The 55,617-nt window shown below is 70.4% G+C and carries 55 protein-coding genes and 1 pseudogene (2 of these 56 cut by a window edge); 30 read left to right on the forward strand and 26 right to left on the reverse strand.

Translation table 11 applies throughout. The features are described from left to right. Positions 1–131 carry the beginning of a PucR family transcriptional regulator gene (locus ACFRCG_RS10095; protein WP_380030331.1) on the reverse strand. Its footprint begins 1,474 nt before the window's first position, so only the first 131 of its 1,605 coding nucleotides appear in the window; it begins with the start codon at positions 129–131; the stop codon falls past the left edge of the window. A gap of 84 nt (positions 132–215) precedes the next feature. Between ACFRCG_RS10095 and lysA the strand changes: the two genes are divergently transcribed. The 7 genes from lysA to ACFRCG_RS10130 all read left to right on the forward strand — a co-directional run bounded on the left by lysA (position 216) and on the right by ACFRCG_RS10130 (position 11,564). After that, the gene (gene lysA, locus ACFRCG_RS10100) at positions 216–1,529 is read left to right on the forward strand and encodes a diaminopimelate decarboxylase (protein ID WP_380030332.1); all 1,314 of its coding nucleotides are present in this window, start codon (positions 216–218) and stop codon (positions 1,527–1,529) included. Position 1,530: 1 nt separating this feature from the next. Continuing rightward, the gene (locus ACFRCG_RS10105) at positions 1,531–3,138 is read left to right on the forward strand and encodes an amidohydrolase family protein (RefSeq protein ID WP_380030333.1); all 1,608 of its coding nucleotides are present in this window, start codon (positions 1,531–1,533) and stop codon (positions 3,136–3,138) included. 54 nt (positions 3,139–3,192) lie between these two features. Then, the gene (locus tag ACFRCG_RS10110) at positions 3,193–4,590 is read left to right on the forward strand and encodes a serine hydrolase domain-containing protein (RefSeq protein ID WP_380030334.1); all 1,398 of its coding nucleotides are present in this window, start codon (positions 3,193–3,195) and stop codon (positions 4,588–4,590) included. A 59-nt stretch (positions 4,591–4,649) separates the two neighbouring features. Then, positions 4,650–5,702, forward strand: a complete 1,053-nt coding sequence (locus ACFRCG_RS10115) for a dipeptidase (RefSeq protein WP_380030335.1) — start codon at positions 4,650–4,652, stop codon at positions 5,700–5,702. Then, positions 5,699–8,722 (forward strand): aminotransferase, encoded by a 3,024-nt coding sequence (locus tag ACFRCG_RS10120; RefSeq protein WP_380030336.1) that lies wholly within the window; start codon positions 5,699–5,701, stop codon positions 8,720–8,722. Before ACFRCG_RS10115 ends, ACFRCG_RS10120 begins: the two co-directional genes overlap by 4 nt. Positions 8,723–8,787: 65 nt before the next feature. Next, entirely contained in the window at positions 8,788–9,837 is a 1,050-nt protein-coding gene (locus ACFRCG_RS10125; protein ID WP_380030337.1) for an agmatine/peptidylarginine deiminase, read from the forward strand. After that, positions 9,834–11,564, forward strand: coding sequence for an amidase (locus ACFRCG_RS10130; protein WP_380030338.1), 1,731 nt, complete (start codon positions 9,834–9,836; stop codon positions 11,562–11,564). Before ACFRCG_RS10125 ends, ACFRCG_RS10130 begins: the two co-directional genes overlap by 4 nt. Positions 11,565–11,653: 89 nt before the next feature. Here the strand turns inward: ACFRCG_RS10130 and ACFRCG_RS10135 are convergent, their stop codons facing one another. Then, positions 11,654–12,547, reverse strand: coding sequence for a hypothetical protein (locus tag ACFRCG_RS10135; RefSeq protein WP_380030340.1), 894 nt, complete (start codon positions 12,545–12,547; stop codon positions 11,654–11,656). A gap of 68 nt (positions 12,548–12,615) precedes the next feature. Then, complete coding sequence (locus tag ACFRCG_RS10140) at positions 12,616–12,996, reverse strand: peptidase inhibitor family I36 protein (RefSeq protein WP_380030342.1); 381 nt, start codon at positions 12,994–12,996, stop codon at positions 12,616–12,618. Positions 12,997–13,658: 662 nt separating this feature from the next. Between ACFRCG_RS10140 and ACFRCG_RS10145 the strand changes: the two genes are divergently transcribed. After that, positions 13,659–14,258 (forward strand): lytic polysaccharide monooxygenase, encoded by a 600-nt coding sequence (locus ACFRCG_RS10145; RefSeq protein WP_380030343.1) that lies wholly within the window; start codon positions 13,659–13,661, stop codon positions 14,256–14,258. Here the strand turns inward: ACFRCG_RS10145 and ACFRCG_RS10150 are convergent. Continuing rightward, the gene (locus tag ACFRCG_RS10150) at positions 14,248–14,451 is read right to left on the reverse strand and encodes an RHS repeat domain-containing protein (RefSeq protein WP_380030468.1); all 204 of its coding nucleotides are present in this window, start codon (positions 14,449–14,451) and stop codon (positions 14,248–14,250) included. The two genes, ACFRCG_RS10145 and ACFRCG_RS10150, sit on opposite strands and share 11 nt — an antisense overlap. Next, the gene (locus ACFRCG_RS10155; protein WP_380030476.1) at positions 14,448–14,873 is read right to left on the reverse strand and encodes a hypothetical protein; all 426 of its coding nucleotides are present in this window, start codon (positions 14,871–14,873) and stop codon (positions 14,448–14,450) included. The genes ACFRCG_RS10150 and ACFRCG_RS10155 overlap by 4 nt, the downstream gene beginning before the upstream one ends. Before the next feature lie 1,236 nt (positions 14,874–16,109). Between ACFRCG_RS10155 and ACFRCG_RS10160 the strand changes: the two are divergent. Then, positions 16,110–16,289 (forward strand): annotated as a pseudogene (locus tag ACFRCG_RS10160) (universal stress protein); the annotation flags it as partial. Positions 16,290–16,406: 117 nt separating this feature from the next. Here ACFRCG_RS10160 and ACFRCG_RS10165 read toward each other — a convergent pair. From ACFRCG_RS10165 to ACFRCG_RS10185, 5 genes are read right to left on the reverse strand one after another with little or no spacing between them, the layout of a single operon-like run. Further along, positions 16,407–17,786, reverse strand: coding sequence for a Ni/Fe hydrogenase subunit alpha (locus tag ACFRCG_RS10165; RefSeq protein WP_380030344.1), 1,380 nt, complete (start codon positions 17,784–17,786; stop codon positions 16,407–16,409). Next, complete coding sequence (locus tag ACFRCG_RS10170) at positions 17,783–18,589, reverse strand: oxidoreductase (protein ID WP_380005867.1); 807 nt, start codon at positions 18,587–18,589, stop codon at positions 17,783–17,785. The genes ACFRCG_RS10165 and ACFRCG_RS10170 overlap by 4 nt, the downstream gene beginning before the upstream one ends. A gap of 2 nt (positions 18,590–18,591) precedes the next feature. Continuing rightward, complete coding sequence (locus tag ACFRCG_RS10175) at positions 18,592–19,389, reverse strand: FAD/NAD(P)-binding protein (protein ID WP_380030345.1); 798 nt, start codon at positions 19,387–19,389, stop codon at positions 18,592–18,594. Continuing rightward, positions 19,386–19,850, reverse strand: coding sequence for a cyclic nucleotide-binding domain-containing protein (locus ACFRCG_RS10180; protein ID WP_380030346.1), 465 nt, complete (start codon positions 19,848–19,850; stop codon positions 19,386–19,388). Before ACFRCG_RS10180 ends, ACFRCG_RS10175 begins: the two co-directional genes overlap by 4 nt. Beyond that, the gene (locus ACFRCG_RS10185; protein ID WP_380030347.1) at positions 19,847–20,992 is read right to left on the reverse strand and encodes a 4Fe-4S dicluster domain-containing protein; all 1,146 of its coding nucleotides are present in this window, start codon (positions 20,990–20,992) and stop codon (positions 19,847–19,849) included. The genes ACFRCG_RS10180 and ACFRCG_RS10185 overlap by 4 nt, the downstream gene beginning before the upstream one ends. Positions 20,993–21,153: 161 nt before the next feature. Here ACFRCG_RS10185 and ACFRCG_RS10190 point away from each other — a divergent pair, with 161 nt between their 5' ends. Beyond that, positions 21,154–21,642, forward strand: a complete 489-nt coding sequence (locus tag ACFRCG_RS10190) for a hydrogenase maturation protease (RefSeq protein ID WP_380030348.1) — start codon at positions 21,154–21,156, stop codon at positions 21,640–21,642. A 70-nt stretch (positions 21,643–21,712) separates the two neighbouring features. On the opposite strand, the gene ACFRCG_RS10195 is transcribed toward ACFRCG_RS10190, so the two are convergent. The 5 genes from ACFRCG_RS10195 to ACFRCG_RS10215 form a co-directional block, all read right to left on the reverse strand. Further along, positions 21,713–22,492 (reverse strand): potassium channel family protein, encoded by a 780-nt coding sequence (locus tag ACFRCG_RS10195; protein WP_380030349.1) that lies wholly within the window; start codon positions 22,490–22,492, stop codon positions 21,713–21,715. Positions 22,493–22,607: 115 nt separating this feature from the next. Continuing rightward, positions 22,608–23,027, reverse strand: a complete 420-nt coding sequence (locus ACFRCG_RS10200) for a CBS domain-containing protein (protein WP_380030350.1) — start codon at positions 23,025–23,027, stop codon at positions 22,608–22,610. Between the two features lie 63 nt (positions 23,028–23,090). Further along, positions 23,091–24,164, reverse strand: a complete 1,074-nt coding sequence (locus tag ACFRCG_RS10205; RefSeq protein WP_380030351.1) for a zinc-dependent alcohol dehydrogenase family protein — start codon at positions 24,162–24,164, stop codon at positions 23,091–23,093. 191 nt (positions 24,165–24,355) lie between these two features. Next, positions 24,356–25,030 carry a CBS domain-containing protein gene (locus ACFRCG_RS10210; protein ID WP_380030352.1) on the reverse strand — a complete coding sequence of 225 codons (675 nt, stop codon included), beginning with the start codon at positions 25,028–25,030 and terminating at the stop codon, positions 24,356–24,358. 92 nt (positions 25,031–25,122) lie between these two features. Continuing rightward, the gene (locus ACFRCG_RS10215; RefSeq protein WP_380030353.1) at positions 25,123–25,338 is read right to left on the reverse strand and encodes a DUF1918 domain-containing protein; all 216 of its coding nucleotides are present in this window, start codon (positions 25,336–25,338) and stop codon (positions 25,123–25,125) included. 367 nt (positions 25,339–25,705) lie between these two features. Between ACFRCG_RS10215 and ACFRCG_RS10220 the strand changes: the two genes are divergently transcribed. After that, on the forward strand, positions 25,706–26,719 hold the full coding sequence (locus ACFRCG_RS10220; protein WP_380030469.1) for an Acg family FMN-binding oxidoreductase: 1,014 nt from the start codon (positions 25,706–25,708) through the stop codon (positions 26,717–26,719). A 51-nt stretch (positions 26,720–26,770) separates the two neighbouring features. Here ACFRCG_RS10220 and ACFRCG_RS10225 read toward each other — a convergent pair whose 3' ends face one another. After that, positions 26,771–27,343, reverse strand: a complete 573-nt coding sequence (locus tag ACFRCG_RS10225) for a DUF5994 family protein (protein ID WP_380030354.1) — start codon at positions 27,341–27,343, stop codon at positions 26,771–26,773. A gap of 168 nt (positions 27,344–27,511) precedes the next feature. Beyond that, entirely contained in the window at positions 27,512–27,919 is a 408-nt protein-coding gene (locus ACFRCG_RS10230; protein WP_380030355.1) for an HPP family protein, read from the reverse strand. Positions 27,920–28,196: 277 nt separating this feature from the next. Here ACFRCG_RS10230 and ACFRCG_RS10235 point away from each other — a divergent pair, with 277 nt between their 5' ends. Next, positions 28,197–28,538, forward strand: a complete 342-nt coding sequence (locus ACFRCG_RS10235; RefSeq protein WP_380030356.1) for an SHOCT domain-containing protein — start codon at positions 28,197–28,199, stop codon at positions 28,536–28,538. 15 nt (positions 28,539–28,553) lie between these two features. Here ACFRCG_RS10235 and ACFRCG_RS10240 read toward each other — a convergent pair whose 3' ends face one another. The 3 genes from ACFRCG_RS10240 to ACFRCG_RS10250 all read right to left on the reverse strand — a co-directional run bounded on the left by ACFRCG_RS10240 (position 28,554) and on the right by ACFRCG_RS10250 (position 32,618). After that, positions 28,554–30,980 carry a glycoside hydrolase family 65 protein gene (locus ACFRCG_RS10240; RefSeq protein ID WP_380030357.1) on the reverse strand — a complete coding sequence of 809 codons (2,427 nt, stop codon included), beginning with the start codon at positions 30,978–30,980 and terminating at the stop codon, positions 28,554–28,556. A 142-nt stretch (positions 30,981–31,122) separates the two neighbouring features. After that, positions 31,123–31,683 (reverse strand): hypothetical protein, encoded by a 561-nt coding sequence (locus ACFRCG_RS10245; protein ID WP_380030358.1) that lies wholly within the window; start codon positions 31,681–31,683, stop codon positions 31,123–31,125. A 50-nt stretch (positions 31,684–31,733) separates the two neighbouring features. Then, positions 31,734–32,618 (reverse strand): universal stress protein, encoded by an 885-nt coding sequence (locus ACFRCG_RS10250; RefSeq protein WP_380030359.1) that lies wholly within the window; start codon positions 32,616–32,618, stop codon positions 31,734–31,736. A 249-nt stretch (positions 32,619–32,867) separates the two neighbouring features. On the opposite strand from ACFRCG_RS10250, the gene ACFRCG_RS10255 reads away from it, so the two are divergent. The 3 genes from ACFRCG_RS10255 (at position 32,868) to ACFRCG_RS10265 (ending at position 34,632) form a co-directional block, all read left to right on the forward strand. Beyond that, on the forward strand, positions 32,868–33,380 hold the full coding sequence (locus ACFRCG_RS10255; RefSeq protein ID WP_380030360.1) for an HPP family protein: 513 nt from the start codon (positions 32,868–32,870) through the stop codon (positions 33,378–33,380). Positions 33,381–33,456: 76 nt separating this feature from the next. Then, entirely contained in the window at positions 33,457–33,969 is a 513-nt protein-coding gene (locus ACFRCG_RS10260) for a universal stress protein (RefSeq protein ID WP_380030361.1), read from the forward strand. A 243-nt stretch (positions 33,970–34,212) separates the two neighbouring features. Further along, entirely contained in the window at positions 34,213–34,632 is a 420-nt protein-coding gene (locus ACFRCG_RS10265; protein WP_380030470.1) for an ATP-binding protein, read from the forward strand. An 81-nt stretch (positions 34,633–34,713) separates the two neighbouring features. On the opposite strand, the gene ACFRCG_RS10270 is transcribed toward ACFRCG_RS10265, so the two are convergent. From ACFRCG_RS10270 to ACFRCG_RS10285, 4 genes are all read right to left on the reverse strand, one after another. Then, on the reverse strand, positions 34,714–35,439 hold the full coding sequence (locus tag ACFRCG_RS10270; RefSeq protein ID WP_380030362.1) for an alpha/beta fold hydrolase: 726 nt from the start codon (positions 35,437–35,439) through the stop codon (positions 34,714–34,716). Between the two features lie 287 nt (positions 35,440–35,726). After that, positions 35,727–37,424 carry an FAD-binding oxidoreductase gene (locus ACFRCG_RS10275; RefSeq protein ID WP_380030363.1) on the reverse strand — a complete coding sequence of 566 codons (1,698 nt, stop codon included), beginning with the start codon at positions 37,422–37,424 and terminating at the stop codon, positions 35,727–35,729. Positions 37,425–37,700: 276 nt separating this feature from the next. Then, positions 37,701–38,060, reverse strand: a complete 360-nt coding sequence (locus ACFRCG_RS10280) for a hypothetical protein (protein ID WP_380030364.1) — start codon at positions 38,058–38,060, stop codon at positions 37,701–37,703. A gap of 119 nt (positions 38,061–38,179) precedes the next feature. Beyond that, the gene (locus ACFRCG_RS10285; RefSeq protein ID WP_380030365.1) at positions 38,180–39,109 is read right to left on the reverse strand and encodes an AraC family transcriptional regulator; all 930 of its coding nucleotides are present in this window, start codon (positions 39,107–39,109) and stop codon (positions 38,180–38,182) included. Positions 39,110–39,210: 101 nt separating this feature from the next. Between ACFRCG_RS10285 and ACFRCG_RS10290 the strand changes: the two genes are divergently transcribed. Both ACFRCG_RS10290 and ACFRCG_RS10295 read left to right on the forward strand, forming a co-directional pair. Further along, positions 39,211–40,125 (forward strand): MBL fold metallo-hydrolase, encoded by a 915-nt coding sequence (locus ACFRCG_RS10290; protein ID WP_380030366.1) that lies wholly within the window; start codon positions 39,211–39,213, stop codon positions 40,123–40,125. A gap of 183 nt (positions 40,126–40,308) precedes the next feature. After that, a complete protein-coding gene (locus ACFRCG_RS10295; RefSeq protein ID WP_380030471.1) occupies positions 40,309–40,860 on the forward strand; it encodes a hypothetical protein in 552 nt (183 codons plus the stop codon). Between the two features lie 122 nt (positions 40,861–40,982). On the opposite strand, the gene ACFRCG_RS10300 is transcribed toward ACFRCG_RS10295, so the two are convergent. Further along, positions 40,983–41,546, reverse strand: a complete 564-nt coding sequence (locus tag ACFRCG_RS10300; RefSeq protein ID WP_380030367.1) for a TetR/AcrR family transcriptional regulator — start codon at positions 41,544–41,546, stop codon at positions 40,983–40,985. Positions 41,547–41,650: 104 nt separating this feature from the next. On the opposite strand from ACFRCG_RS10300, the gene ACFRCG_RS10305 reads away from it, so the two are divergent. Beyond that, a complete protein-coding gene (locus ACFRCG_RS10305) occupies positions 41,651–42,574 on the forward strand; it encodes an NmrA family NAD(P)-binding protein (protein WP_380030472.1) in 924 nt (307 codons plus the stop codon). 175 nt (positions 42,575–42,749) lie between these two features. Then, positions 42,750–43,736 (forward strand): L-threonylcarbamoyladenylate synthase, encoded by a 987-nt coding sequence (locus ACFRCG_RS10310; protein WP_380030368.1) that lies wholly within the window; start codon positions 42,750–42,752, stop codon positions 43,734–43,736. A gap of 64 nt (positions 43,737–43,800) precedes the next feature. Here ACFRCG_RS10310 and ACFRCG_RS10315 read toward each other — a convergent pair whose 3' ends face one another. Then, positions 43,801–44,421 (reverse strand): carbonic anhydrase, encoded by a 621-nt coding sequence (locus tag ACFRCG_RS10315; RefSeq protein WP_380030369.1) that lies wholly within the window; start codon positions 44,419–44,421, stop codon positions 43,801–43,803. 275 nt (positions 44,422–44,696) lie between these two features. On the opposite strand from ACFRCG_RS10315, the gene ACFRCG_RS10320 reads away from it, so the two are divergent. The 11 genes from ACFRCG_RS10320 to ACFRCG_RS10370 all read left to right on the forward strand — a co-directional run. Beyond that, entirely contained in the window at positions 44,697–45,968 is a 1,272-nt protein-coding gene (locus tag ACFRCG_RS10320) for an NAD(P)/FAD-dependent oxidoreductase (protein ID WP_380030473.1), read from the forward strand. Continuing rightward, positions 45,965–46,747: a DUF1365 domain-containing protein gene (locus ACFRCG_RS10325; RefSeq protein ID WP_380030371.1), complete on the forward strand. Its 783-nt coding sequence runs from the start codon at positions 45,965–45,967 to the stop codon at positions 46,745–46,747. Before ACFRCG_RS10320 ends, ACFRCG_RS10325 begins: the two co-directional genes overlap by 4 nt. Further along, positions 46,744–48,018, forward strand: coding sequence for a class I SAM-dependent methyltransferase (locus tag ACFRCG_RS10330; RefSeq protein ID WP_380030373.1), 1,275 nt, complete (start codon positions 46,744–46,746; stop codon positions 48,016–48,018). Before ACFRCG_RS10325 ends, ACFRCG_RS10330 begins: the two co-directional genes overlap by 4 nt. A 103-nt stretch (positions 48,019–48,121) precedes the next feature. Continuing rightward, entirely contained in the window at positions 48,122–48,955 is an 834-nt protein-coding gene (locus ACFRCG_RS10335; protein ID WP_380030374.1) for a DUF1295 domain-containing protein, read from the forward strand. Between the two features lie 197 nt (positions 48,956–49,152). Then, positions 49,153–49,986 (forward strand): STAS domain-containing protein, encoded by an 834-nt coding sequence (locus ACFRCG_RS10340; RefSeq protein WP_380030474.1) that lies wholly within the window; start codon positions 49,153–49,155, stop codon positions 49,984–49,986. Next, entirely contained in the window at positions 49,983–50,381 is a 399-nt protein-coding gene (locus ACFRCG_RS10345; protein ID WP_078980827.1) for an STAS domain-containing protein, read from the forward strand. The genes ACFRCG_RS10340 and ACFRCG_RS10345 overlap by 4 nt, the downstream gene beginning before the upstream one ends. Next, positions 50,378–50,812: an anti-sigma regulatory factor gene (locus ACFRCG_RS10350; RefSeq protein WP_380030376.1), complete on the forward strand. Its 435-nt coding sequence runs from the start codon at positions 50,378–50,380 to the stop codon at positions 50,810–50,812. The genes ACFRCG_RS10345 and ACFRCG_RS10350 overlap by 4 nt, the downstream gene beginning before the upstream one ends. Positions 50,813–50,880: 68 nt before the next feature. Further along, positions 50,881–51,879: an ATP-binding protein gene (locus ACFRCG_RS10355; RefSeq protein WP_380030378.1), complete on the forward strand. Its 999-nt coding sequence runs from the start codon at positions 50,881–50,883 to the stop codon at positions 51,877–51,879. Between the two features lie 2 nt (positions 51,880–51,881). Beyond that, positions 51,882–53,657: an ATP-binding protein gene (locus ACFRCG_RS10360; protein ID WP_380030380.1), complete on the forward strand. Its 1,776-nt coding sequence runs from the start codon at positions 51,882–51,884 to the stop codon at positions 53,655–53,657. Beyond that, positions 53,657–55,303: a SpoIIE family protein phosphatase gene (locus tag ACFRCG_RS10365; protein ID WP_380030475.1), complete on the forward strand. Its 1,647-nt coding sequence runs from the start codon at positions 53,657–53,659 to the stop codon at positions 55,301–55,303. The genes ACFRCG_RS10360 and ACFRCG_RS10365 overlap by 1 nt, the downstream gene beginning before the upstream one ends. Positions 55,304–55,442: 139 nt before the next feature. Further along, positions 55,443–55,617, forward strand: partial view of a hypothetical protein gene (locus tag ACFRCG_RS10370; RefSeq protein ID WP_380030381.1) — the beginning only. It continues 383 nt past the right edge of the window; only the first 175 of its 558 coding nucleotides appear in the window; the start codon lies at positions 55,443–55,445; its stop codon lies off the right edge, out of view.

A 55,617-nucleotide genomic window follows, 5' to 3' on the forward strand; every position in this document is an offset into this window, starting at 1 on the left:
ATGAGGGTGCCGCGCACGAAAAGCGCGCTCGCGGCGGTCGACTCGACGAGAACGGTGACCTGCAGCGGGAGAATCCGCTGCAGGAGTTCCTCGAGGGTGCAGCCGGCTTCTGGCCGATCGGACAAGTTCATTCTCGGATCCTAGTCACTTCGGCCAGAGATTCGCCTCGGATCGAGTCCCTAGCCTGATCGTAAATTCAGAAGGCGGGAACTCATATGACGACGTCGACCCTCGACGCATCACACACAAATCCGAACGACGACGCGCGCGCATTGATCGAATTGTTCCCGGAAGGAACATATGTCGATGCCGAGGACGAGCTGGTCGTGGGAGGCGTTCGGCTGACGGACATCGCACAGCGGTTCGGCACCCCTGCCTACGTGCTCGACGAGACCGCGCTGATCCGCCAGGCGACATTGTTCCGCGAGGCGCTGGCCGCCAGATGGCCGAACTCACGCGTTGTCTTCGCATCGAAAGCGTTCCCGGCGACAGCCGTCTATCGCACGCTCGCGGAAGCGGGGCTCGGAGCGGACGTCGCGGGCGGTGGCGAGCTTGTTCTCGCGCTCGGTGCGGGGGTTGCACCCGACAGCATCGTGATGCACGGCAACGCGAAGTCGGTGGAGGAACTCCAGGCCGCGGTCGACGCGGGAGTGGGGCTCATCGTCATCGACAACTTCGATGACATCGCGAAGCTGGAGGAGATCGTCACCGGCCGCCAGGACGTGCTGATCCGGGTGCTCCCCGATGTCGCCGCCGAGACGCATGAGGCGCTGGCGACGGGAAAGCACGGGTCGAAGTTCGGTCTGCGGCGGGCGGACGCCGAAGCGGCGATCACTCGCCTCCGTTCCAGTGAGCGCCTCAACCTTCGCGGCCTGCACATGCACATCGGAAGCCAGATATGCGAAGTCGAGCCCTATGTCGCGGCCGTGCGAGCACTCGCCTCCTACGGCGAGTTCGACATCTACGATCTGGGCGGCGGTCTGGGTGTCCGCTACACATATGACGACGCTCCGCCGAGCGTCGAAGCATGGCTCGACGGCCTCATCGGCGCCGCCAGGCGGTATCTGCCGCCCCACGCGCAGTTGCTGATCGAGCCGGGCCGCAGCGTCGTGGCGCGAAGCGGGCTGACGCTGTACCGGGTCGTCTCGGTGAAGGAGGGACGGCCGACGTTCGTCGCGGTCGACGGGGGTATGGGTGACAACCTCGAAGTATCCCTGTACGGACAGAGGTTCGAGGCGACCGTCGTGAACCGCGTCGGCGGCGGAGAGGCCGTGAACCTCGTCGGCAAACACTGCGAATCCGGTGACCGGATCAGCACGGGCGTGGCGCTGCGCGAACCCCGGGTCGGCGATGTCGTGGCCGTGCCCGTGACGGGGGCGTACTGCCACACCATGTCGAACAACTACAACGGTGCCCGTCGGCCCCCGGTGATCTTCGTCGGCGGGGGGCGGTCGCGTGCGGTGGTCCGCCGCGAGACCTACGAGGATCTGAGGCGCCGCGACCTCCTGGACCCCGAGGAAGGCGTGTGACATGTCCGAGGTGACGAACGACCTCATCATCCGCGGCGGTACCGTCGTCGACGGGACCGGAGCGCCGCGCAAGACCGCCGACATCGCCGTTTCGCGCGGTCGCATCGTTCACGTCGGGGACATCGAGCCGGACGGGCGGTTCGAGCTCGACGCGACCGGGCTCGTGGTCGCTCCGGGATTCATCAACATCCTGAGCCACGCGTACGAGTCGCTGCAGCAGGACGCCCGCGGCTTGTCGGACCTGTATCAGGGCGTCACCACGGAAGTCTTCGGAGAGGGATACTCGCTCGGCCCGGTCATCGACCGTGCCGTCGAAATCGTCGATCCCACGCCCCGGGAAGACGGAGTCCGCACCGCCTTTCCGCGGTTGAACGACTTCCTCGAGAGCCTGGAGGCCAACGGCGTCGGACCGAACGTCGCGAGTTTCGTCGGCGCCCACAATCTCCGTGCGATCCGAGCCGGCGCGGACAAACGGCAACTCACCGACGACGAACTCCGGTCGGTCTGCGCCATCCTCGACGAGGAACTCGCCGCCGGCGCACTCGGCGTCGGCTCGTCACTCCTGTACGCCCCCGGCGTCTACGCCTCCACCGAGGAACTGGCGGCGTACGCGGGAGTGGCGAGCGCGCACGACGCTCTCTACATCTCACACATCAGGGACGAGGCCGCGCACCTGGAGGAGTCCGTCCGCGAGGTGATCGACATCGCCCGGATGTCCGCCGCCCGGGCACACGTGTGGCACCTCAAGGCCTCCGGCCGTGACAACTGGCACCGGATGGCCGAAGCGATCCGCCTGATCGCGGACGCGCGCGAGGAAGGGATCGAGATCAGCGCCGATCTCTATCCCTACGAGGCGGGCGGTACGAGCCTGGCCGCGTCCATTCCACCGTGGTACTTCGACGGCGGAGAGAAAGCCCTGTTGAGACGCGTCACCGACCCGGTCGTCCGGGCGCGGATCATCGCGGACATCCGGGTGTCGAGCGGCACGTGGGAGAACATCCACCTCGACGCGGGCGGCGCCGAGGGTGTCCTGCTCCAAGGCGGACGCGGCTCGAACGCCGAGGCCGCCGGAAAGACGTTGGCGCAGTTCAGTGCCCTCCGCGGCTACGGCGATCCCCTCGAAGCGCTCCTGGATCTGGTGGCCGAGGACCCGCACACGGAGGCCCTCTACTTCTGCATGTCGGAGGAGAACATCCGCCTCGGTCTGGAACAGTCGTGGGTGAGTGTGTGCTCCGACGCCGAAGCGGCCTCGACGGAGCCGCCGTTCTCGGACTCCCCGACACATCCGCGAGCCTACGGCTCCTTCGCGCGCGTCCTGGGTCCATACGTGCGCGACGGCCTGCTGACGCTGGAGGAGGCCGTGCGTCGCATGACGAGCCTGCCCGCGGACACGCTGAGACTCGTCGGACGAGGGAGGGTCGGGGCCGGCGAGTGGGCCGACCTCGCGATCTTCGATCCGGACGCGGTCCGGGATCACGCGACGTACTCCGAACCCCACCGCTACGCCTCAGGAATGCGCCACGTGCTCGTCAACGGCCGCTTCGCCCTGCGTGACGGGAACCCCACGGGCACACTCGCGGGCCGGGCACTGCGGCGCGGCGTGCGCTGACGCGCTCAGGACGCCCCCGCGGCATTGATCATCACTTCACGGAAGAGGAACACCATGGCGATCACCAGGATCACCCTTGCTCCCGACTTCACCAAGGCCGTTCGCGGGGTGCTGGAGGACACCTCCTGGGCGGCCGGCCTCTCCCTGGCGGTCACGGACCGGCACGGGGTTCTCGCACAGACGTCCGTCGGATTCGCCGACCTCGCCGCCGGCAGCCCCGTGCGTGACGACACGCTCTTCGAGATCGGTTCGATCTCCAAGGGTTTCACGGCGGCACTGATCCTTCGGGCACGTGACAGCGGGCTGCTCGACCTGGACGCACCGGTGACCCGCTACCTGCCCTGGTTCACGGTGAAGTCGAGGTTCGCGCCGATCACCGTCCGGCATCTGCTGAACCACACGGCGGGCATCGTGGGCGGCGCGGAGTACACGGGCGAGTCCGCGTTCGAGGTCTGGGCGCTCCGCGACACGGAAGCGACGACCCCACCCGGCACCTGGCACTACTACTCCAACACGGGGTACAAGGCGCTCGGCCTCGTTCTGCAGGCGGTCCACGGCCGGCCCTACGAGCAGGTACTCGCCGAGGACCTGCTCGCTCCGCTCGGCATGACCGGATCGCACGCGGCGATCACGCACGACACACGCCGCCGTCTCGCCGTCGGCTACGGTCCCTTCTACGACGACCGGGCGCCTCGTCGCGCCGACGGACTGGCACCGGCGCACTGGCTCGAGACGGCCACCGCCGACGGCAGCATCGCCTCCACGCCCTCGGAGATGACCGCGTGGATACGCCTCCTGCTGGGCGACGGCAGCGGTCCGGGCGACGCCCGCCTTCTGCGGACCGAAAGCCTGCACGAGATGACCGCCGACTGCGTCGAGGCCGAGGAACCGCCCTACACGTACGGACTCGGCATGTACGTGTACCAGCGTGCGGGCCGCGAGTACGTCGCGCACACCGGAGGAATGGTCGGCTACAACGCCGCTCTCGTCTGCGACCGCGAACGGGGCCTCGGCGCCGTCGTCCTGGCGAATGGCAGCGGAGCGTGGTCGGACGTGGCCCACTTCGCGATCGACTGGGTCGACGCCGCGCTGTCCGGTCGACCGTCGCCCGCGCTCGTCCTGCCCGAGTCCGCGATCGAGGAAGCGCCGCGGGAGCCGAGCGTCATCGAGGAACCGCCCGCGGAATGGCGGCCCGTCGTCGGCCATTACCGCGGCTACAACCCGTGGCTTTCCAACATCCGGGTGCAGTGCAGCAAAGGCCGTCTCTGGGTCTGGCAGGGCGACTTCGCGAGCGACCTCGGGGAGCCGCTGGTTCCGCTGCCCGACGGCGGCTTCCGCATCGGTGAGGACGAGCGTTCCCCGGAGCGGCTGGTTTTCGACGTCGTCCTCGACGGCAAGGCGACCCGGGCGACGCTGTCGGGTTACCCGCTGTACCGGACGTTCACCCCGTGACGTCGGTTCCGCAACGAAGCACCGGGACGACGTCGGAACCAGAGAAAGGCGCACCTCGGATGATTCCGGTCATCGACGGGCACAACGACCTCGCGTGGGCGCGTCGCGAACGCCACGGATACGCCACGGCAGGACTCGACGAGCACGTGCCGGGACTGCACACCGATCTCCCGCGGCTGACGGCAGGCGGCGTCGGCGGACAGTTCTGGTCGGTATGGGTCGATCCGGAACTCGTGGGCGCGGACCAGGTGACGGCGACGCTCGAGCAGATCGACTTCGTCCACCGTCTCGTCGACTCCCACCCCGCTCGGCTACGGTTCGCCCGCACGGCGGCGGATGTACGCGCCGCCTTCGACGAGGGACGAATCGCCTCCCTGATCGGGGTCGAAGGCGGGGCGCAACTGGGTGGCTCGCTCGCCGTGTTGCGTCAGTACGCCCGGCTCGGGGCGCGCTATCTCACCCTCACCTGGTCACGGACCACGCACTGGGCGGACTCGGCGACGGACGAAGCACGGCACGGAGGCCTCACCGACTTCGGCCGGGATGTGGTCAGGGAGATGAACCGGATCGGCGTCCTGGTCGATCTCGCCCACGTCTCCCCGGCGACGATGCGTGACGCGCTGGCCGTGAGCACGCGGCCCATGATCGTGAGCCACTCGGGCGCCCGCCGGATCTGCGACCACCCCCGTAATGTCCCCGACGATGTTCTGGCCGCCGTCGGCGCCGCCGAGGGCGTCGTCATGGTCGCCTTCGTCCCGTCGTTCCTCACCGCCGAATGCCACGCGTGGGAGCGTGCCGGTGAGCAGGGGGAGATGCCCCCGGTGGGTGTCGCCGATGTGGCCGATCACATCGAGCACGTGCGCGAGGTCGCGGGCGTGCACGCGGTGGGCATCGGTGCCGACTACGACGGAACCGACCGGATGCCGGCCGGCCTCGAAGACGTCTCGCGCTACCAGGAGCTCGTGCACGAGCTTCGTCGCCGCGGCTGGAGCGAACCCGACCTCGAGCGCCTCTGCCACGGCAACATCCTGCGCGTGCTGGAGGCGTCCGACGCGGATCACCTCTCCTTCATCCGAGGCACCTCCGACGGCAGCGGGACGTGGACCGCGTGAACGACATACACGGCGCATCGGTGCGGCCGGCCGTCTCCGAGACGGATGCGGAGACCATCGCCCGGGAGTGCTACGGCATCGAGGCGGTGGCGCGCGAGCTGGGCAGCAACCAGGACCGCAATTTCCTCCTGTGGGAACCCGACGGAACGCGCAGCGTGCTGCGGATCGACAACCCGGCCTTCGGGGACGACGCCCGCGATGCCCAGCACGCCGCGCTGGACGCCTATCGCGCCGCGGGCATCCCCGTTCCGTTCGTCCTGGCCGGTTCGAACGGGGAGCCGACACAGCGCAGCGGCGGGTATGCCGTTCGGCGCAGCGAGTTCGCGGCCGGCGAACCGATGCTCGACGCAGGCTACTTCGCCCCCGTGGTGCTGCGGGAGTTCGGCGCTCTCGCGGCCTCGTCCGTGAACGCGCTCGCAACCCTCGCGCATCCGGGACTCGACCGCGAGCACATGTGGGTCATGGCGGTCGCGCATCGGGAAATCGAAAGGTGTGCGCCCTCGATCCGCGATCACGCGCTCCGCCATCGCGTGACCGCCGCCGCCGACGAGGCCCGATCCGTCCTCGACGAAGTCGCGGGCGACCTGCCGGTTCAGGCGATCCACGGTGATCTCACCGACGACAACGTCATGGGGATACGCGGAGAGGACGGCCGTCTGCACCCCCGCGTCGTGCTCGATCTCGGTGACCTCGCCCATGGCTGGCGCGTCGCGGAACTCGCGATCACGGCGTCGTCGCTGCTGCATCACGAACCGGAGCGTCCGCTGCGCGTGTTCGACGCGGTCGAGGCGTTCCATTCCCGTGCGCCGCTGTCGCACGCCGAGGCGCGAGCCCTGTGGCCGCTCATCGTCCTGCGCGGCGCCATCCTCGTCGCGGGCGGATGGCGGCAACTGGAGATCGACGGCGACAACGCGTACGCACGCGACCGAGTCCGCGTCGAGCAGGCGATCTTCGACGCGGCGACGTCCCTGCCGCTTGCCGAGGCCGTCGAGCACATGACCGTGCGTCTTCGCTCCGCCGATCCCGTCGCGGTGCCGGGTGGCCTCGGCGCGGATGCCCCGGAGCCGCGCGCGAAACGCACCCGGCCCTTGCCCGTCCGTTCTCTGCTGCCCGAGATCACCGGCGACGTTGTCGTGGTGGACGCCGGTGTGGAGAGCCCGTGGCTGAATGCCGGACGGTGGCTCGACGCCGACGCGGAGGACGGCCTCGTGGCGCGAGCCTTCGCGGCCGGCGCCGCGGTCGCGGTGCTTCCCTTCGGCGTCTACCGCCTCACGCGCACGACGATCGACTCCCCCGACGCCGCGGCGACTTGGCCCATCGGCACGGAACTGCACGTTGCCCCGGGGCCCCGGCTCGCAGTGACGACTCCCGTCGAAGCCACCGTGTTCACCGCGGGCGAGCACGGCGTCAGGCTCCGCCTCGGCGACGGATGGTATCTCGACATCGACGGTTTTTCCGTCGATGTCGAAGCGAACGGTGTCCTCGCACCGGGAACGCGCCTGGGCGTGCTCCCCTCCGCGTCGAAATCCCGCTGCCTCTGCGTCACCCTCGTTCGCGCCGACGCGGTCGAAGGCGCGTCGCCGCCCGTCGACGCGGTCAAGCAACCGGACACCGGGCGTTCGGGACTGGTCACGCCGGAGCGGGTCCCGGCATGGTCGGCTCTCGCCCGCGACCCGGCCGGTCTGCTCGGCCTGCCTTCGCGGGCCGAGCGGGACGAGTCGGCCGACGAACAGCGACGCCGCGAGCACGTTCTCGCCGGCGCCCAGGAGCGCTATTACGAGCGTCCGATGCAGATCGAACGCGGTTGGCGTCACCACCTCGTCGACACCACGGGCCGCGCCTACGTCGATCTCGTCAACAACGTGGCCGGCCTCGGGCACGGGCACCCGGGTGTCGCCGACGCCGTCGACCGGCAGATTCGCGTCCTCAACACGAACTCGCGTTTTCTCTACCGCGAGTTGGCCGAATACAGCGAGCGACTTCTCGCGCTGCTTCCTCCGGATTCGCCGCTCGACACCGTCGTGCTCGTGAACTCCGGATCCGAGGCCGTCGATCTCGCCATGCGGCTGGTGCAAGCGGCGACCGGCCGCAAGACCGTCGTCGCGCTTCGGGAGGCGTATCACGGATGGACGATGGCCGCTGACGCGGTCACCACCAGCGCGTACGACAACCCGTACGCTCTCGATACACGTCCCGAGTGGATTCACGTCGCGGACGTTCCCAACCGCTTCCGCGGTACATACCGGGGCGCGGCGGAGGACCGGTCGGTCGGCGCTCGCTACGCCGCGGACCTCGGAGCCGATCTCGACCGGCTCGCCCGCCGTGGCCGCCCGGCGGCCGGATTCATCTGCGAGTCGCTGCTCGGCAACGCCGGCGGAGTCCTGCTGCCGGAGGGATACCTCGCCGATGTGTACGCGCGGGTCCGCGAGGCGGGCGGCTTGTGCATCGCCGATGAGGTCCAGGTCGGCTTCGGGCGCACGGGGTCGGGCTTCTGGGGCTTCGAGCGGTCGGCGGTCGTGCCGGATCTCATCGCCATCGCGAAGCCGATGGGCAACGGTTTCCCCATCGGAGGAGTCATCACCTCGCGGGCCGTGGCCGACGCCCTCGCCTCCCAGGGGCAGTTCTTCTCCTCGACAGGCGGGAATCCGCTCTCCTGCCGCGTCGGGCTCGCGGTGCTCGACGCCATGGAGGCCGAGGGAACTCAACGCAACGCGCGGGAGATCGGCGATCGCCTCGCGGCCGGTTTCCGGGCGCTCGCGGAACGGCACGGGATCATCGGGCCGATCCACGGCGAAGGCCTCTATCTCGGCGTGGAACTGGTCCGCGACCGGGACACCCTCGAACCGGCGGCACAGGAAGCCGCGGCGATCTGCGAACGCCTGAGGGAACTCGGCGTGATCGTCCTCACCACGTCGGAACGATCGAACGTGCTGAAGGTCAAACCACCCCTGTGCATCACGGCCGAGAGCGCCGACTACGCGGTCGCCGCTCTCGATCGTGTCCTCACCGAGGGATGGTGACCACCCGTGCGAGTCGCGACATCCTCACGCGGATCGCTCGTCACGCGACCACTTCGGAGAACACGATGACATGGCGCATGCCGCCCGAGACCGCGCCCCATGCGCGCACATGGATGGCCTTCCCCCGTGAGGGCCGCAACCTGGGGGAAGGCGACACGTTCAAGCAGACGGGGTACGACTCCTGGACCGCCGTCGCGCACACGATCGCCGACTTCGAACCGGTGACCATGGTCGTCGATCCGAGCGAGCGGGCCCGCGCGAGGCGCATGCTGGGCGGACACATCGAACTCGTCGAGGCTCCTCTCGACGAGTTCTGGATGCGGGACTTCGGCCCGACGTTCGTCGTCGACGACGAACGGCCGGGCGTCCTCGGCGCTGTCCAGTGGACCTTCAACGGCTGGGGCGACCCGGAGTGGTCCGAGTGGCGCCTGTCCGCCGACATCGCCCGCCGGGTGAGCGATCTGGTCGGCGCCGAAGCCGTGCGGTCCCTGCTGGTGAACGAGGGCGGCGGCATCCACGTCGACGGCGAGGGCACGGTGCTGGCGACGAAGACGGTCCAGCTCGATCCCCGACGCAACCCGTTCGCGCGCCAAGACCACGTCGAGGCGGAGCTCACGCGCACGCTCGGCGCGACCAAGGTCGTATGGCTGCCCCGGGGACTGACGCGCGACTACGAGCTGTTCGGGACGAAGGGCCACGTCGACATGGTCGCGACGATCCCCTCCCCCGGGGTGCTGCTGCTGCACACGCAGACCGCTCCCGATCACCCCGACTTCGCCGTGACCCGCGACCTGCGCGCTCGGCTCTCGGATGAGACGGACGCCGCCGGACGCCGATTCCGGATCGTCGAACTCCCGGCGCCCGCGGCCATCCGCGACAAGGACGGCTTCGTGGACTACTCCTACGTCAACCACCTCGTGGTCAACGGGGGAATCATCTCGTGCGGATTCGGAGACGACCGAGCCGACCGCGCCGCTCGTGACATCCTCGAATCGGCCTATCCCGGACGGCGTGCCGTCACCGTCGACGCTCGGGCGATCTTCGCCCGCGGCGGGGGTATCCACTGCATCACCCAGCAGCAGCCCGCTCTCACCCCGAAGGAGGTCGCCCGATGACATTCGAGGTCTACGAGGCATCCATCGCACAGCTGCGCCACGCCCTCGAATCCGGTGCCGCGCGGTCCGTGGACCTCGTGAACGCGTACCTCGCGCGCATCGCGGCGTACGACCGGCCGGAGAGCGCGACGGCTCTCAACGCCGTGGTCGTCGTCAATCCCGAAGCCCTCGACGAGGCCCGTGCGTCCGACGAGCGCCGGGCGCGACGTGAGGTCCGGGGGCCACTGGACGGAATTCCCTACACGGCGAAGGACAGCTTCCTCGTCCGCGGCCTGACCGCGGCGTGCGGCAGCCCGGCCTTCGCCGACCTCGTCGCGCAACGTGACGCGTACACGATCGAACGGCTGCGAGCCGGCGGAGCAATCTGTCTCGGCCTGACGAATATGCCGCCGATGGCCAACGGCGGCATGCAGCGAGGTGTCTACGGCCGCGCGGAAAGCCCCTACAGCGCCGACTGGTTGACGAGCGCGTTCGGCTCGGGGTCGTCCAACGGGTCGGGAACCGCCACGGCCGCCTCGTTCGCGGCATTCGGCCTGGCCGAGGAGACGTGGTCGTCGGGCCGGGCTCCCGCTTCGAACAACGCGTTGTGCGCGTACACGCCGTCCCGCGGTGTGATCTCGGTACGCGGCAACTGGCCGCTCGTACCCACGATGGACGTCGTGGTCCCGCACACGCGCACCATGGCCGACATGCTCGAAGTGCTGGACGTGGTGGTCGGCGACGACGAGGACCGTCGCGGCGACTTCTGGCGGGCCCAGCCCTGGATATCGCTTCCCGCCGCCTCCGATGTGCGCCCGAAGGCCTATCCGTCTCTCGCGCCCACGGACGCGGTGGCCGCGAACCGCACGCTTTCCGGGATCCGCCTCGGCATCCCGGCGATGTACGTCAATGCCGACCCCGTGGCCGGCACGAACCCCGAGGGAGGAATCGGAGGTCCCACGGGGCAGCGCGTCCATACCCGCGCGTCGGTCATCGAGCTGTGGAATGCGGCTCGCCGCGATCTCGAAGCGGCCGGAGCGGAGGTGGTCGAGGTCGATTTCCCGGTCGTCTCGAACTACGAAGGCGACCGGCCCGGCGCTCCCACGGTCAAGACCCGCGGACTCGTCGATCCCGCGTTCCTCGTCCGGGAGATCGTCGATCTCTCGGCGTGGGCATGGGAAGACTTCCTCCGAGCCAATGGCGATCCCGCGCTGTCGACCCTCGCGGGCGTCGACGGCGCGACGATCTTTCCCCACCCGGTCGGCGCCCTGCCGGACCGCTACACCGGCTTCGATGACGACATCGCCGAATATCCCCGGCGGGTGCGCGAGAACGCGTACGCCGCGTTGACGGACATTCCCGAACTGGAGGCGGGCCTGCGGGGGTTGGAGGAAACCAGGCGCGTCGACCTCGAGGAGTGGATGGACGAGCACGAACTCGACGGGGTCGTGTTTCCGGCTGTCGCGGATGTCGGCCCCGCGGACATGGACGTCAACCCGGCATCGGCCGATCAGGGCTGGCGGAACGGGGTATGGGTGGCCAACGGCAACCTCGTCCCGCGCCACCTCGGCATCCCCACGATCACCGTACCCATGGGGACGATGCGTGACATCGGAATGCCGGTCGGGCTCACCTTCGCCGGACGAGCCTACGACGACACCATGCTCCTCACGATCGCCGCCGCGTTCGAGGCGACGGGGGAAAGGCGCACATCGCCGCCGCGCACGCCCCCGCTCGACCGAGGCTGAGCCGGCAGGTCGCCCAGACGCCGAGCGGCCCGACTCGGGGCGACGAAGGCGGTGGCCTCGGACACGTGCCGGCGAGTCCCCGAGCGGGGTCACCCGCGTTTGGTCGCCGCCTTCGCCTCGACCAGGGCAACCTGCAACAATCCGTAGGCTTTCGACACGGCGGCCGCGTTGCCGGCCAGCCAGCGTCGTGCGAGGCGATCGACGGCGGCGGCGCGCCGTTCGCGCAGTCGCGTCGTGGCCTGGCACTGCGCGTCCGCGAGCGCGAGTTTCTTCTCTTCGGCCCCGGCGCCCTGGCGCCGACCGTCGGGATAGTACGTCCTGGCCAGGTCGACGGCGGCGGCCGGCGTCGCCGTGTGGTATCCCTCGGTGGCCATGCACTGTGCGAAGGCCGCGTAGGCGACGCGCACGTCGGGGTCTTCGTCGGCCGCGACGGCCCGACGCTGCACCAGTTCGGGAAGGTAGTACACGGTCAGGTAGTTCTCCACCGACCCGTAGAGTCGCCGCCGGGCGCCGCCCACACAACCCGAAGAAGGGGCGGCCACTTCGAAATTCCCCGGCAGTACGACCCGAACGTTGTCGCCGCCTTCGCCGCGGAGCAGGTGATGGAATCGCTCCTTGGCATCGGCGGGCAAGGAATCGGCGTGGGTCTCGACCGGACCCTTCTCCGGAATCCGGGCGTCGGTCATCCACCTGTCGGGATAGCCGTGTTCCCGTACGGTTTCGGCGCGCAGCGGCGCCGCGCCCCGGAGCAGCCCGATCATGGGCCGGTCGTCACGCGGGAGGGGCACCTGCGGGTAGGTCATCCCCGCCTGGTTCACACACCGCGCGATCAACCGGTTCTCGGCGTCGTCGAGCACCGCGGGGCGGTCCACGAGTTGCCGGAGGCGGTCCGGGACGTCCGCCTCCGGCTCCCGTCCGCAGGCGACGGATCCGATGGCCAGCACCAGCCACACGGCCAAGCCCGGCACGGTGAATCTCGACATCGCCCGTCTTCCCGCTTCCCGCCGAGAACAGGGGTGCCCGGAATACGACTTCTCCTTCGCTGCGACGACTACCTCACGCTGAAGTAGTCGATCTTCGTGGAATTGTTGTTCATTTCCGTATAGGGGGCCCACTTGTTGACGTCGTCGTCGGGAACGCCGCAGCAGTGGTAGTTCACCCCCACCCATTCATTGGCGGTGTTGTTGGAGCCCGACCTCGTCTTCCCATCGGCCACGTCCACCTCCGATCCGCGACCGGCCCGGGACTTCAGGATCTGAACCCTGTAGTTGGGTTCGCTGTAGGCGCAGAAGTAGCCCGCCGGACATGTCAGAGCCGAGGGAGCCTTGCGCTCCTCGGTCCGAACCGTCGAAGCCTGCGCGCCGGTTCCGACACCGGTCAATGCGATGGTCATGGTCAGGCAGGCCCCGGTGGCCGCGAAGCGGATGCCCATATCGGTCTCCTGTCGAGGACGGCCGAGTGCTGTCCGCATCCGGCGCTGAATCCGAAACCCCCGCGGCATCGATTCCCTTGCGGTGACACCTCCCCGAGGCCGCCGACCCGAAAATCGCATCGCCGCCGCGTCGTCGTCCGGTCGTGCGGCTTCGTCGACGTCGAGCGGATCACAGGGAGGGCGTCCGATGTCGCGGTGGTGCGCCGAAACGGCGACCACCGGCCACTATGAAGGCAACCGGACACGGCACGGCAGAGCGCGTGGACGCACTCGGGGGGCAGGCGGCGCCGACCGGGTGAACGCTCGGCCGAACGAGCCCGGGACATCCGGGGCCACTTCGGGCGTCCGCCACTCGCGGAGGCTTCCGCGACCGGGTGCACGTTCCGTATACGACACTCCATACGGGACGCGATACCAATAGGGCAAAGCAGCCATTGTCCTGCAAACATCGCCTTTCGAACGCCACGCGAACCGGTTCACCGCGACTCTCCCAAACGAGAATGGTCCAGACCATTGCCCAGGGGGATCCGGTCCTTCTACCTTGAGGGCGTACGTCCCCGGCACATCACGCTCGGACACCGTGCGACGTCCCCGTCACCGCTCCCGTCGGTGCCCGAGCGGTTCGATCGTCTCCGCATGTCTTCATCCACGAGGAGAGTTCCATGCGCAAGAGGACCATCGTGTCGACCGTGTCGACGCTGGCGGCGTCCGCCGTCGCCGCCCCGCTGATGCTGGCGAGTCCCGCCGCGTCCCACGGCTTCGTCACCGGCCCGGCCAGCCGCTCCGCGCTGTGCGGAAACGGCACGGTCAGGAACTGCGGCCAGATCCAGTGGGAGCCCATGAGCGTCGAGGGCCCCAAGGGTTACCCGTCGCGTGGCCCGGCCGACGGCAAGCTGTGCGCCGGCGCCGACGCCCGCTGGTCTCCGCTGGACGACCCGCGCGGTGGCAACTGGCCCACCACGGCGGTGACTTCGGGCGCGTCGACGACCTTCAACTGGAAGATCACGGCCCGCCACTCGACCAGCACGTTCCGGTACTACGTCACCAAACCGAGTTGGGACCCCACCACGCCGATCACCCGCGCCCAGCTGGAGAGCACGCCGTTCCTGACCGTGCCCTACCAGGGTGCGCAGCCGGCCGCGCTCACCTCGCACACCGGCACGCTGCCGGCCGGGCGCACCGGCCGCGCGGTGGTCTTCGCCGTCTGGGACGTGGCCGACACCAACAACGCGTTCTACTCGTGCTCGGACGTCACGTTCTGACGTCGGCATGAGCACGGGTCCGGCGGCGCGCCCCAGGGACCCGCCGCCGGACCCGTGCGGGTGCCGATGGGCCGCGGGCGTCGGTGGTGTCGATGACGCGGCCGAGGAAGTCGTAGGTGTACGTCCGGGTGTTGCCGCCCGCGTCGGTGACCGACTTCAGCTCCTCGCGCGGGTTGCAACGGCGTTGGTCTATTGGATCCGCAGGCTTTTGGTGATCATGGCGATCTCGTCCCGTCGTGCGGGCGAGCTCGCGCTGTCCGTGAAGAGAACGGCGTCGCCGCCGGTGTCGATGAAGGTGACGCGGGTGCGCAGTGGCGGCCGATCGGTGCCCGGGAGGACGCACTCGCCCTCGGAGTACCAGGCGTCGTGGCCGTCGACCCGGGTGGCCTCGGTGTCCGCGAGGAATCTGCCCTGGTACTCGTCCGGGCAGACGATGATGTTGGTGAGGGTCTTGGCCGTGTTCCGGGTGCCGCCGAACGCCGGGAATAGTTCCCTGCCGATCGTGCCCACATGGACGTACGCCGCGTCGGCGGGCCTGCCCGTGCCGTCCGATGGTTGCCACTGCCTGCCCACTCTCGCGCCGGAGGTCAGCACGCCCGCGGGGTTCTCGGTCATGACCGTCCATCCGGGGGGCAGTACGTAACTCAACCGCGCCTTCGTGTCGTTCACCCTCACGCCCGGTGTATCGCCGCCGGTCGACGCGTCGCCGGGCGGCCGCGCCCCCTCGCCCGTACCGGTCGGCGCCGGCGACACCTCGCCCGCGCCGCCCGGCGCCGCGGCATCCCGCGCTCCCGCGTCCGCGCGCCCACATCCGGTGACGAGCGTCAGCGCCGCCGTGGTCACGACGACCGCGGCGCATATGTTCCGACGTCCGGTTCCCGCCCGCAGCATGTCTCTCCCGAGGTCGCGTCGACGTCGTGCTCTCGTCGACTTCGCGTCGAATCTAGGAGCGCCGCACGGCGCGCGGCAGAGTACGCGTACTCAAGTGCACCCGAGTAGGCCCCGCATCCGCGCCCTCGGCCCACGACGCGTACAGACCCCTCGAAGGTCCCTGCCATCCCTGTCCGTTGCGACGAGGACGTCATCGGCGAGGATGACGCGACGGCCGGCGCCCCGGCGGGCGTGACGGTCGGTCGTGTCGTGTTCGTACGACCGTCACGCCCTTCGTCGGCCCGTCGGTCTCGAACGGTGAGGATCTCGTCCGCGAGGCGCCGGGGCCCGCGTTCGCGGACGAGGACACGGTCGCCCCGGAGGCGGGGATGGGATGTCCGCCGGTCTTCCCGTCCCCGCCCACGCACTCGTGCCCGCGTTGACGGGGTGGACGCGGTCAATAGCGCAGGAGCCGCCCCGATGGAGTCCGCAGATCAATCGGCGGCACGGTGCGCGGGCGTGTGGGCTTCTTGACGACCCTGATGCGTGGCACGATACCCACCTCCTGGGGGTTTGCGACCCGCCGATGCGAGTCGCGAAGGAACACTCCATGTCGTTCCCCGAGTCGTCGACACTTACCAGACCAACATGGGACCGGTCCCAGGCAACAGGGCCGGATGACCCGGTGACCGCGGACCCCGTCCCGTCCCGAGCACGTCCCGAGTCGCCTCGTGCGTCGTTCGTGTGCAAACGGCCCGCGGCCGAGTCGTTCGCGATCGACACAGCACGGACGACCGAGGAGGCCCTGCATATCGCCGGGCTGCGCATCCTGGACGAAGCCGAAGCCCTGGCATCCGCGCGGCGCCCTCGTGTCCCGGTCGATCGTGTCCTCGCGGACGGATCACCGATCGCGGCGCTGCGTGACAGTCGGCCGCGACCGTCGTCGTGGGCGTGGATGGCTCGCAGGCCTCGGTATCGGCGGTGGCGTTCGCCTACGAGGAGGCCACACTGCGTGGCGCCTCGCTGTCGGCCGTGCACGTACGGCGCTTCGATCGACTGCCGGTCACCGCCACCGACGTCCGGGCCGAGCAGATCAGAGCAGGGCGGATCCGCCTGGCGGGGACGCTCGCGGGATGGGGTGAACGGTTTCCGGACGTGCCGACGAAGCACGAGGTGGTCTTCGGCAACCCGGTCGACGCCCTCACCGAGGCCTCCACCGAGGCACTCGCCATGCCGCGACGTGGTCCCGGACTCCCCCGTTCGCCGCGGTGCGTGCCGTCACAGGGGGGTGCCGGTCCTGTCGACGGTCAGGTCGAGGAAATGGGCGGAGCAGGAGATGCACGGGTCGTGGTTGCGGATCAACCGTTCGCACAGGGTGGTCAGCGCGGCGTCGGTCGTGTCGCCGCCGGCCAGTCGGTCCTGGACCTGGCGGCGCAGGTCCTCTTCGATCGCCCCCTGGTTCTGCGCGGTGGGTGGGACCAAAGAGGCATCGGTGATGGTCCCTTGTGCGTCGAGGGTGTAGCGGTGGTAGAGCAGGCCGCGTGGCGCTTCGGTGGCGCCGTGGCCCGTGCCGGCGCGCGGTGGTACGTCGACGGCGGCACGCGGAGGGGGTTCGTAGGATTCGATCAGGCGCAGTGCCTCGTCGACGGCGTAGAGCACCTCGACGGCGCGAACGATGATGCTGCGGTAGGGATTTCGGCAGACCGTGCCCTGTCGGGGGTCGCCGAGTCCCGCCTCCAGGGCGGCTTGGAGCGCGAGCGGGGACAGCCAACGCCCGCTGATGGCGTAGCGGGCGAGTGAACCGGTCAGGTGGCGGCGGCCGTCGAGCCGCGAGTGCAGCGCGGTGGAGTGCGGCACCGGGTGTTCGACGACGTGGTCGTCGAACGCGGAGACGGCGAACGTGCGCGTGGGCAGTGCCCGGTCGCTGTCCGGGCGCAGGCCGGCGGTGTGCGGGGCCGGCATGACCGTCGGCGTGCCGGCCTCGATGGCGTAGCTGCCGGGTCGCGCCAGGGCGAGGAGGTCGTGGTCGCAGCCGGCGTCGGGGAACTCGAAGCCGGCCACCCAGCGCACCGTCTGCGCGGCGTCGTCCCGGGCTCGGCGCAACGTCTGTGCCAGGGGTCGTAGTTCGGCCGGGAACGGGACGCGGTGGAAGCCGCCGAGGCGGACGTTGACGGGGTGGATCGCCCGGCCGCCGAGCAGTTCGAGGATCGCGTTTCCGGCCTGTTTGAGCCGCAGGCCGCGTTCGACGTCGGCGCGGTAGGTGCGGGCCAGGTCGATGGCGCTGTCGCGGCCGAGGAAGTCGGGGGCGTGGAGCAGGTGGATGTGCAGTGTCTGGCTCTCGATCCACTCACCGCAGTAGAGCAGGCGTCGCAGGGCCGCGAGTTGTCCGTCCACCACGACACCGCAGGCGTCCTCGACCGCGCGGCAGGCGCTCGACTGATAGGCGACGGGGCAGATCCCGCAGACTCGGGAGGTGATGTCGGGTGGTTCGGTGTAGGAGCGTCCGCGCAAGAACGCCTCGAAGAAGCGTGGGGGTTCGTAGATGGCCAACCGGGCTTCGACGACCCGGTCGCCGTGCAGGTCCAGGTGCAGCGCGCTCTCGCCCTCCACTCGGGTGAGCGAACCGACGTGCAGCACACGCGAGCCGCGATGGGTCACCGGGACTCTTCCTCCTCGCGGGAGGCCGCGTCGAATTCCTCGGCGGCGGTGTTGAAGGTGCGCAGCACACGCACTACGTCGAGGGTGTCCATGCCGTCGCGTCGAAGCAGCGGAATGAAGGCGGGGAAATTGGTGGAGTCGGAGGGGCCGAAGCAGCCGTAGCAGCCGCGCCCGAACGTGGGGCACAGCGCGCCGCACCCGGCGTGGGTGACCGGACCGAGACAGGGGGTGCCGTGAGCCACGGTCACACAGGTCGTGCCGCGCTGTTTGCACTCGAAGCAGACGCTGTGTCGCGGTACACCGGGCGTGCGGCCGGCCAGGTGGGCGGTGATGACCTCCAGCAACTGGCCGCGGTCGATGGGGCAACCACGCAACTCGAAGTCGACGGGGACGTGGGCGGCGATGGGGGTGGAGGTGGCCAGGGTGGCGACGTAGTCGGGTCGGGCGTAGACGACGGCCTGGAATTCGGCGACGTCGGCGTAGTTGCGCAGGGCCTGGACGCCGCCGGCGGTCGCGCAGGCGCCGATGGTCACCAGGCGGCGTGAGACGGCTCGCACGTGCCGGATCCGCTCGATGTCCTGCTCGGTGGTCACCGATCCCTCGACCAGGGACAGGTCGTAGGGTCCGGGCGCGACGGCACTGGACGCTTCGAGGAAGTGTGAGATGTCGACGTGCGCGGCGATGCCGAGGAGTTCGTCCTCGCAGTCCAGCAGGGTGAGTTGGCAGCCGTCGCAGGAGGCGAATTTCCATACGGCGAGTTTTGGGCGCGGATGGCCGCCACCCGGCGTGTCGTTGTCGGGCATCGTCACAACTCCCGGACCGCGAGCAGGGGTTCGGCGTGGATCCAGTCGACGACGGGGCCGTCGCGGCAGAGCAGCAGGGGTCCGAGTTGGCAGTGCCCGCAGTGTCCGGTGCCGCAGTGCATCGTGCGCTCCAGCGAGACCCGGATCCGGTCCGGGGCGACGCCGCGGTGCACGAGGTCGGCGGCGGTGGCCCGGATCATCGGTTCGGGCCCGCAGACGAACGCCGCCGTCCGCGGCGGATCGAATTCGGCCCGGTCGATCAGCGTCGTGACCAGGCCGACGTCTTTCGTCCACTCGGGGCCGGCGCGGTCGACGGTGACGCGGACCCGGGCCGCCGCCTGCCAGGGCTCGTCGGGATAGAGCAGTTCGCCGGGTGTCCGCCCCCCGACGAGTACGTTCAGGTGTCCGTGGCGTTCGGGTGCGGCGAGTGCGGCAAGTACGAGGGGGCGCAGCGGCGCCAGGCCGATACCCCCGGCCACCACGAGGAGGTCGTGTCCTTCGGCTTCGCACAGGTCCCACCCGGTGCCGAAGGGACCGCGCACCCCGACGGTTTGGCCGACGCGCATGCCGTGCAGCGTGCCGGAGACGGCTCCGACGGCGCGGACGGTGTGTGTCAGGCGTGGGCCGTCGATGCCGCAGGCCGACAGGGGGATGTCGCCGACGCCGAAGGCGTACACCATGGCGAACTGGCCGGGGGCGAAGGGCGGAAGGGCCGCTCCGACGGGTTCCAGGGCGATCGTCGCGGTGTCCGGCGTATCGACCCGGCGCGCCACCACGCGGTACGGGACGGGCGTGGTCATGGTGTCGCGCCGCCGCTGCCGGGGGGTCCGTACAGGTCCAGCAGGCGGGTGCGAGTCGCCTTCAGTCGGCGTGCGATGACCTCGGCGACGCCGTGCGTGAGCGCGAGTCCGAAGTCGGTGTCCTCCTCGCAGGCGGCACGGATCGGCTCGGCGTCGAACTCGTACGCGGTGACGCCGGCGTGGCACCGCGCGCCGAGGTGCCATCGGTAGGGCTCGAACAACCAGGACCAGCCCAGCAGTTCGCCTTGCCCCAGGGTCTCCACGACGGTTGCGCGGCGGCCCGGGACATGGATGTCCAGCGCGACCAGTCCCGAGCGGACGAGCCAGAATCGGTCGGCGAGGCCCGCTTCCTCGAAGACGCGGGTCTCGGCGGGGAAGCGCACCTCCCGCGCGAAGGCGAGCAACCGCTCGCGGTGCGGGGGCGCGAGGGCGCCGAGGAAGCCGTACCGGGCCACGCTCATCCCACTTCCCGTCCCCGGCCCTGCTCGCGTTCCCGATGCAGTGCGTGGGCCTCTTCCGTGATGTCGATGCCGGTGGGGCACCACACGATGCAGCGACCGCATCCGACGCAACCCGAGCTGCCGAACTGGTCGTGCCAGGTGCCGAGTTTGTGGGTGGCCCACTGCCGGTATCGGCTGCGTGCGGAGTCGCGGACCGGGCCGGTCGAAAGATGGGTGAAGTCCCGGTCGAAGCAGGACTCCCAGTGTCGCCACCGTTCGGCGTGGTCGCCGGTGAGGTCGGTGACGTCCTCGACGCTGGTGCAGAAGCAGGTCGGGCACACCATCGTGCAGTTGCCGCAGGTCAGGCAACGGGCCGTCACGTCGTCCCAGCGCTCGGCGTCCAGGGTATCGCGCATCAGTGTGCGCAGGTCGACGAGCGGCATCGTTCGACCCATGCGGTCGGCCGCCTCGGCGACCCGCTCCCGGGCGGCGGAGCGGGTGGCGGAGTCGGCGGCGCGGCCGGGCAGTTCGGCGAGGACCGCCGCTCCTTCCCCGCTGGCGGCCCGGACCAGGAAGCGGTGGCCGTCGCCGTCGAGCACTTCGGTGAGCGCGAGGTCGTAGCCCTGTTCCACGGCGGGGCCGGACCCCATCGACACGCAGAAGCAGGTGGCCCCCGGCTCGGTGCACTCCACCGCCACCAGGAACACGCGGTCCCGGCGTCGGCGGTAGGCCGAGTCGCTGTATCGGCCGCCGGTCAGAACCCGGTCCTGAACGGCGATGGCTCGCAGGTCGCAGGGGCGCACGCCGAGGAACGCGTACGCCGGCACCGGGGTGTCGTCGGGCGTCACCACCATGCCGCCGTCGGCGGTGCGGTCGGCGCTCCACTCCCGTACCCGCGGCGGATGCAGGAACGTCTTCCACGACTGTGGGCCCGCGCTGTGCGCGAACACGGCGCCGTCCTCGCGCGCGACGAGTCGATAGCGTCCGGCTTCCAGTTCCACCCCCCAGCCGTAGGGCAGGTCCGTGCCGCCGGAGATTTCGGCGAGGGTGATCGCGCCGTCGCGGACGGTCGGCCCGATGACGGTGCGCCCCCGGCGGGCGAGGATGGTGATCAGGGCGTCCAGACCGTCCTTGTCGATCACCGCGTCGTCGCACCGCATCATTCGCCGACCTCCGCATCGCGATCCGATCCCGCATCAGTATCGTCACGATGTGTGCCACTTTCGTGACCTGTCGCAATCATTCCTGATCCAGGTGGGCCAATCGTTCCCTCGTTCGGGTCCGAAGCGACCGTCGGGAGGGCGCGACGGGGAGGGGAGGTGTCATGGACGTGAGCGTACGAATCGTCGTCATCGGTGTCGGCAACGAGTATCGGCGCGATGACGGCGTGGGATGGGCGGTCGTGGCCCGTTTGGCCGAGCAGGCCGCCACGTCCCCGCTGCCGGCCGGTGTCACCTTGCGCACGTGCGACGGCGATCCCGCTCGGCTGATCGCGTTGTGGGACGGCGCCGATCTCGCCGTCGTGGTCGACGCCGCCCACGCCCACCCCGGACGGCCGGGGCGCGTGCACCGCCTGGTACTCGACGCGGAGCGGTTGCCCCCGTCCGGCGATACGACGAGTTCCCATGGCCTCGGTCTCGGAGAAGCCGTCGAACTAGCCCGCGTATTGGACCGCCTGCCCGGGCGTTTGGTCGTCTATGCGGTCGAGAGCGCCGACACCGGCCCGGGCAACGGCATGACCGGGGCCGTGGCCGCGGCGGTGGAACCCCTCGCACGGCGAATCTCGCGAGAAATCGGCTCGCGTGCCGAGTGAGGGATTCGTCAAGCAAGGCCCGAGCCCTCCGCACGCGCGGGGCGACCCACAGGCGGTTCGATCCTTGCCTTCACTGCGCGGAAGGGCGGTCGGGCTGTCGGGCGGGGACGTCGACGACGGAATCGGGGCGAGGATGGGCGCCCAAATGATCGTTCAGGCGCCGCAGTTGCTCCTCCATGGCCTGCAGGCGTTTGTCCAGGCGCGCGTATTCGAGGCGTTCCTCGGCCTGTTGCTCGGGGAGGATCAACCGTGTGGCGATGGTCGCGGTGACCACGCCCATCATGCCGATGCCCACCACCATCAGCACCGCACCGACCATGCGACCCTCGGTGGTGACCGGGTGCAGATCGCCGTACCCGACGGTGGTGATCGTACTGATCGCCCACCACAGAGCGTCCGGGTAACCCGTGATGTTCGCGTCCGAAGCACGGCGTTCCGGCTCCAGGACGGCGGCGGCGCCGGCGACCAGGATCGTGAGGACCAACACGACCGTGCTCGCCAACAGGCGGCCGGTGCGCCCGCTGCGGGCGACGGCCCCGACCCGGCCGATCACCGCGATCAGGCGCAACACCCGCGTCGCGGGCATCGCGACCGCGGCAAGATCCAGCGGGTGGGCGCGCACGAACCTCCAGCGGTCCCGGCTGAGTCCGAGCCTGACGAGGTAGTCGGTCAGGAAGGCCGCCCACACCCCGTACTCGATCCACAGCACCGGGCGCTCGCGGGCCTGTAACGCCTCGCTCAGGACGAACGTGGTCAACGAAACGGCCGCCAGGAGGGTCAGCCACGGGGTTATCGCGCTCTCCCACCGCTGATATGCCGTGGGCTCCTGGTCTCCGTTCGGGCCCCGCATCACGAACTCCGTCACGGTAGGGACATCGCCGGACCGACCGGGGGTCGCTCCCCGCGCATGCTAAACGACGGCGCGGGCCTCTCGCGAGGTCGGCAGGTCCGTCGCACCCCGAAGGTCAATCGGGAAGCATATTCGGATGACGAGGGCCACGCTCCCCGTGATCGTCGCGCTTCCCGTACAGGTCCACCAGTACGTCGAGCAGGTCGTGGTCGGTCAGTACGCCCACGGGGCGAGTCGTCTCGTCCACCACCAGGAGGGCGTCGAGGCCGGCTCCCAGAAGTCGCTCGCTCGCGCTGATCACGTCGATGTCGGGGGCGACGAGACAGGGTTCGGATCCGAGCACGTCCCTTGCCGTGCGGTGCTTGAGTCCCAGGGGATCGAGAGCCCACACCGACGCGAGGTCGCGGTCACTGAGCAAACCCACGGCGTGACCCTCGTCGACGACGGCCACGTGGCGCAGATGGGCCGTGAGCATACGATCCATGGCCTGCCACAGGGTGTCCTGGCCGGCGACGGCGACAACGGGGCCGTGCATCACCTCGCGAACCGCCGGAACAGGCGTCGCTCGCCCTGGATGAACGTGTGTCGTGGACATGATTCACCTGCTCGGATTCGAGGTTGTTCGAGATTCTCCGGGTCGATCGGCGATCAGGACCGCCGCGCCGTGCACTCGATCCGCGGCGAGATCGGCGAGCGCGTGGTCCGCGCGGCCCATGGGGTAGGGGGTGGTCGTCACGTGTAGGTCGATCTCCCTCGCCAGGCGTAGGAACTCGACGCCGTCGTCGCGGGTGTTCGCGGTGACGCTGCGCAGATTACGTTCCCGAAACAGATGCCGCTGGTAGTTCAGCGGCGGAATGTCCGTCAGGTGTATGCCCGCCACCGCCACGGTTCCGGAAGCGTCGAGTGCCGCCAAGGCGGCCGGCACGATGTCGCCGACGGGGGCGAAGACGATGGCCGAGTCCAGCGGTTCGGGTGGGGACTCGTAAGTGTCGCCGGCGGTGGCGGCGCCGAGTTCCAGGGCCAGTCGGCGGGCCTGTGCGGAGCGGGTCATGACATGGACGGACGCGCCCCGCGCCAGGGCGATCTGTGCGGCGAGGTGGGCCGACGCGCCGAAACCGTAGATGCCGAGCCTGCCACCGGGTGGAAGGTCGGCGCGCCGCAGGGCCCGGTAGCCGATGATGCCCGCGCACAGCAGCGGCGCCAGGTGTTCGGCGTCGCGATCGGCGGGCAGCGCGTACGCGTAGTCCTCCGGCACCGAGGCGACGTCGGCGAACCCGCCGTCCGCGTCCCAACCGGTGTACGTCGAATCGGGGCACAGGTTCTCGGCGCCGCTTCGGCAGTGGCGGCATTTCCCACAGGTGTGGCGAAGCCAGGCGATGCCGACGCGGTCACCGGGGACGAAGCGCGTCGCGTGCGTGCCGACTGACTCCACGACGCCCACCACTTCGTGCCCGGGGACGGTGTTCGCCCGGTGCGGCGCCAGGTCGCCCTCCGCGAGGTGCAGGTCCGTACGGCACACGCCGCACGCCTCCACCCGCACCAGGATCTCCCCCGGGCCCGGCTCCGCCGGCTCGTATTCCACGAGTTCGAGGGGATGGGTGTCGATCGGCCCGGGGCGCGTCACCACCCATGATCGCCCGGCGCGCCCACGCGCGGAGGTATCGGTGCCCATGAGTCTCGCCCCCATGCGGGATGGTCGAGCGCTGTGCCTTCGTCTTCCAGAGTCGTAAGCGCGGGCCATGGAGCACAGGGCCGATGGTGCCGTACGCCCGGGCCGAACGTCCTGTCGGCGCCCCCGTGCCGTGCCGTCGTTCATCGCGGTCCCGCTCAAGCGGAGCGGTGGGAGCGCCGGATTCGAAGGTGTCACATGGCGCCGGACCAATCGTGGGTGTCGTCGGTGCGGTAGGCGATGTGCTCGTGTACCGAGACCACGCCGTCGACGCTGTGGCACAGTCGTTCGATGACGGGGATTCGACTTTTGAACTCGACGGATCCCCCCAGGGTGACCTGCCCCTCGTGTACCTCGACCGTCACCTCGGAGGGGGCAAGGCGCAACATTCGCCGCAGGATGTCCTGATCGATCTCGTCGCGAATGGCGTCGTCGCCCCGTAGGAAGACGCGCAGCAGGTCACCGCGGCTGACGATGCCCTGTAGCCGGTCCTCCTCGTCCACCACCGGGAGTCGCTTGATGTCGTGCACCGCCATGAGGCGGGCCGCGCCGGCCACGGTCCAGTCCGGACGTACGCACACCGCGGGCGCCGACATCAATTCCTCGGCCCGCACGCCCTCGGCGTCGGCCCGTTCCCACGCCTGTGAATCAGAAGGCCGGCTCGGGTCGGGCGGGTCGGCCCGGGTGGTGGACCTGCGGAGCAGGTCGGCCTCGGACACCACGCCCATCGGACGGTCCGACACGTCCACGACGGGCACCGCTGTGACGTGGTTGCCCGCCAGGAGTTCGACGATCTCCTTGAACCGCGTGTCGGGCCGTACCCGGACGACCTCCCTGGTCATGCACTCGGCAACCGTTCGGTGATGCATGGCGCCTCTCCTTCAGGGGCGTCGCCGTCGGTGCTCTTCACCCGCTCGAGGCGACCGCCTTCCGACCGCGACCGCGGCCCGGCAACTTCGTGTCAGCCGCGCTGTTTCGATCCGAACATCGCTTCAGGCTTCTCGATGTGCGTTTCCGGACCGGGAAAGAACAACGATTCGTGGTCGTCCTCGGTCCAGCGCACCGTGTAGGGCGGAGTGCCGTCCGCGTGCTCGACCCGGATCACCAGGCCGACGCGTCGAGGCTCGCCCACGTGTGGGGACTCGACCACCACCCAGTCGCCTACCCGCGCCTCCATGTCGCCGCTCCCCTTTCCGACTTTCCGAGTTCACGGCGGCGGCAGGGCTTTCGCCGGCCGCCAACCCCAGAATGCGCCGACGACTCGTACTCGCACAGGGCCGAACGGCCCGGGCCGACCGAGCGGCGGCTCGACGCCGCACATCGGGTCGGCCGCTTCTCGCCGCGCCGGGTCGCGTATGGGACTCATGGCCCGGGTCCTTCGGGGACGTCCGGCCCTGTGGCCCCCGGGCCGAATCCCCGAAACTGGTCATATCCGGCGCCGGCCCCGCGGAGGCGGCCCCGACGCGCCGTTCCCGGCATACGGCCGCACCGATGGGCCGTGGGGAGAGATCGATATGGCGAACGCATCCCTGAGTCCCGCGGATATGCGGCACCTGGCTGCCGCGGGCGGCGCGGCACCTTCACTCCAAAACAGTCAACCGTGGTACTTCCGAGCCACGAAAGACGATCGCGGGATCACGGTGTACGCGGACAGGACGCGTGCCGTTCCGCTCACCGATCCCGATGGTCGGGCCCTGTACATCTCGGTCGGCGCGGCCGTTTTCAACATGCGTGTCGCCGCCGGACGACTGGGCCGGGATCCGCACGTGACGCTGCTGCCCGAGGGGGTCGAACCGCCTGCGGCGGCCGTACTCGATCTGAGTCGATTCACCCACGACTCGCGGCCGTACGGTCCGGATCTCTACCCGGCGATCGGTGACCGGCACTCCAGCCGACTGCCGTTCGCCAACCGTGACGTGCCGGAGCGCGTCGTCGGTGAACTCATCACCGCCGCCGCGGCGGAAGGCGTGGTCCTGGACGTGCTGGAGGAGGCCGACGCCCGCCGCGTGCTGAACCTGACGGCCGAGGCCGAACGACGCACGGCCGCGGACCTCGCCCGGCAGGCGGAAACCCGCACATGGCTGCGACTCGAGGAACTCACCACCGACGGCATCCCGCGTGCGGCCCTGGGCCCACAGGACCACGACGCCCGGGTGCCGGTGCGCGCCTTCACCGGGCACCCGCCCGCCTTTCCCACCTCCACGCGGCGCTTCGAGGCACTGCCCCAGGTGGCCACCCTGACCACACGCTTCGACCGTCCGGAAGACTGGCTGCGCGCGGGGCAGGCCATGGAGCGGGTATGGCTGCTGGCGACCGTCCACGGCTTGCGTATGTCGGTCCTGCATCAGGCCGTCGAATGGCCGGATACCCGTGCGACCCTGCGCGACCCGCGGACCGGCCCCGGTCACGTCCAGATGGTGCTGCGGATGGGGTACGGGCCTCCCGGAGCCCCAACCCCTCGCCGACCCGTGACGGAGACTCTACGGCCGGCCGCGGACGACGCCGGCACGAAGACCCCGAACGCGACGGTCACGGGAACGGACACGGGCCGGACCTGATCGGCGTGGAACCTCTGGTGGGCGTGCCGACCACGTCACGCGCAACGCCGACTACGGCACGGCCCCGGCCTCGGTGTCGTAGGCGACCCCGGCGGCCGTGCGGGTGGCGGTCCGTGCTCGTGGGCGCCCGTCGCCGTGGCCCGTTCCGAGGAGGGTCGGGGTGCGCGCGACGGCGGATTCGTTCATCCGCTCCGCGGCCTCGTGCAGCATCTCGGTGGGCGAACGGAAGGCGTCACGCACCCGGTTCGGGTCCATGAGATAGGCCGCGACCCGGGGCGCTGTTTCCGGGGGCACCACAAGCAGTTCCCGGAAAGGGTCGATCAGTGAGAACAGTTCGACCCTGTGCGGATCCTGCCCGGCCACGAACCCGCCCCAACGCACCACCCGGCCGAGTCCGGTGATCCGGAACGGCCGGGGCGGGCCGGGCCACAGGGTGCGGTCGAGCGTCGCTCGCGAGTAGGAACCCACGGGTTCCATCGCCGTGAACAGCGCCGCCAGTTCTTCGACCGTCGCCCGGGAGTGCGGCCACCACACCCCGTCCAACTCATCGCTCCTGCCCCCACCGCACGCGAACATCGTCAAACGCGCGGGCCCATCCGCCTCCGTCACCGTCACGCTCAGCATGGGGATTCGCCTACCCGACCGGACCCGCGCTTTCGAACTCGGTCGGCGCGAGTGCCGGCGTCCTCACGACGTCACTCTCGTTCTCTCCACGGTAGCCCCGGGGCGGGCGGAACAGGAACCGCGCGCCGGGTACGCATGTGGATCCGCGATCAACCCCGCCCCCGGCGGTCATCCCGCCGCCCCGTCGTCGTGGATCCGAGTCAGGACACGTACCAGGTCGTGGTTGGTGACGATACCGAGCGGCAGTCGGGATCGACCGGAGACGATCAGCGCGTCGACGCCCGCGTCGAGCATACGTTCGACGGCCGTGAGCGCGTCGATCTCCGGTCGCACGATCGGCACGCACCGCCGTAGGAGCTCGGTGACGCTGCGGGGACCCCATCCCAGATGCCGGCAGCGGTGCATCGCCCGCGGTTCGGCGAGGTCCCGGTCACGGAGCACCCCCACGGCCTCGCCGTTGCCCGGATCGATCACAACGAGATGGCGCACTCCGAGCGCGAGCATCAACTCGCGGGCTCTGCGCGGGGTGTCCGTGAGGGACACGTACGCGACCGGCGCGCTCATGACGTCGCTCACCCTGGGAATCGAATCGTGTGGCGTCAAGACCCGCTTCGGTTCCGTCGTCTGCGTCCTCGCGGAGTTCACATCGCTCTCCGTCGATCCGTCCGCCCGGGGCGTCCCCTCGGCGTGGGGTGGATCCGCCTCGTCCACGCCCCCACCGTCCGACGCGGCGATACCTCCTCGTAAGGGTCGATCGGCCCTGTCGGGTGGGCCGGTCGGCTCCGGTGCTCGTCGAACATTCGACGCACCATGAAGGCGGAAGCCGGTTCGGCATCCGAGGAAGGTGAGGGCGATGGAAGCGCTTTCGACCCTGGCGGTGGCGCCCGCACGCCACGTGGGACACATGTACGAGGACGACGGCTGGAACTGGGTGTGGGGGTCGGTGATGATGCTGCTCCTGATCGCGGCGATCGTCGCGGTGGTGTGGTTCCTGGCACGCGGCGCCGCACACGGTCGCGGACCCTCGGAGCCGGCCGGTCCGTCGGCGACCGAGGTATTGGCTCAGCGCTACGCCCGAGGCGAGATCGACACCGAGGAGTACCGCGAGCGCATGGCGGTCCTGACCACCGGCTCGCACACGCCGGGTGGAAGCAAGGGTCGTGGCCGGGGCGACTCGGACACATGGGGCGGCTGACGCCGCGTGCGTGTTTCAGAGAGTGAACGTACGGCTGCCACCGGGCGGGATCTCGACCACCGCGCCGCGGAATCCGATCGGGACCGGACCACCCTGTCCCGGGCGCAGGCTCACGGTCACTTCCCGCCGGTCGACCTCGACCACCACGCCCCAGTGCCCCCGGTAGCGCAGTTCGACCTCCAGTCGACGCAAGCGGGCGGGGAGGCGAGGATCGAGCCACAGTACGTCACCACGCGTGTCCAGCCCGGTGTAGCAGCGTTGCATCAGGTCGACCGTCCCGGCCATGGCGCCGAGGTGGATGCCTTCGGCTGTGGTTCCCCCTTGGACGTCGTGGACGTCACCGCCCAGGGCGTCGCGAAAGAATCGCCACGATCGCCGGCGGTCGGTGCGGGCCAGCACCCACGCGTGCACCACCGAACTGAGCGTCGATCCGTGCACGGTTCGGGCCCGGTAGTACTCGACGGTGCGCTGCGTCATCTCGTGGGCCGCCGAATAGCCCAGGCTTCGCAACAGTCCGCGAATCTCCCGGGCGGGGAACAGGTAGTAGAGCATCAGCACGTCGGCTTGTTTGGACGCCTTGTAGCGGTTCACGCTGTCGCCCTCGGCCTCCAGGATGCGGTCCAGGCGTCGATTGTTCGGGTATCGCCGGCGGTAGCGCGGCCAGTCCAGTTCGGCGAGGCGCTCGTATCCGGCGAATTGACTGGGCACGCCGTCGTGGAAGGGGACGAAGAGTCGACGGGCGACCGTCCGCCATCGGTCGAATTCGTCGTGGGTCAGGTCGAGGCGTTCGGTCAATTCGTCGCGTCGGTAGCCGGGCAGCGCGTCGAGCGCGTCGAGCGCGCGGGACAGCACCCATGCCGCGAGCACGTTCGTGTAGGTGTTGTCGTCGATGCCGGGGTCGTCGGCCCACGGATAGGCGTCGTGATACTCGTCGGGACCCATCACGCCGCGGATCCGGTAGCGCTCCAAGGCGGGGTCGTACCGGGCGGTGTTTGCCCAGAAGCGGGCGATCTCCAGCAACATTTCCGCACCGGACGTGTCGAGGAAGTCGATGTCGCCGGTGGCCTGGTAGTACTGCCACGTGTTGTAGGCGACAGCCAGACCGACGTGGCGTTGCAGGTGTGTGCGATCGGGGAGCCACCGTCCGGACATCGGGTTGAGGTGTGTGCTCGGGGCCTGCTCGGTGCCGTCGGCGGCGCTCTGCCACGGGTACATGGCCCCGCGCACGCCGATGTCCGCGGCGGCCTGTCTGGCGGCGTCCAGGCGCCGGTACCGGTATCGCAGCACGGCGCGACTGATCTGCGGCGTACGCAGGTTGAGCGTTCGCAGCACGAACAGTTCGTCCCAGAAAACGTGTCCGCGATATCCCTCGCCGTGCCAGCCGCGGGCCGGCATTCCGGCATCGAGGTCGACGGTGTGTTCGGAGTAGGTCTGCGCGGTGTGAAACAGGTGCAGGTGAAGGGTGTTGTCCTCGCCGGCGCGGTCGGTGAACTCCGCTTCGGTGCGGAATCGGCGCCACAGTTGGTCCCAGCGGGTGACGTGGTCGCGCAACAGGGTGTCGAAGGAGCCCGTGCGCGAGAGCGCGCGCAGGGCTGTGGTCCGTGGATCGCCCACGGCCGGGTCCTTGGAGGTGTATACGGCCACCGTCTTGTCCATGATCAGTGACTGCCGTGCGACGGCTTCGACGGTGAAGATCCGCCCTGGTCGGCCGGGGAGTGACTCGGGTTCGGACGCGACGTCGACGGTCGCGCCGTCGAGGCGGAGGCCGACGCGCGCCGCCAGCGCGATGTGCAGTGGGGATCCGAGGGCGTGCACACACAACCACAGGGCCTCCTTCTCGCACCCCTGCCCGGTCGGAGTCAGGTGGCGGCCGACCAGGTCCCGGTAGCGGGCGACTCCGGTGTTGGCGACGGTGCCGTCCAGCGCCGCGCGCACGTGCAGCGGGCCCGACCAGTTCTCCGGGGTCAGCACCGTCTCCAGGGCCGCGATGTGCGGTTCGGCGAGACTGACGAATCGCCGTTGCCGCAGGCGCGTGCGCCGGCCGGCCGCGTCGACGATCAGCGCGTCCCGTGTCAGTACTCCCCGGCGCAGGTCGAGTTCCAGGCGCTGGGACACGATCCGCGTCGAGGGGTCCTCACCGAACCATCCGGTCGCGCCGCCGGCTCGGAACGTGACCGGCAGCCAGTTCGGGCAATTGATCAGATCCTCGTTCTCCACCCGACGCCCGTCGATCGTCGAGAGCACACGATCGTAGCGACCGGCGAGATAGGTGCCGGGGTAGTGGATCCCGTCGGCACGCGACTCCGGCGCGGCCCCTCGGGTCACCAGATAGCCGTTGCCGACCGCGCACAGCGCCTCTCTCCGGCCCTCGTCCTGGGCTTCGTAGCCTTGGAATGCCAGAGTCCAGGGATCCTGCGGGGGTGGGCGTCTGGGTCTGCTCATCGGATCGATATCCGCTCTCCCGGGCGAGGCACGACGGCCGTCCAGCCCGGTTCCGCATCGAGTCGGTCCCGCAGTGCCTGGGCGCCTGCCGAACATCTTCAGGGTACGCGCGCCCTCCACCGGGTCGCGCGCCCTTGTGCACTCAGTGCTCGATGCGGCCGGTCCACGTCGGCTCCACGACCGCCCACTCCCGCTCCCAGTCCCGGGCGCGCCGGCGGGAGGTCAACAGTTGCTCCGCGCCGAACGCCCCGGCCGTGACCATGATTGACGCGGCGAACGCGAGCATCCCGGCGGTGATCGCGTCGACGACGATCGCGTCGTGGGTCGGTGGGGGTGTGGTGGGTCGGCCCTCGGCGTCGAGCCAGATGCCGGTCGTGTCGCCCGCCGCTCCCCCGAGCGGCACCTGCGCCACGCCGGTGTGGGTGGTGCCATCGGCCGCGACCCAGCTCACATCCGCCGCCACCGTCTCGGCGCCGGGTCGGGCCACGATGGGCGGCTTGATCATCAGCACGGCGGAAACCCGGTGCTTGTGCGCGAGTTCGCGGCTCCGAGCGGTCTCGCCGGAGTGGATCCGGACATGGACGGCCGCCAGGACGACCAGCGGCACCAGGATCAGGGCCAGGATCGTCAGCGCGAGCGTGGACCGCAGGTGCGTGACGTCGCAGCGCCGATACAGCGGCTCGCGGCCGAGGAGGGCGCGCATGCGGCGTCGCCCTCGTGCGAGCGTTCCGGGCCCGTGCGGCCTCGCGGCGTTCATGGCGCGGTGGCGGGTATCGGCACGACGGCCACCGGGCAGGACGCGTGGTGCAGTACCGCGTGCGTGGTGGGGCCCAGGCGCATCGGGAAGGGGCCGTGGGCGCGGTGGGCGGCGACCACCAGCAGGTCCGCGTGCGCGGCGACGCCGATCAACGCGTAGGCGGGCGCCCCGGTGGTGACCATGGCCTCGATCGTGACATCCGGCGCCTTGGCCCTGATCGGCTCCAGGATCTCGGTCAGGAGGTGGTCGTGGGTGGTCGCCATGTCCAGCGGGTCGCCCAGCAGCGGCGCCACCACGCCCGGGAAGTAGCCCGCCATCGTCAGCGTCCACACGTGGACGGGGATCACCCTGCCGCCGATGAGGCGCGCCCGCTCCACGGCGAACTCGACCGCCGGCGTGTCGCTGTGATCGGCGACGCCCACGACGACACTCGGGGTGTCCACCTCGTCGGCCTCCGCGGGCACGACCACCACGGGGCAGGACGTGTGCGCGCACACCCGCAGGGACACCGATCCGAGCAGCAGGCCCGCGAAGCCGCCGTGGCCCCGCGTGCCCACCACGATCGTCTCCGCCCGTCGGCTCGCCTCCAGGATCGCGTCCGCCGCCGGTCCCTCGGGCAGGGAGGTTTCGACGGTCAGGTGGGGGTACGCCGCGTGGCTCCGGGCCGCCGCCTCTTCCAGGAGGGCCCGGGCGCCCCTGCGGACCTCGTCCGCGCGGGCATGGCCACCGAAGGCGGCCGGCGGGACGGCCATCGTCAGGTGGAGCGGCGTCTTCGCGGCGGCGGCGGCGCGGGTACCCCACGCGAGTGCGCGCTCGCCCCCCGGTGAGCCGTCGTAGCCGACCAGGACCCCGAGGTCGGGGAGATGGGTTCCGGTGCTCATGACTTGTCCAATCGTCGCCGAACGACGCCTCGGGCGGCGGAGTCGGGTTTTGCGACATCCGGTCGGCCCCTCACCCTCAGGGTGCGCCCACGCGACGGGCGGACACAGGGCTGCCCGGTACCGCGGGACCGGGACCTTCGGCCCGGTCGACCATCCCCACCGGCCCTGTGCCGGAGGTCGCGAGGGCTCGATGGTGGAGACAGGGCGAACCGCGCGATCGCGGCCCCGGAGCCACAGGAGGCGAACGCGATGAGGACGAGCAGCGGACCCGCCCTCCCCACGGAGGAGGCCGTGCGGGAGCGGAGCGTGGCCGACGTGATGAGCACGGCTTTGCTCACCGTTGTCGGCGACGAGTCCCTTTTGATGGCCTGGGAGTTGATCCAGCGCACCGGATTCCACCACCTGCCCGTCGTGGACGAGGACGGCCGCTTCGTGGGGTTGTTGGAGCGCGGCGAACTCGCGGTGGCGTGTGCGCTTCCGGCGATCTCGCTCTCCGAACGGTACGTGAGCGAGCTCCTGCCCGGCAGCGTGCAACCGCAGGTGTCGATCTCCGCCGGGCTCGCCGAGGCGGCCGAGGTGATGACCGAGCACACGGTGGACGCGGTCGCCGTCACCGACGACAACGACACCCTGGTGGGTCTGGTGACCGCCCGCGACCTCGTCGCGGCCCTCGCCGGACGTACGTCACCGCACGGCCCCCGGGATCACGGCCCCGTGCTGTTCCGGTTGGAACCGGTGCTTCCCCCGTCGCGCCGCTCCTGATCGGCCCGCCCGGAGCACGACGTTCGCCGTTGTCCCGCAACCGAGACCACCAGGATCACCCGAAGGAGAATTCGACATGGAATCGCTCGACACCCGCTTCGACCGGGACACGACGGGCATGGCCTCCCGAGAGGGCGAAGCGCCCGCCGAGAAGGGCACGGAGAACCACCCGAAGCGTCGGATCGTGGTCGGTCTGGACGGCTCGTACGGGTCCGCGGTCGCCCTGCGGTGGGCCGCGCGGGAGGCGGCCGAGCTCGGCGTCGTCCTGGACGTGGTCGCGGCATGGACGGACGCGGACCCGGAGCTCCCGACCCTGGAGCGGCCGGACGCGCCGCTGTCCGTGGCCCGCGAGCGCTTGGAGCACGCGCTGGCCAACCTGGTGCGGGTGCCGATCCCGCCGGAGCGCATCGTGGCCACCCCGCTGCACGGCAGCGCCGGGGAGGTCCTGGTCGCCCGCGCACGCGACGCCCGGTTGCTCGTACTGGGCACCAGCGGCATCGAATGCCCCACGATTCCCGGGCCCACCGGGCTGTACTGCCTGCGCCACAGCGCCACCCCGGTGGTGTTCGTCCCCGCCCCGGACGCCTGATCCCACACGTCACCCGACTGCCCGAGCCTGCTCCAGGCTCGGGCAGTCGCCCGTTCACGCCATCCCCGAGGTCCGATGACCAGGACACTCCATTCACTCCGCCGTGGGCCGGGCAGGCATGGAGAGAAGATTCGAGGGCACGCATGATTTCTTCGGATGCACGCGACGGGGGATGCGGGGTGGGCCGTCATGGTTCGGGTCGTCGACGACGGGGACCGGCGGGTGCCGGTCGGGGTGGCCGTCATGGTCACCGCGATGTTCGAGGGCGGCGAGGAGATTGCCACCGCCCGCGCTCTGACCCGTGATTTCCTGACCGACTTGCAGGCCGTGCACGGCCTTCCCGTCTCGAACCGCGTCATGGGCGTGGTGCAACTCGTCGTCAGCGAACTGGTGACCAACGCCCGCAGACACGCCCCCGGCCCGTGCACGCTGACCCTGGAGGCATCGGACGGCACGATCGACGTCACGGTGTGGGACGGCGATCCCACGCTGCCGATCGCCCGCGCCGCCGACCCGGGCAGGGTCGGCCAACACGGACTCGAGATCGTCCTGGCCGTCGCCCGGGGCTTCACCGCCCGCCGCGAACCCGTCGGCAAACGCATCACCGCCACCATCGCCTTGGCCGACGACCCCGCGGGAGACCCCGCCGGCCGCCAACCGTGACGAACCACCGCCGGGACCACACCCGCCCCGGAACCGTCCGCGTCGCGCCTCGATCCTTCGGGTGCCCGTAGGCGACCCGGATCACAGCGACTCCAAGAAGTCGCGGACGACGTCGATGAACGCGACCGGGTCGGTCGCATGAACGGTGTGGCCGGTCGGGAGCTCAGCCAAGCGTGTTCCGGGGCGGCGTTGCGCCATCGCCTTGGCCTCTACGGATCCGAGGATGTCGCTTTGGGTGCCGTGGATGAGCAGGGCCGCACAATCGGTGGCCAGCCATTGGCTCCAATAGTCGCCGACCTGTTGGCGCCCGGAGCGGACCATGTCCTCCCGGTCGAACGCCAGGCCCCACCCGTCAGGGAACTCACGCACGGCACCCATGAGGTAGCGAGCCGAGTCACCGAGCCCTTCGATCAGACCGGATCGAGTCGGCGCCCGACGCGGCCAGGCAAGAGCGAACGAGAGGTCGTGATCCAGTTCGACCCCGATGTCCTCGATGATCAAGGCCTCAACGCGGTGCGGCTCGCGAGCGGCGAGTTGATAGGCATTGACCCCGCCCAGTGAATGGCCGAGCACGACGGTCCGGTCGACGCCGAGGTGGTCCAGCAACCTCACCGCATCGTCGACGTACCCTGCGCGGGAGTAGTCCGCCGTACGGTCCGAGAAACCGTGCCCTCGCTGATCCAGTGCGATCACCCGCCAGTCGGGCGTCAACTCCTCGGCCAGGCGGGTAAACGTGCGGCCTTCGTCGAAGTGGCCGTGCAGGGCGAGGAGGACACGCCCCGACCCGCCGAAGTCGAGGAACGACAAGCTCCTCCCGTCTACGTCCAGACAGGATCTCGACGGTTCGGCGGGGACCTCGCCCGATATCGGTGGTGTCATGGGGAACAGCATGCCTGGGGTCACCGACAGCGAAGCTCACGCCGGGAGGGATCCTGCGCGCCGAACCGCAACGCGTCGGAGCCACCGCCGAGACCTCCGCCCGCCTCTTCGACCTGCCCCGCCAGGACCCGGACTTCGTCTCCCTCGCCCACGGCATGGGCGTGCCCGCCACTCGCGCGGGGAACGCCCTCAAGCCCGTCCCGGAATCCGACCGGTCAGCTCGGCGGGCGGATCGACAGGGTGTGACGAAAGACGTCCCGGGGATCCCACTTGGCCTTGACGCGTTGCAGGCGTGGGTAGTTGGCCCCGTAATAGAGGGTGTACCAGGGGACGCCGGAGGTGTTCCGGGCCGGATCTGCCAGGTCCTTGTCGGGGTAGTTGATGTAGGTGCCGTCGCTGACCTCGCCGGGCACCGGGGCGCCGCCGGTGTCGGCGTAGACGTCGCGGTAGAAGGCGCGGACCCAGGCCAGATTGTCGGCGTCGTCGTCCTCACTCAGCCAGAGCGTCTGGTAGACCGCCTTCATGATCGCGCCGCGTTGGGCGATGGCGGTGGCGTCCGGGGCGACCGCGCCGACTCGGCCGCCGTAGCCGATGAGCAGCATGCCGCCGTGCTCGGTGCCGGTGTCGTCGGTCAGGTAGCGGTGGATGGTGTCGAGTTGGGTATCGGTGAGGGAACGGCGCAGATAGCCGGCTTTGAGCTTGTACCGACGGGTGAACACGTCGCCGGGTTCGCCCAGGCCGGGCCAGGTGGTGAGGTGCATCCAGGGCATGGTCAGTCCCCGGTTCACGATCGGTTCCACGTCGGTGTCGCCGCGGATCGCCGTCACGAAGTCGGCCACCATCGCGGCCGCGTTCGGGATGTCCGCGTCGATCTGCACGATCATCTCGAAGGACGCGGCCTTGCGGTGTCTGGGCAGCATGATCGCGTACAGGCCGGCGTACGGCGAGTCCGGTGCGCTCCAACGCTCGTGCCAGCGGCCGAAGTTGCGCAGAAGGGACGTGAACACGTGCGCGGTCATCCGGTCGTCCCATGCCCACACGACCAGGTATTCCAACATGTCGCGCGGCGCGGGCGGCAGCACGTGGGACGGATCGTGGCCCACGGCGTCCGGCGAGCGCAGCCAATACCGGGTGACCACACCGAAGTTGCCGCCGCCCGCCCCGGTGTGTGCCCACCACAGGTCGCGATGTGGGTCACCCTCCTCGCGGGTCGCGACCACCGCCCGCGCGGTGCCGTCCCGGCCGACCACAACCACTTCCACGCCGTACAGATGGTCCACCACCGAGCCGTAGCGGCGCGACAGCGGCCCGTATCCGCCGCCGACGAAGTGGCCACCGGCGCCCACCTCGGGGCATCCGCCGGCCGGGATGGTCACACCCCAACCCTTGGCCAGGGTCCGGTACACGTGTCCGAGCGTGGCCCCGGGCTGCACCGCGAACGCGCCGCGTCCGGCGTCGTATCCGACCGCGTCCATCGGTGACAGGTCGAGCAGCATCCGTACGGCCGGGTCCGCGGTGAAGTCCTCGAAGCAGTGGCCGCCGCTGCGAACCGCGATGCGCCGACCGGTGCGTACCGCGTCGGAGACGGCGCGCACCACCTGCTCGGTCGAGCCGAGCACCCGGATCTCGCCCGGACGACCCACGAACCGGAAGTTGTTGCCACGCACCAGCGCGCCGTAGCGAGCGTCGTTCGGCCGCACCGTCACGGGCCCGAACGCGGTGGCCTCCGGCGATGCGGCTGCCTGTGGCGGCGCCGGTGTCTCGGGCGGTGTCGGATCGGCGGGCGCGGCGGTGGCTTCGGGGCCGAGCGCGCCGGCCGGTCCGCCCGCGGCCAACACACCGGCGGCTCCGGCGGCGCCGGCGAGCAAGCCTCGACGATCGATCGAGTAGGGCTTCGGATCGGGTGGATTCATCACGATCTCCCTCTGTCCGGACCTGCGGCGCCGACCGAACTCCCGCCCGCCGGCGCCCCATACGGCGATCCTCCCGCACCCCGAGGGCCGGGGACACGCCGGATGACCGAGCCGACCGCTACAGCCTTCGTATCCGGCGTGGAACCGCCGGAAGTCCCCCGTGGTCCATCCGCCGACGGCCGTCATGCCCCGTGGGTCTCGCACCAGGCCGTCCGGCGGGCGTGGTCCGTATCGCGCAGGCGCGCGGCGAGGGCGACGAACTCCTTCCGGGCCTTGTCAGGGTCGCGGCCCTCGAGGAGGAAGCCGGCGTAGGAGTCGAGGTTCCAGCTCGAAGATCACCGGGTTGGTGATGCCCCACGGTCTGCCGACCGGTGGATCGCCGGCCAGGCGAGGCATCCGTGCCGGCGCGCCGGAGGCATGGAGCCGCTGTGTCAGGGCCGGCGGGTCTGCGATCACCTCGTCGTCGGCAGTGCGGTGCAGTTGCGCAACGGTCGGTGCGTCGTCGCGGAAGATCCGGAACAGCGCGTGCTCGACGCTGTCGTTGCGGTAGGCGTACTGGAACGACCCGAGGAGCCGGCACAACCGGGTCAGGCCCTTCTCCGGTCCGGGCCCGCCGAACCGGCCGATGATCGACACACGGTGATCGTACGTTCGCCGCCCGGCGTTCGGGACCCTCCGCTCGACCCGGTCGACGGTCGCTGCGGCCATACCGGCGCGGCGGCGCCCTCCCGGCGGCGCCGGTGGTCGGCTCGTGGTCACTCCGGTCGGGACGGCGCCGCGCGGTAGCGTCCCGGGGTGGTGTGGAACTCGCGGTTGAAGGCGTGGGAGAGCGCGTAGGGGGTGCCGTAGCCGACCTGGCGGGCGATGGTGGCCAGGGAGTCGGGGGTGTCGCGCAGGAGGGTTGCGGCGAGGGTGAGGCGCCACCAGGTGAGGTAGTTCATCGGGGGGCGGCCGACCAGGACGGCGAATCGCCTTGCCAGAGTGGGGCGCGACACGCCGACCTCGGCGGCGAGGCGGTCGTTGGTCCAGGGCGCCGCGGGATCGGAGTGCAGAGCCCTGAGTGCGGCGGCGGTCACCGGATCGCCCAGTACGGTCGGCCAGGTTCCCGTCGTGTCCTCACTCATCCACGCGCGGATCATGTAGACGAGGAGTAGGTCGAGCAGGCTGGGGACCGCGACGCAGGCCCCGGGCTGCCGTTCGCCCAGTTCCCGGCCCAGCAGGTCGATGGCGGACCGGAGCGCGGGATGGCCGCCCACCTGGTGCGGAAGGTGTACGACCTGGGGCAGTTCGGCCATGAGCGGATGCATCCGGGCGCGGTCGAGCCGGTACTTGCCGCACAACATGCGCACTTCGTCGGTCTCCGATGCCGGATGGTCGGGGGGACGTGTCGCCTGCCACTGCTCGAACGGGACGGCCCGTTCCCGCGCGGCGGCGTCCGGTTCGGCGTGGCGGTCGGCGATCGTGTGCCCCGCGCCGTGCGGCAGGAGTACCGCGTCGCCGGTGCCGAGCAGGAGCGAGGGGCCGGGGCCGTCGGGCGACAGGCGGCATCCGCCCTTGAGTACGACGTGGAAACCCGCGCCGTCGTACGGGGCGAGCCGGGTGCACCAGCTTCCGCTGATGCCGACGCGGGTGCAGGAGGGGCGCCCGATCCGTACGGCGCCTATCGCGTCGCTCACGACATCCATGGGGTCAGGGTATCCATGAGTCGAAGGAGTGAGACGTACGCGTATCCGAATGAGCTTTCGAGACATTGAGAGCTCCATCCATGCTTTCTAGGGTCGACGGCATGGACATCGAGAACGCACCGAGCATCGTGCTGGGAGACGTCGAGATCATCCGCCTCGTGGAGTGGCAGGGGCCGTACGTACCGGCCCGCACGCTGGTCCCCGACTCGCCGGAGGGATTGTGGAAGGAGAACCGCGACCGGCTCGCCCCGGACCACTGGGACCCGGACGACGACCAGGCGGTGGTCGCGTTGCAGACGTGGATCCTGCGCAGCGGCGGCCGAACCATCGTGGTGGACCCGGGGGTGGGTGACGATCGTGAGCGTCCGGGGTCGGTGTTCCACCACTGGCGCAGCGACTTCCCCGACCGGCTGACCCGGCTCACCGGAATCCGCCCCGAGGACGTGGACATCGTGGTCGACACCCACCTCCACGCCGACCACGTCGGCTGGAACACCACGGGCCCCGCGGGCGAGTGGGTACCGACGTTCCCCAACGCGCAATACCTGTTGCCCGCCGCCGACGACTTCCACTTCGGCCCGGCCAACGCGTACGGGGGCGGACTGCGCGTGGACGACCGGCTGATCTACGAGGACAGCATCGCTCCCCTCCACCGGGCCGGACAGGTCGTGTCGTGGGACGGCGCGCACCGCATCGACGCGGTTCTCACGCTGGAGTCGGCCCCGGGCCACACACCCGGCTCGTCCGTGCTGCGGGTCGACTCCGGGGGTGAACGGGCGGTCCTGGTCGGCGACTTGGTGCACAGCCCGGTACAGATCCTCGCCCCCGCGTGCAGCAGTTGCCTGTGCCTGGGCCCGGTACGGGCTGCGGCCAGTCGACGGCGCGTACTCGAACGGGCGGCCGACGAGCGGGAGTTGGTGATCCCCGCGCACTTCGGCGGAGCGGGAGCCGTGGAGGTCCGACGCACGGGGAGCGGCCTCACTCTCGGACCGTGGGCCGCCTACCGCACGCTGTGAGTGTGCGGGCGCTCCCTCGGTCCCGGCACTCTCCGGGATTCGCTCGGCGCGCACGAGTCGACGTCCTGCCGAAGTTTGGTGCTCCAGCCGTAGATCGCGCGATGTCGCCGGTCGGCGCTGTGATCATGCGGATGGATGGATATCGGATCGCCTGAGAGGGTGGCCAACTGGCAGGCTGCTTCCATGGATCACGCGGAAGTACTGCTCATGGGTGGGCGGGCCGGTGTCGGCAAGACAACGGTGGGGTGGGAGGTTTCGGCGATATTGCGCGCCGTGGCGGTCTCCCATGCGGTCATCGATGGTGACTTCATGGGACAGGTGCATCCGGCACCGGAGGGGGACCCGAACCGTTCGGAGATCACGGGGAGGAATCTGACGGCCGTATGGGAGAACTTCGCCCGGCTCGGCTACTGCCGTCTGATCTACACGAACACCGCGAGTGTGCTGCCTGAGACGACCGGCATGTTCGAGCGTGCCATGGGGGCGGGGGTGCGTATCACGCGAGTCTTGCTCACCGCTTCCGACGTCACCGCCGGCGAGCGGCTGGTCGGCCGGGAACTCGGCTCGGAGCTGGAGCAGGAGTTGGAAGGCGGTGTCCGTATGGCACGGCTTCTGGACCAGCGGGCCTGCGCGGGGACCGTGCGGGTGGTGACGGACGGACGGCCTGTCGTGGACATCGCGCGCGAGGTCGCGACCGCCACCGGCTGGACCGGGAAGCACACCACTCGTTGTTGATGATCACGCTTGTGGGGTCATCCGGGAGCGGATGAGGCCACCGTCGATCCAGCCCGGGCGACCGCACCGATGCCTGGGCGGAGGGCGCACGCCGGCAGCTCGCCATCCTGTCCACCGCGACCTCAGGTGCCGTCGGCGCCGAAGCCCGCGACGGCCAGCCGGAAGGCGCGGTCGGCCCGCATCGCCGGGTCGGCGTGACTCTCGGTGGCCAGGGCGATTCCGACGATCAGTACGAGCAGATCGTCGATGGTGATGTCCGCCCGGACGGTCCGGTCGTCGATGGCCTTGCGCAGCAGCACGGCTCCGGCCGCACCGATGGCCGGCCCGCAGGAGTCCGGGGTGGCCTCCTTCCCGAGGGGCTCGTAGGAGAGGACGTCTGCCAGACCGCGTGCGGCGAGCGAGTAGGCAAGCAGCTCGCGCAGCCATTCCACCAGCGCGGAGCGGCTGTCGTGCTCGCCGCTGAGCGTATGGGCGCGATCACACAGGTCGTGGACGCGCTGTTCGAAGACGGCTTCGAGCAGGGCCTTGCGGGTGGGGAAGTGGCGCCGCACGGTGGCTGATCCGACTCCCGCGATCCGGGCGATCCGCTCCAGGGACGCCTGGGCCCCCTGGGCCGCCACCTCGGCCTCGGCCACGGCGAGGATGTGCGTGCGGTTACGGCGGGCGTCCGAACGCTGGCCGGTCATGGTCTCCCCAACATTGATAAACGGCGGACCCCACCGTATCGTAGAACACGAAACGGCGGGCCCCGCCGTTTATGCCGCGTGGCCGCCGAGGAGAAGACGTGCACATGACCAATGCCGCGATACCCGTTCTCGTCACCGGCGCCACCGGCCGTCAAGGCGGTGCCGTCGCCCGCGTCCTGCTCGCGCGGGGAACACCGGTGCGCGCCCTGGTGCGCGATCCGAATACGCCGCGAGCACGAGCCGTCGAAGAACTCGGCGCCCACCTGTTCGTGGGCGATCTCACCGAACCGGCGACCCTTGAGGCGGCCGTGGACGGTGTGCGGGCCGTCTTCTCCGTGCAGATGCCCGCGTACACCGAGCAGGGGTTCGACTTCGCCGGCGAGGTCCGCCAGGCGGACAACCTCATGACGACTGCGCGGGCCGCCGGTGTGGAACAGTTCGTCCAGTCCTCCACCAGCGGCGTGGGACAGCACGTCGAGGCCCCGGGCTGGGCCGAAGGACGGTGGGCGGCGCTGGAAGCCCCGCTCGGTACGAAGGCCGCGATCCAGGACCGGCTGCGCGAACTCGACTTCACGTATTGGACGTTGCTCAAACCGTCGTTCTTCATGGAGAACTTCGAGCCGTCCATGCGGTTCTACTTCCCCCGCGGCCTCGAGGGAGGACTGGTCACCGTCGTCAAACCGAGCACGCACCTGGCACTCGTGGCAGCCAAGGACGTGGGCCGAGCGGCGGCGGCTGCCATGTCCGCCCCCGCCGAGTTTCATCGAGTGGAACTGGAGCTCGCCGGCGACTACCTGACCATGGCCGAAATCGCCGAGATCCTCTCCCGCGCCGTCGGAGTCCCGCTGAGTGCCCCGGACATGACCGAGGAACAGGCCCGTGCGGCGGGCATGGGAGACATGGGTGCCACGCACGAGTTCATCCAGGTGGTCGGCCAGCCGGCCCGGCCGCAGTTCGCTCGTGCGCTGGGCATCGAGCCGACCGGCTTCGAAGAGTGGGCGCACGAGCATCTGCGAACCGCCGCCTGAGCGGGAGCACGATCCATCGCAGTGTGATCACCGGAGTGCGGCCGGGCCGGGGACGGCGTCGGTGTGGCACTCGCCGGCCGAGCCGCCGAGTCGGTACCAGGGCGACCACCGTCGGGGGCACACGACTTGATCCGGCAGCGGCCCCGTTTCTTTCCGATCGCGAAGCCGTGATTGGATGACGAGGGTGACGGCAAGCATCGATGACATCGAGAAGGCGGCGGCCGTGCTGCGCGCCGGCGGCCTGGTGGCCCTGCCCACCGAAACCGTCTACGGACTGGGCGCCGACGCCGAGGACCCCGCCGCCGTCGCGCGCATCTTCCAGGTCAAGGGACGTCCGCCCTCGCATCCGCTCATCGTCCACATCGGCGGGGCGGAGCACCTGGACGACTGGGTGCGGGACGTGCCCGCGACGGCGCGCCTGCTGGCCGAACACTTCTGGCCGGGGCCGCTCACGCTGGTTCTGCGGCGCGGCGGCCGGGTGCCCCTCGAAGCAACCGGTGGCCTGGAGACGGTCGCCGTGCGCGTGCCCGACCATCCCGTGGCGCTCGCGCTGCTGGCGACGTTCGGCGGGGGTGTGACGGCGCCGTCCGCCAACCGGTTCGGCCGGGTCAGTCCCACCACGGCGGACGACGTGCGTGCCGAGTTCGGGGAGGCCGTCGACTTCGTCCTGGACGGCGGTCCCTGCGAGGTCGGTGTCGAGTCCACCATCGTCGACGTCACGGGGGACGTCCCGAGCATCCTGCGGCCCGGCGGGGTGACGCGCGAGGACCTCGAAGCGGTGCTGGGGTTCCCGCTCGCGGTCCCGTCGACCAGCCCCATTCCAGTACCGGGCCGGCATCCGTCCCACTACGCGCCGCAGGCGCGCGTCGTCCTCGTCGAGCCCGAGAAGATCGTCACCGAAGCGGAACTCGCTCGGGATCTGGGACACCGGGTGGGCGTCTTCCTGCCGGCATCCCTCACCGGCACGCAGGTGAAGGCCCACGCCGTGGTGGCGGTGCCTGCTTCGACGGCCGCCTACGCGCGCGGGCTGTACGGGTTCCTGCGCCAACTCGACCGACAGGGATGCGACCTCATCATCGCGTCCCTGCCGGAGGAGGAGGGACTGGGACTGGCGATCGCCAACCGGCTCCGCCGTGCCGCAGGACCCCGACCCACCCCGTAACCGCTGATCGCGATGGGTCTGGGTGCGCTGCGGCATCCGCGTCACGCGGCGATGGCCGGAGTGTTCACGCCTCGTCGAGTCCGCGGGAGGCGACGAGGCGGGCGCTGCCGTCGGCCAGCCGGTAGGACAGGCCCACCACGGCGACGCGCCCTGCGGCCACTCGCTCGGCCAGGACGTGGGAGCGTTCCAGCAGGAGGTCGACGGTGTGCTCGATGTGCTCGGCCAGGATCTCGTCGGCGCTCTCGCGTCCGGCGGCGCGGGCCGCGAGCACGCTCGGGGTCACCCGTTCGACGACGTCGCGCAGGAAGCCACCCGGCGTCCGCCCGTCCTCCAAGGCGGAGTTGGCCGCGGCGATGGCTCCACACGAGTCGTGGCCCAGGACGACGACCAGCGGCGCGTCGAGGACGCTCACGCCGAACTCGACGGAGCCGAGCACCTCCGCGCCGACGACATGCCCGGCGGTGCGCACCACGAACAAATCGCCCAGCCCTCGATCGAAGATGATCTCGGCGGCCAGTCGGGAGTCGGAACACCCGAACAGCACGGCGAAGGGCTGCTGGGAGGGAGCGGTCTCGGCGCGGCGGGCGGCGTCCTGGTTCGGATGCTCGGGAGAGCCCGAGACGAAGCGTTGATTTCCGGCCAACAGCAGGTCGAAGGCTTCGCGGGGGGTCTGTAGGTCGGTCATGGCCGCAGCCTATGTGTATGGACCAGTGAGGTTGATGAGGCGGTCGGTGGGTGGGCGACCTTCGAGGTCCGCGGACACCGACGCCCGGTGTCAACGTGCGCGTCGGTCGACATTCGTCACGACGACGGACCAATCCGCGCGTCGATCCGCTCCGAAGATCCCGCGAAGGAGACCGAGGCGACCGCGCCGCGGTCCCGACGCGAGGGGCGATCGCATCGATGTTCGACACCGTCTCCACCTCCGTGGGCCATCCACCCGCACGCTCCGGCGCGCGCATGGGCCGGGTGGCGGTGGTGGGTTCAGGGGTGGCCGGCCTCACCGCCGCGTACGAGTTGTCCCGGGCGGGCATCGACGTCGAACTGTTCGAGGCCGACGGGCGCCTGGGCGGCCACGCGCACACCCGCACCGTCGTGGAGCCCGACGGCCGGGTATCGGCGCTCGACACCGGCTTCCTGGTGCACAACGAGCGGACCTACCCGCACCTGGTGCGACTGTTCGCGGAACTGGGAGTGCGCACCCGGGACAGCGACATGAGCATGTCCGTGCGCTGCGACGGGTGCGGCCTCGAATACGCGGGCGCCCGCGGCCTGCTCGGGCTGCTCGGCCGGCCCGATGTCGTGCTGCGTGGCAGATATCTGCGGCTTCTCGCCGAAGTACCACGCTTCCACCGGGCCGCCCGCCGCCTGCTCGCCGACCCTGCGGCGGGTGATCCCACCCTCCGCGAGTTCCTCGCGTCCGAGCGGTTCTCGACCTACTTCGTGCACCACTTCATCACCCCGGTGGTCGCGGCCGTGTGGTCCTGCGCCCCCGATGTGGCCGGCGACTACCCCGCGCGCTACCTCTTCGTCTTTCTCGCCAACCACGGCATGCTCGGCGTGAGCGGTTCACCGACCTGGCGCACGGTCGTCGGAGGCTCCCGAACCTACGTCGACAAGATCGCCGAGCGCCTCACCACCGTGCACCGCTCTGCCCCGGTCCGGGCGGTACGCCGCCACAGTGACGGCGTCACCGTGATCACCGACGACGGACGCGGCACCCCGGCCGACGCCGTCGTCGTCGCCACCCACGCCGACCAGGCTCTACGGCTCCTCGCGGACCCCACCGCGGGCGAGCGCGAGATCCTCGGCGCCTTCACCTACTCGCGCAACCCCACGGTGCTGCACCGCGATTCCACCGTCCTGCCCCGCGCGCGATCGGCCCGCGGCTCCTGGAACTACCGCATGCCGCACTGCTCCGCCCCCTCCGATCGGGTGCGGGTCAGCTACCACCTCAACCGGCTGTCGAGCCTGGAAGGCGTCGGAGACTACCTGGTCACCCTCAACGAGGACCCGCGGCACCCGATCCCCGAACACCTGGTGCTCTCTCGCACCGTGTACGAGCATCCCGTCTACACCGCACGCACCGTCGCCGCCCAGCGCCGCCTGCCCGAACTGGCCGGCGGGCGTACCGCGTTCGCCGGCGCGTACCACGGCTGGGGATTCCACGAGGACGGCTGCCGCTCCGGCATCGAGGCGGCCGGATCCCTGCTGGGAGTGAGCGCACCGTGAACATCCCGCCCGGCCCCTGGGGCGCCGTCCTCTACGACACCCGCATCACCCACGTGCGCACCACACCTCACCGAAACGCCTTCCACCACCGCGGATACCTGTGGCTGATCGACCCGGACCGACCTCCGGTCGTGCCCCGACCGCTGCGGCCCCTGGCGCGATTTCGGCCGAGCGACCACATCCAGGACGCCACCCGCCCGGAACTGACGATCCGTCAGGACCTGGCGCGCTACCTGGCCGAGCGAGGCGTGCGGCTCGGCACCGGCCGGGTGCTGATGCTCACCCAGGCGCGTTCCCTCGGATACGTCTTCAACCCGCTGACCGTGTACTGGTGCCGCGACGACCAGGGCCGTCCGCTGTGCACCGTCGCCGAGGTGCACAACACCCACGGTGGCCGGCACCGCTACCTCCTGCGCCCGGATCCCGCGGGTCGGGCCCGAACCGCCAAGGAGTTTCCCGTCTCGCCGTTCTTCCCCGTCGACGGGCACTACCGGTTGGTCCTGCCCGAGCCGGGCGCACACCTGGACCTGGCCGTCCACTTCGAGCACGCGGGCGTTCGGGCCTTCACCGCCACCGTCCACGGCACCGGTCGACCCGCGAGCCCCATCGCCCTGCTGCGTGCCGCGCTCACCCACCCTTTCGCCACCTGGGCCGTGAGCCTGCACATCCGCTACCGGGGCGTGCGTCTGTGGCTGCGCGGCCTTCCCGTCCATCCCCGACCCGGCTCCGATCCATCGGCCGTGAACCCCACGCCCCCCGAAGAGGTGCCCGACCCGTGACCACCCAGGCCTCGCCGACGCCTGTCGTCCACCCCGACCGTTGGCCCGACGTCGCCCGCGTACCGCACGCTCCGCTGCGCGCGGCCGTCGTCGAACGCCTCCTGGACCGCGTCGCCGCCCGCCGCGCCCTGCGCGTCGAAGGCCCCGACGGCCGCGTCCTGCGCCCGGCCCCGCCCGGTGCACCGGTTCTGCGTCTGCACCGTCCGCGCGCGTTCGCGCACCGCGTCGGCGAGAGCGGCCTGATCGGCTTCGGCGAGGCCTACCAGGCCGGCGACTGGGCCAGTCCCGACCTCGTCGCCCTCCTCACCGCGCTCGCCACCGACCCGCAGACCCTCGTACCGGGATTCGCGCAGCGGCTGAGGCGACTGCACGTTCGACGGCCGCCGCGCGAGGACCTGCCCACCGCCGCGAACGCCAGACGCAACATCCACCGCCACTACGACCTCTCCAACGAGCTGTTCGCCCTGTTCCTCGACCCGACGCTGACCTACTCCTCGGCGCTCTTCCCGACCGGGCCCGACGGCAGGCCGATGGCCGGCTTCGCGGGATTGCCGGCCGCGCAACACCGCAAGATCGACCGGTTGCTCGACCTCGCGCGCGTCGGCCGCGACACCCGGGTGCTGGAGATCGGCACCGGCTGGGGCGAACTCGCGATGCGCGCCGCGGCCCGCGGCGCCCGGGTGGTCAGCCTGACCCTCTCCGAAGAACAACTCGCCCTGGCCCGGCGACGGATCGCCGACGCCGGACAACAACACCGGGCCGAGGTCCGGCTCTGCGACTACCGCGAGGCCGAAGGCACCTACGACGCCGTGGTCAGCGTCGAGATGATCGAGGCCGTCGGCCGGCCGTTCTGGCCCGACTACTTCACCGCCCTCGACCGTCGACTGGCACCCGGCGGCCGGGTGGCCCTCCAGGCGATCACCATGCCGCATCAGCGCATGCTCGCCGCCGCGGATACCCAGACGTGGATCCTCAAGTACATCTTCCCGGGGGGCCTCATCCCGTCCGTGCGGGCGATCGTCGAGAGCGCCGCCCAGCACACCCGGCTGCGCGTGGTGAGCGTTCAGGCGTACGGCCCGCACTACGCCGAGACCCTGCGGTTGTGGCGCGAGCGCTTCGCCGCACACGCGCGCGACGTCGCCGCCCTCGGCTTCGACGAGGTCTTCCGCCGCACGTGGGAGCTGTACCTCGCCTACTCGGAGGCCGGATTCCGCAGCGGCTACCTGGACGTCCACCAACTCGTACTGACCCGCGAGGAATCGACGCCATGAACCCGGCGACGGTGCTCGGCGATGTGCCGACGCCTCGACCGGGCGAATCGTCCACGCCGTCCGGGCATCGAGTTCTCGCCACCCGTCGATATGAGGAGCCACCGTGAACGAGGCCGCCTTCTCCGCCAACCTCGTCATCACCGCCGCGGTCACCCTGGGCGTATTCCTCGCCGCGTTCGTCGTCGGTGCGCGCACCGGGCGACACCGCGGCGTGGATGTCGCCTGGGGGTTGGCGTTCGTCGCAGTGGCGGCCACCGGGTACGTCCTGTCCGCCGGGCACGGGGACCCGACGCGTCGAGGACTGGCCACCGTGTTGGTCGTGCTGTGGGGAAGTCGATTGTCCGCGCACATCGGGTGGCGGGCCAGGGGCGCACCGGAGGACCGCCGCTACGCCCGCATGCTCTCGCGGGCACCCGAGGGCCCGGCCCGTACCCGGTACGCGCTGCGGATGGTCTACCTGCTCCAGGCGAGCATCGTGTGGTTCGTTTCGCTGCCCGTCCAGGCGACGCAGTACGTTTCGTCCGCGCCCGGCGCGCTCGCCTGGGCGGGTGCGGCCCTGTGGGCGGTCGGCCTGTTCTTCGAGGGGGTGGGAGACCGGCAGCTCGCGCGGTTCAAGTCCGACCCGGCCAACCGGGATCGCGTCATGGACCGCGGCCTGTGGCGCTATACGCGCCATCCGAATTATTTCGGCGACGCGTGTGTGTGGTGGGGTCTGTTCCTGCTCGTCGCCGACACGGCCGTCGGTTGGGCTTTCGTCCTCAGTCCGCTGTTGATGACCTATCTGCTCGCTTTCGGCAGCGGGAAGCCGATGCTTGAGCGGCAAATGGCCGCCGAGCGACCCGGTTGGATCGAGTACGCCGACCGCACCAGCGGCTTCCTGCCGCTGCCGCCCCGTCGCGCTCCGGCCACCACGACACCCCGGAAGCCGCGGCGGTGATCCTCGACGGCCCGCTCCCACCGCATGCGCTCCGGCCGGTGGGCGGGCCCGGGCGGCGGTTGGTCCCGGGTGCCTTCGGGGCGGCTCGCCCCATGGCCTAGGCTTCGTTGTCGTATGACAATGGATGCTTTGAGGGGAGCACGTTCGTGGCTGAACAGGGCGACATCGGGGTTCGCCTCAGGGTTTTGGACCTGTTGATGTCGAACGAGACCGCGCTGACGGAGCGCTGGTCGGCGAAGGTGGCCGGGAGCCTGCGCGGACGTGTGTCCGGGGCCGAGGTCACCGGCGAGTTGCGGGAGCTGTTCTCGGCGCTGCTCGCCGGGCTCCAGGCCGGGACCCGGGACGACGAGTTGGAGGCTTCCGGGAGCGAGTCGTTCGGCGAGCTGCGAGCCCTGTTGTCGGAATTGTCCCGCAATCGGGCCCGGCAGGGCTTCACGCCGTCCGAGACCGCCATCGGCGTGTTCGGGCTGAAGGAAGTGGTCTTCGACCTCGTCGCGAACGAGCAGCCGTCGCTGGCGAACTACCAGACCGCGGAAAGGCTCGCGCGGCTGCTGGACGCGTTCGGCCTGTTCACGTTCGAGACGTACTCCAGGGCACGCGAGGAGGTCATCTCCGACCAGACGGAACAACTGCTGGAGTTGTCCACCCCGGTGGTGAAGCTGTGGGACGGAGTCGTGGCGGTGCCGTTGGTGGGCACCCTCGATTCGGCGCGCACCCAGGTGGTGATGGAGAAGCTGCTCCAGGCCCTGGTGGACACGGGCTCGGAACAGGCGATCATCGACATCACCGGCGTCCCGGCCGTCGACACCCAGGTCGCCCAGCACCTGTTGAAGACCGTCGTGGCCGCGCGCCTGATGGGCGCCGAGTGCACCATCTCCGGGATCAGCCCGCAGATCGCGCAGACCATCGTCGCACTGGGCATCGAGTTCGGGGACATCGCCACGAAGGCCTCGCTCGCCGACGCGCTGTCCCACGCCCTGCGCCGCAGCGGGGTGGAGGCGCCTCGTTCCTCGCCTGCCCGGAGGTCGTGATGGAACGTGTGCCGATCCTGAAGATCGGTGACGTCCTGTTGGTGTCGATCCAGGTCGACCTCCAGGACGAGAGCGTGCTCGCGTTGCAGGAGGACCTGTCCGAACGCATCGTGCGAACGGGTGCGCACGGCGTCGCCATCGACATCTCCGCCGTCGAGATCGTCGATTCCTTCATCGGCCGCATGTTCGCCACGATCGCGGCCGTCTCGCGCATGCTCGACGCGGAGACCGTGGTGGTGGGCATGCGGCCCGCGGTGGCGATCACGCTGGTGGAACTGGGGCTGTCGATGGGTGGGGTGCACACGGCGCTCGACCTGGAGAAGGGACTGGCATTGTTGGCACGTCGGCGGGCGAACCTGTTCGGCGACGCCTCGATCGACGTGTCCGGCGGATGACCACGCCGAGCGCCGGCCCCACGGACGGGGATGCCGAGGCCCAGATCCAACCGATCAGCGGCAATGACGACGTGGTGCGCACCCGTCAGGCGGTGCGGGAGTCGGCGCAGCGCATCGGCCTGTCCCTGGTCGATCAGACCAAACTGGTCACGGCGGCCAGCGAACTCGCCCGCAACACACTCATCCACGGCGGCGGGGGCACGGCCTACCTGTGGGTCGTGGAAAAGGGTCGGCGGCGCGGGGTGCGGGTGCGGTTCGTCGACGAGGGCCCGGGCATCCCGGACCTCGACCAGGCCCTGACGGACGGCTGGACCAGTGGCGACGGCATGGGTCTGGGACTGAGCGGGGCACGTCGACTCGTCGACGACTTCGACATCGACACCGAGGTCGGGGGCGGCACGCGCGTGCAGATCGTGAAGTGGTCGCGATGACCACCGGTACGAACGGACCCGCGGACCGCGAGAAAAGCAGGTCGCCAAGGCCCGCACGAGCGACGGACGTGTCCTGGTTTCGCCACGGCGATCCGAGCATGCCGGCCGCGGTGCGGCGCGCCGCGGCCGCGCTCGCGCATCGTCTGGGCTTCGACGCCGTGCGTTCCGAGGAGATCGGGATCGTGGTTTTGGAGGCCGCCACGAACCTGCACCGGCATGCGGACGACGGCGCGGTGCTGCTGCGGTCGGTGTATTCGGGCGCGCGCGTCGCGATCGAGGTGGTGGCCGTCGACAGTGGCCCCGGGATCTCCGACGTCGCGTGGGCGAGCACGGACGGCAACTCGAGCCGCGGCACTCTCGGTATCGGCCTGGGCGGCATCCTGCGCATGGCGGACGACGCCGACCTGTTCTCGCTCCCCGGTCGTGGAGTCACGTTGGCCCTGCGCTTTCGGAGCCGGACGGCGGATGACGCGGCATGGGACGAGGTGGCCGGACTGACCCGGCCGATCAGCGGCGAGACGGTGTGTGGCGACGCGTACGCCGTGCGTGTCGACGAGGGAACGACCACCGTCATGTTGTGCGACGGCCTGGGGCACGGCGCGATGGCCGCACGCGCCTCCGACGCCGCGGTGCAGGCTTTCGAGGCCGCTCCCCCAGGAGGGCCCGACGCCTACGCCGATCACCTGCATCGGGCGATGAGCGGCACCCGCGGCGGCGCGCTCTCCATCGCACAACTCGACGCGGCCGGCGGCGTCGTACGCTTTTGCGGCATCGGCAACGTCTCCGGCACGATCCTGAGTGACGGGCCCCGCCGGGGCATGGTCTCCCTGCCCGGCATCGCCGGCCAGCACGCGCGCACCCGGCGCGTGTTCGAGTACGACCTGCCCGACGGAGCGATGGTCGTGCTGCACTCCGACGGACTGACCGAACGCGGACGCGCCGCCGACGCTCCCGGTCTGACGTCGCACACACCGCTCGTGGTCGCGGCGACGCTGCTGCGCGACGCGGGCACTCGCGCCGACGACGCGTGTGTCGTGGCGGTCAGGGCGCCCCGAAGGACCGGTTGATCGTGGACGACCGACACTCGCGATGGCAGGCCACGATCACGCCCCTGACCAGGTGCCCCCTGCGCGACGCACATGACGTCTTCGTCGTGCGGCAACTCGCGCGCAACGTTGCCGAGGCCGTCGGTCTCGGCCGCCAGGACCGCGTGCGGGTGGCCACCGCCCTGAGTGAGATCGGCCGGGAAATCATCGACGTCGTCGGCCCGGCCGTCGTCGAGTTCGGCGTCGAACTCGACGGTGTCGGACCCTCTCTCGTGGTGGAGATCGCCTGGGATACACCGGGGCCGGAAGGCGCGGGCGTCATGCCGCCCACGGTCGGCGCCGCGGAACGCCTGGTGGAAGACGTCGAGCGGCTCGAGGGCCGCATCGTGGTCCGCAAACGGCTGGTGGATTTCCGACCCGGCGACGTGGAACCGGCCAGAGCGGCCGTGGCCGCCTCGAGTCCGCGCAGCGCGCTGGAAGAACTCCGCTCCCAGAATCAGGAACTGCTCAGCGCGCTCGACGACCTCCAGGCCCGCCAAGACGACCTGCTGCGCCTCAATGAAGAACTCCAGGAAACCAATCAGGGTGTCCTGGCGTTGTACGCGGAACTGTCCCAGGAACTCGCGGACACCAACACCGGCGTGGTCGCGCTCTACGCCGAACTGGAGGAGAAGACCCGGCAGTTGCACGTGATCGCCGAGACCCGCACCCGGTTCTGGGCCAATGTCAGCCACGAACTGCGCACGCCGGTCAACTCCGTCATCGGCCTCGCCCGGCTGCTCCTGGATCCCGCCGCCGACCCGCTCACCGAGGAGCAGCACCGCCAGACGACTCTGATCGAGTCGTCCGGCGCCACGCTGTCGACCCTGGTCAACGAACTCCTCGACATCGCCAAGGCCGAGTCGGGACGCATGGAACCGCACCTGGTCCCGGTCGATCTCGTCGAACTGCTCACCCACATACACGGCGTGATGCACCCGGTTGCGGCCCCCGACGTCACGTTCCGTCTGGACGTCGGCGATCCACCGCCCACGGTGGTCACCGACGAGGTCGTCCTCACCCGGGTCCTGCGCAATCTGCTGTCCAACGCGCTGAAGTTCACCGAACACGGCGAGGTCGTGCTGATCGCGGGCCACGATCCGCTCGCCCAGCAGCTGGTGCTGACCGTCCGCGACACCGGCATCGGCATCACGGCCGAGCATCTCGCGCAGGTCTTCGAGGAGTTCTACCAGATTCCCGGACCCTTGCAGGCGCGGTCGGCCGGCACCGGCCTCGGGTTGCCCTACGCCCGTAGCCTCACCCGCCTGCTCGGAGGCACGCTCACCCTGGAGAGCACCCCGGACGTCGGAACCACCGCCACCGTCCGGCTTCCCCTGCCCACCGCGACCTCCGCGCCCTCGGGGGAGCACACGCCGCGGGTCGACCACGCACTCGTGATCGACGACGATCCCGCCTTCCGGGAGGTGTTTCGCGCGCTTGCTCGGCCGCTCGTCACCCGACTGGTCGAGGCGGGCGACGGAACCCTCGGTCTCGCCCTTGCCGCCGAGGACCCGCCCGACGTGATCTTCCTCGACCTCCACATGCCCGATCCCGACGGATTCGAGGTCATGCGACGGCTCGCGGCGCACCCCACACTCTCGCGCGTACCGGTCGTGGTGGTGACCTCGCTCGCGCGATCGATGCTGCTCGAACGATTCGCGGCGGTGTACAGCCTCCCCAAAACCGGCCTGACCACCGACGACATCGCCCACGCCCTCGAGGTGTCGCGAACCGACCACGCCGACGGAGGCACCCCGTGATGCGACCCCCCGCGATCGCCGCGGATCACCGTGCCGCGCCCCAGGCCGCCGCCACCGTCTTGGTCGTCGACGACACCGAGACCAAGCGCTACATCCTCGGCAGCTGGCTCCGGCGGGCCGGGCACCGCGTGGTCGAGGCCGCGACCGGCGCGGAGGCATTGGACCTGGCCTTCGCCGCCGCCGACGAGGGCGACGCGCTGGACGCGGCCATCGTCGACGTACGCCTGCCGGACGCCAGCGGCTTCGAGGTGTGCGAACGCCTGAAGTCCGACGCCCGTACCGCCTCCGTGCCGGTGGTCCACGTCTCCGCGTCCGCCATCACGGTGGGTGAGCGCGCCCAGGGTCTGTACCGGGGCGCGGACGCCTACCTCGTCGACCCCATCGATCCCGACGTACTGCTGGCCACCCTCGAGTCCGCGCTGCGCTACTCGCGTGCGCGCCGTCGTGCCGAGCACACCGCGGCGGTGTTGTCCGAACTCGCCCGCGCGACCATGCTCGTGAACGCCGCCTCCACCCTCGAGGAACTCGGCGACGCCATCGTGACGGGCGCCTCCCTGATCAGCCGAGGGCCGGCGGCCTCCTATGTCCAGGGCGAGGGCGGCATCACCCGCCGCACCCTGATCAGCGAATTCGGCCTCGATCCCCAACAGGGAACCGTTCCACCGACGCTGTTCGACGCTCTCTCGCGTCTCACGAATCTCCACGAGGGCACGGGCTCGAAATCCGTCGTGATCAGTGCCGAGAACTGGCTGCGGACGCTCCCGGACAGCCTCGCGCAAGGCAACGTCCGTCTGGCGATATGCCGGACCAAGGCCAGCCGTCCGCCCACCGCCCTCGCCGTTCCCGCGACCGCCGCCCGCGACCCCGAGGAGGAGCGGGCGCTGCGCGAACTCGCGCGCACCGGAGCCCTCGCCGTCGAGGCGTTCCGCTCCCACGCCCAGGAGCACGCGCTCGCCCTGTCGCTGCAACGCACCTTTCTGCCGTCCCGGTTGCCCTCGTCCGACTCGGTGGACATCGTGGTGCGCTACCGTCCCGCGTCCGACGAGACCGAGATCGGCGGCGACTTCTACGAGGCCGTCCCGATCGGCGACCGCCTGCTCGTCGCCATCGGCGACGTCGCCGGACACTCCCTGCACGCGGCGACCATCATGGGCGAACTACGCCACGGGCTGAGGGCCTACGCGAGCGAGGGGCACGAACCGCACACGATCCTCGAACGCCTCAACGCGATGTTGATGCGCTACCACCCGTACGAGACCGCGACGGTGTGCGTGTTGATGCTCGACCCCCGCACCGGGACGATCGACATCGCCAACGCCGGCCACCTGCCCCCGCTGATCGTGACCGCGGACGGTGATACGCACTACCTCACGGTCGCCGGCGCACTGCTCGGACTGGAAGTGCCCAGACCCGAGACCGTACGCCACGAACTGCCCGCGAAGGCGACCATCCTCCTGTACACCGACGGCCTCGTCGAGGAACGCACCAGCGACTTGGACGCGGGCATGGCGCGCCTGCGCACCGAGACACTCGGGGACGAGTCCTTTCGCACCGACCTGAACGCCCTCGCCGACCATCTCCTGTCCGCCCTCGAAGGAGACGAACGCGACGACATCGCCCTTCTCCTGCTGCGCAGGACCGGGTAGCCGTCCCGCAGGCGGCGGTCGGCGGCCCCGCACACCCGGTTTCATCCTTTCGGGCGACCAGCCGTAACTCCCCTCCGGTCCCGAGTCGTTGCATGATCGCGGTATCCGCCGCAGCCACATCCATCTGCGAGGTCGACCCATGAACCGCACACGACTTCTGGGCCTGGGGCTGGTCGGTCTCGCGGCCGTGCCGACATTCCTCGGGGCCGGCGCCGCGAGTCCGGCCGCATCCGCCGCGCGCGCACTGCCGGTGCCCGTGGTGCAGACCTGTACCGGGTTCCAGACCGAGGCCTTCACTCCGGGGTTGAATTCGA

Source organism: Embleya sp. NPDC056575 (assembly GCF_042793325.1).
In the GTDB taxonomy this organism is placed as follows: Bacteria; Actinomycetota; Actinomycetes; order Streptomycetales; family Streptomycetaceae; genus Embleya.

Excerpts from the sequence above, each read along its gene's own strand:
- lysA (WP_380030332.1), top strand. The coding sequence starts at position 216 with ATGACGACGTCGACCCTCGACGCATCACACACAAATCCGAACGACGAC.
- ACFRCG_RS10105 (WP_380030333.1), top strand. The coding sequence starts at position 1,531 with ATGTCCGAGGTGACGAACGACCTCATCATCCGCGGCGGTACCGTCGTC.
- ACFRCG_RS10110 (WP_380030334.1), top strand. The coding sequence starts at position 3,193 with ATGGCGATCACCAGGATCACCCTTGCTCCCGACTTCACCAAGGCCGTT.
- ACFRCG_RS10115 (WP_380030335.1), top strand. The coding sequence starts at position 4,650 with ATGATTCCGGTCATCGACGGGCACAACGACCTCGCGTGGGCGCGTCGC.
- ACFRCG_RS10125 (WP_380030337.1), top strand. The coding sequence starts at position 8,788 with ATGACATGGCGCATGCCGCCCGAGACCGCGCCCCATGCGCGCACATGG.
- ACFRCG_RS10130 (WP_380030338.1), top strand. The coding sequence starts at position 9,834 with ATGACATTCGAGGTCTACGAGGCATCCATCGCACAGCTGCGCCACGCC.
- ACFRCG_RS10135 (WP_380030340.1), bottom strand. The coding sequence starts at position 12,547 with ATGTCGAGATTCACCGTGCCGGGCTTGGCCGTGTGGCTGGTGCTGGCC.
- ACFRCG_RS10140 (WP_380030342.1), bottom strand. The coding sequence starts at position 12,996 with ATGGGCATCCGCTTCGCGGCCACCGGGGCCTGCCTGACCATGACCATC.
- ACFRCG_RS10145 (WP_380030343.1), top strand. The coding sequence starts at position 13,659 with ATGCGCAAGAGGACCATCGTGTCGACCGTGTCGACGCTGGCGGCGTCC.
- ACFRCG_RS10155 (WP_380030476.1), bottom strand. The coding sequence starts at position 14,873 with ATGACCGAGAACCCCGCGGGCGTGCTGACCTCCGGCGCGAGAGTGGGC.
- ACFRCG_RS10170 (WP_380005867.1), bottom strand. The coding sequence starts at position 18,589 with ATGCCCGACAACGACACGCCGGGTGGCGGCCATCCGCGCCCAAAACTC.
- ACFRCG_RS10175 (WP_380030345.1), bottom strand. The coding sequence starts at position 19,389 with ATGACCACGCCCGTCCCGTACCGCGTGGTGGCGCGCCGGGTCGATACG.
- ACFRCG_RS10180 (WP_380030346.1), bottom strand. The coding sequence starts at position 19,850 with ATGAGCGTGGCCCGGTACGGCTTCCTCGGCGCCCTCGCGCCCCCGCAC.
- ACFRCG_RS10185 (WP_380030347.1), bottom strand. The coding sequence starts at position 20,992 with ATGATGCGGTGCGACGACGCGGTGATCGACAAGGACGGTCTGGACGCC.
- ACFRCG_RS10190 (WP_380030348.1), top strand. The coding sequence starts at position 21,154 with ATGGACGTGAGCGTACGAATCGTCGTCATCGGTGTCGGCAACGAGTAT.
- ACFRCG_RS10195 (WP_380030349.1), bottom strand. The coding sequence starts at position 22,492 with ATGCGGGGCCCGAACGGAGACCAGGAGCCCACGGCATATCAGCGGTGG.
- ACFRCG_RS10200 (WP_380030350.1), bottom strand. The coding sequence starts at position 23,027 with ATGCACGGCCCCGTTGTCGCCGTCGCCGGCCAGGACACCCTGTGGCAG.
- ACFRCG_RS10205 (WP_380030351.1), bottom strand. The coding sequence starts at position 24,164 with ATGGGCACCGATACCTCCGCGCGTGGGCGCGCCGGGCGATCATGGGTG.
- ACFRCG_RS10210 (WP_380030352.1), bottom strand. The coding sequence starts at position 25,030 with ATGCATCACCGAACGGTTGCCGAGTGCATGACCAGGGAGGTCGTCCGG.
- ACFRCG_RS10215 (WP_380030353.1), bottom strand. The coding sequence starts at position 25,338 with ATGGAGGCGCGGGTAGGCGACTGGGTGGTGGTCGAGTCCCCACACGTG.
- ACFRCG_RS10220 (WP_380030469.1), top strand. The coding sequence starts at position 25,706 with ATGCGGCACCTGGCTGCCGCGGGCGGCGCGGCACCTTCACTCCAAAAC.
- ACFRCG_RS10225 (WP_380030354.1), bottom strand. The coding sequence starts at position 27,343 with ATGCTGAGCGTGACGGTGACGGAGGCGGATGGGCCCGCGCGTTTGACG.
- ACFRCG_RS10235 (WP_380030356.1), top strand. The coding sequence starts at position 28,197 with ATGGAAGCGCTTTCGACCCTGGCGGTGGCGCCCGCACGCCACGTGGGA.
- ACFRCG_RS10240 (WP_380030357.1), bottom strand. The coding sequence starts at position 30,980 with ATGAGCAGACCCAGACGCCCACCCCCGCAGGATCCCTGGACTCTGGCA.
- ACFRCG_RS10245 (WP_380030358.1), bottom strand. The coding sequence starts at position 31,683 with ATGCGCGCCCTCCTCGGCCGCGAGCCGCTGTATCGGCGCTGCGACGTC.
- ACFRCG_RS10250 (WP_380030359.1), bottom strand. The coding sequence starts at position 32,618 with ATGAGCACCGGAACCCATCTCCCCGACCTCGGGGTCCTGGTCGGCTAC.
- ACFRCG_RS10255 (WP_380030360.1), top strand. The coding sequence starts at position 32,868 with ATGAGGACGAGCAGCGGACCCGCCCTCCCCACGGAGGAGGCCGTGCGG.
- ACFRCG_RS10260 (WP_380030361.1), top strand. The coding sequence starts at position 33,457 with ATGGAATCGCTCGACACCCGCTTCGACCGGGACACGACGGGCATGGCC.
- ACFRCG_RS10265 (WP_380030470.1), top strand. The coding sequence starts at position 34,213 with ATGGTCACCGCGATGTTCGAGGGCGGCGAGGAGATTGCCACCGCCCGC.
- ACFRCG_RS10275 (WP_380030363.1), bottom strand. The coding sequence starts at position 37,424 with ATGAATCCACCCGATCCGAAGCCCTACTCGATCGATCGTCGAGGCTTG.
- ACFRCG_RS10285 (WP_380030365.1), bottom strand. The coding sequence starts at position 39,109 with ATGGATGTCGTGAGCGACGCGATAGGCGCCGTACGGATCGGGCGCCCC.
- ACFRCG_RS10290 (WP_380030366.1), top strand. The coding sequence starts at position 39,211 with ATGGACATCGAGAACGCACCGAGCATCGTGCTGGGAGACGTCGAGATC.
- ACFRCG_RS10295 (WP_380030471.1), top strand. The coding sequence starts at position 40,309 with ATGGATCACGCGGAAGTACTGCTCATGGGTGGGCGGGCCGGTGTCGGC.
- ACFRCG_RS10300 (WP_380030367.1), bottom strand. The coding sequence starts at position 41,546 with ATGACCGGCCAGCGTTCGGACGCCCGCCGTAACCGCACGCACATCCTC.
- ACFRCG_RS10305 (WP_380030472.1), top strand. The coding sequence starts at position 41,651 with ATGACCAATGCCGCGATACCCGTTCTCGTCACCGGCGCCACCGGCCGT.
- ACFRCG_RS10310 (WP_380030368.1), top strand. The coding sequence starts at position 42,750 with ATGACGAGGGTGACGGCAAGCATCGATGACATCGAGAAGGCGGCGGCC.
- ACFRCG_RS10315 (WP_380030369.1), bottom strand. The coding sequence starts at position 44,421 with ATGACCGACCTACAGACCCCCCGCGAAGCCTTCGACCTGCTGTTGGCC.
- ACFRCG_RS10320 (WP_380030473.1), top strand. The coding sequence starts at position 44,697 with ATGGGCCGGGTGGCGGTGGTGGGTTCAGGGGTGGCCGGCCTCACCGCC.
- ACFRCG_RS10340 (WP_380030474.1), top strand. The coding sequence starts at position 49,153 with ATGTCGAACGAGACCGCGCTGACGGAGCGCTGGTCGGCGAAGGTGGCC.
- ACFRCG_RS10350 (WP_380030376.1), top strand. The coding sequence starts at position 50,378 with ATGACCACGCCGAGCGCCGGCCCCACGGACGGGGATGCCGAGGCCCAG.
- ACFRCG_RS10365 (WP_380030475.1), top strand. The coding sequence starts at position 53,657 with ATGCGACCCCCCGCGATCGCCGCGGATCACCGTGCCGCGCCCCAGGCC.